Source organism: Microbispora sp. H10830 (assembly GCF_014161375.1).
GTDB lineage: Bacteria > Actinomycetota > Actinomycetes > Streptosporangiales > Streptosporangiaceae > Microbispora > Microbispora catharanthi.
In genome coordinates this window covers 344,077-400,709 of sequence record NZ_JABBWX010000006.1, presented here as the reverse complement: position 1 = coordinate 400,709, position 56,633 = coordinate 344,077, and the positions used below count along the sequence as shown (strand labels likewise).

52 protein-coding genes (2 of these 52 only partly in view) are annotated in these 56,633 nt (G+C 71.4%); 25 read left to right on the top strand and 27 right to left on the bottom strand.

Annotation, left to right across the window (positions count from 1 at the left end; translation table 11 throughout):
- The 3 genes in view from HHX35_RS18605 to HHX35_RS18595 are tightly spaced (at most 3 nt apart) and all read left to right on the top strand, a layout consistent with a single transcriptional unit that may run on beyond the window.
- Window positions 1–1,448, top strand: the 3' portion of a protein-coding gene (locus HHX35_RS18605; RefSeq protein WP_259405153.1) for an IucA/IucC family protein. It extends 172 nt beyond the left edge of the window; only the last 1,448 of its 1,620 coding nucleotides appear in the window; its start codon lies off the left edge, out of view; it ends in the stop codon at window positions 1,446–1,448.
- A gap of 3 nt (window positions 1,449–1,451) precedes the next feature.
- On the top strand, window positions 1,452–3,104 hold the full coding sequence (locus HHX35_RS18600; protein ID WP_182900034.1) for an IucA/IucC family siderophore biosynthesis protein: 1,653 nt from the start codon (window positions 1,452–1,454) through the stop codon (window positions 3,102–3,104).
- Window positions 3,101–4,195 (top strand): type III PLP-dependent enzyme, encoded by a 1,095-nt coding sequence (locus HHX35_RS18595; RefSeq protein WP_182900033.1) that lies wholly within the window; start codon window positions 3,101–3,103, stop codon window positions 4,193–4,195. Before HHX35_RS18600 ends, HHX35_RS18595 begins: the two co-directional genes overlap by 4 nt.
- Window positions 4,196–4,199: 4 nt before the next feature.
- Here the strand turns inward: HHX35_RS18595 and HHX35_RS18590 are convergent, their stop codons facing one another.
- Complete coding sequence (locus HHX35_RS18590) at window positions 4,200–4,922, bottom strand: hypothetical protein (RefSeq protein WP_182900032.1); 723 nt, start codon at window positions 4,920–4,922, stop codon at window positions 4,200–4,202.
- Between the two features lie 449 nt (window positions 4,923–5,371).
- On the opposite strand from HHX35_RS18590, the gene HHX35_RS18585 reads away from it, so the two are divergent.
- Window positions 5,372–6,070, top strand: coding sequence for a Uma2 family endonuclease (locus tag HHX35_RS18585; RefSeq protein ID WP_182900031.1), 699 nt, complete (start codon window positions 5,372–5,374; stop codon window positions 6,068–6,070).
- A gap of 34 nt (window positions 6,071–6,104) precedes the next feature.
- Here HHX35_RS18585 and HHX35_RS18580 read toward each other — a convergent pair whose 3' ends face one another.
- Entirely contained in the window at window positions 6,105–6,866 is a 762-nt protein-coding gene (locus tag HHX35_RS18580) for an ABC transporter permease (protein WP_182900030.1), read from the bottom strand.
- Window positions 6,853–7,704: an ABC transporter ATP-binding protein gene (locus tag HHX35_RS18575; RefSeq protein ID WP_182900029.1), complete on the bottom strand. Its 852-nt coding sequence runs from the start codon at window positions 7,702–7,704 to the stop codon at window positions 6,853–6,855. The genes HHX35_RS18580 and HHX35_RS18575 overlap by 14 nt, the downstream gene beginning before the upstream one ends.
- A gap of 46 nt (window positions 7,705–7,750) precedes the next feature.
- Between HHX35_RS18575 and HHX35_RS18570 the strand changes: the two genes are divergently transcribed.
- The gene (locus HHX35_RS18570; protein WP_182900028.1) at window positions 7,751–8,383 is read left to right on the top strand and encodes a TetR/AcrR family transcriptional regulator; all 633 of its coding nucleotides are present in this window, start codon (window positions 7,751–7,753) and stop codon (window positions 8,381–8,383) included.
- A 62-nt stretch (window positions 8,384–8,445) separates the two neighbouring features.
- On the opposite strand, the gene HHX35_RS18565 is transcribed toward HHX35_RS18570, so the two are convergent.
- The 3 genes from HHX35_RS18565 to HHX35_RS18555 all read right to left on the bottom strand — a co-directional run bounded on the left by HHX35_RS18565 (window position 8,446) and on the right by HHX35_RS18555 (window position 15,865).
- Window positions 8,446–11,703: an ATP-dependent DNA helicase gene (locus tag HHX35_RS18565; RefSeq protein WP_182900027.1), complete on the bottom strand. Its 3,258-nt coding sequence runs from the start codon at window positions 11,701–11,703 to the stop codon at window positions 8,446–8,448.
- Complete coding sequence (locus tag HHX35_RS18560) at window positions 11,697–14,942, bottom strand: ATP-dependent DNA helicase (RefSeq protein WP_182900026.1); 3,246 nt, start codon at window positions 14,940–14,942, stop codon at window positions 11,697–11,699. Before HHX35_RS18560 ends, HHX35_RS18565 begins: the two co-directional genes overlap by 7 nt.
- A 71-nt stretch (window positions 14,943–15,013) precedes the next feature.
- Window positions 15,014–15,865, bottom strand: coding sequence for a helix-turn-helix transcriptional regulator (locus tag HHX35_RS18555; RefSeq protein ID WP_182900025.1), 852 nt, complete (start codon window positions 15,863–15,865; stop codon window positions 15,014–15,016).
- A 38-nt stretch (window positions 15,866–15,903) separates the two neighbouring features.
- Here HHX35_RS18555 and HHX35_RS18550 point away from each other — a divergent pair, with 38 nt between their 5' ends.
- Window positions 15,904–16,734, top strand: a complete 831-nt coding sequence (locus HHX35_RS18550) for an SDR family oxidoreductase (protein ID WP_220505562.1) — start codon at window positions 15,904–15,906, stop codon at window positions 16,732–16,734.
- Window positions 16,735–16,754: 20 nt separating this feature from the next.
- Here the strand turns inward: HHX35_RS18550 and HHX35_RS18545 are convergent, their stop codons facing one another.
- From HHX35_RS18545 to HHX35_RS18500, 10 genes are all read right to left on the bottom strand, one after another.
- The gene (locus HHX35_RS18545; protein WP_182900024.1) at window positions 16,755–17,420 is read right to left on the bottom strand and encodes a Uma2 family endonuclease; all 666 of its coding nucleotides are present in this window, start codon (window positions 17,418–17,420) and stop codon (window positions 16,755–16,757) included.
- A 142-nt stretch (window positions 17,421–17,562) separates the two neighbouring features.
- Window positions 17,563–17,973 carry a DUF6010 family protein gene (locus HHX35_RS18540; protein ID WP_205826258.1) on the bottom strand — a complete coding sequence of 137 codons (411 nt, stop codon included), beginning with the start codon at window positions 17,971–17,973 and terminating at the stop codon, window positions 17,563–17,565.
- Window positions 17,974–18,231: 258 nt separating this feature from the next.
- Entirely contained in the window at window positions 18,232–18,708 is a 477-nt protein-coding gene (locus HHX35_RS18535; RefSeq protein ID WP_220505561.1) for a signal peptidase II, read from the bottom strand.
- Between the two features lie 92 nt (window positions 18,709–18,800).
- Window positions 18,801–21,698: a CDP-glycerol glycerophosphotransferase family protein gene (locus tag HHX35_RS18530; protein WP_182900022.1), complete on the bottom strand. Its 2,898-nt coding sequence runs from the start codon at window positions 21,696–21,698 to the stop codon at window positions 18,801–18,803.
- A 228-nt stretch (window positions 21,699–21,926) separates the two neighbouring features.
- Window positions 21,927–22,250, bottom strand: coding sequence for an MGMT family protein (locus HHX35_RS18525; RefSeq protein WP_220505560.1), 324 nt, complete (start codon window positions 22,248–22,250; stop codon window positions 21,927–21,929).
- Window positions 22,247–22,615 (bottom strand): hypothetical protein, encoded by a 369-nt coding sequence (locus tag HHX35_RS18520; RefSeq protein WP_182900020.1) that lies wholly within the window; start codon window positions 22,613–22,615, stop codon window positions 22,247–22,249. The genes HHX35_RS18525 and HHX35_RS18520 overlap by 4 nt, the downstream gene beginning before the upstream one ends.
- Window positions 22,616–22,716: 101 nt before the next feature.
- Entirely contained in the window at window positions 22,717–23,901 is a 1,185-nt protein-coding gene (locus tag HHX35_RS18515; protein WP_182900019.1) for a S8 family serine peptidase, read from the bottom strand.
- Entirely contained in the window at window positions 23,895–24,800 is a 906-nt protein-coding gene (locus tag HHX35_RS18510; protein WP_259405152.1) for a hypothetical protein, read from the bottom strand. Before HHX35_RS18510 ends, HHX35_RS18515 begins: the two co-directional genes overlap by 7 nt.
- Before the next feature lie 9 nt (window positions 24,801–24,809).
- Window positions 24,810–26,075: a S8 family serine peptidase gene (locus HHX35_RS18505; protein WP_139579268.1), complete on the bottom strand. Its 1,266-nt coding sequence runs from the start codon at window positions 26,073–26,075 to the stop codon at window positions 24,810–24,812.
- Window positions 26,069–26,788 (bottom strand): hypothetical protein, encoded by a 720-nt coding sequence (locus tag HHX35_RS18500; RefSeq protein ID WP_310739162.1) that lies wholly within the window; start codon window positions 26,786–26,788, stop codon window positions 26,069–26,071. The genes HHX35_RS18505 and HHX35_RS18500 overlap by 7 nt, the downstream gene beginning before the upstream one ends.
- Before the next feature lie 151 nt (window positions 26,789–26,939).
- Between HHX35_RS18500 and HHX35_RS18495 the strand changes: the two genes are divergently transcribed.
- Both HHX35_RS18495 and HHX35_RS18490 read left to right on the top strand, forming a co-directional pair.
- Entirely contained in the window at window positions 26,940–27,407 is a 468-nt protein-coding gene (locus HHX35_RS18495; RefSeq protein ID WP_182900018.1) for a hypothetical protein, read from the top strand.
- A complete protein-coding gene (locus HHX35_RS18490; RefSeq protein WP_182900089.1) occupies window positions 27,407–27,718 on the top strand; it encodes a transcriptional regulator in 312 nt (103 codons plus the stop codon). The genes HHX35_RS18495 and HHX35_RS18490 overlap by 1 nt, the downstream gene beginning before the upstream one ends.
- Window positions 27,719–27,781: 63 nt before the next feature.
- On the opposite strand, the gene moeZ is transcribed toward HHX35_RS18490, so the two are convergent.
- The gene (gene moeZ, locus HHX35_RS18485; protein ID WP_139579271.1) at window positions 27,782–28,960 is read right to left on the bottom strand and encodes an adenylyltransferase/sulfurtransferase MoeZ; all 1,179 of its coding nucleotides are present in this window, start codon (window positions 28,958–28,960) and stop codon (window positions 27,782–27,784) included.
- A 113-nt stretch (window positions 28,961–29,073) separates the two neighbouring features.
- A complete protein-coding gene (locus tag HHX35_RS18480) occupies window positions 29,074–29,988 on the bottom strand; it encodes an alpha/beta fold hydrolase (RefSeq protein ID WP_182900017.1) in 915 nt (304 codons plus the stop codon).
- 393 nt (window positions 29,989–30,381) lie between these two features.
- Here HHX35_RS18480 and HHX35_RS18475 point away from each other — a divergent pair, with 393 nt between their 5' ends.
- The 6 genes from HHX35_RS18475 (at window position 30,382) to HHX35_RS18450 (ending at window position 36,537) form a co-directional block, all read left to right on the top strand.
- Window positions 30,382–30,960, top strand: coding sequence for a hypothetical protein (locus tag HHX35_RS18475; protein WP_182900016.1), 579 nt, complete (start codon window positions 30,382–30,384; stop codon window positions 30,958–30,960).
- 403 nt (window positions 30,961–31,363) lie between these two features.
- Window positions 31,364–31,963, top strand: a complete 600-nt coding sequence (locus HHX35_RS18470; protein ID WP_182900015.1) for a hypothetical protein — start codon at window positions 31,364–31,366, stop codon at window positions 31,961–31,963.
- Between the two features lie 730 nt (window positions 31,964–32,693).
- Window positions 32,694–33,167: a hypothetical protein gene (locus HHX35_RS18465; protein WP_182900014.1), complete on the top strand. Its 474-nt coding sequence runs from the start codon at window positions 32,694–32,696 to the stop codon at window positions 33,165–33,167.
- 698 nt (window positions 33,168–33,865) lie between these two features.
- Complete coding sequence (locus HHX35_RS18460) at window positions 33,866–34,396, top strand: hypothetical protein (RefSeq protein ID WP_182900013.1); 531 nt, start codon at window positions 33,866–33,868, stop codon at window positions 34,394–34,396.
- A 693-nt stretch (window positions 34,397–35,089) separates the two neighbouring features.
- Window positions 35,090–35,635, top strand: a complete 546-nt coding sequence (locus HHX35_RS18455; protein ID WP_182900012.1) for a hypothetical protein — start codon at window positions 35,090–35,092, stop codon at window positions 35,633–35,635.
- A 599-nt stretch (window positions 35,636–36,234) separates the two neighbouring features.
- On the top strand, window positions 36,235–36,537 hold the full coding sequence (locus tag HHX35_RS18450; protein ID WP_182900011.1) for a hypothetical protein: 303 nt from the start codon (window positions 36,235–36,237) through the stop codon (window positions 36,535–36,537).
- Window positions 36,538–36,764: 227 nt separating this feature from the next.
- On the opposite strand, the gene HHX35_RS18445 is transcribed toward HHX35_RS18450, so the two are convergent.
- Window positions 36,765–37,688 (bottom strand): Ku protein, encoded by a 924-nt coding sequence (locus tag HHX35_RS18445; RefSeq protein WP_182900010.1) that lies wholly within the window; start codon window positions 37,686–37,688, stop codon window positions 36,765–36,767.
- A gap of 104 nt (window positions 37,689–37,792) precedes the next feature.
- Here HHX35_RS18445 and ligD (HHX35_RS18440) point away from each other — a divergent pair, with 104 nt between their 5' ends.
- The 5 genes from ligD (HHX35_RS18440) to HHX35_RS18420 all read left to right on the top strand — a co-directional run bounded on the left by ligD (HHX35_RS18440) (window position 37,793) and on the right by HHX35_RS18420 (window position 40,901).
- Window positions 37,793–38,737: a non-homologous end-joining DNA ligase gene (gene ligD, locus HHX35_RS18440; RefSeq protein ID WP_259405151.1), complete on the top strand. Its 945-nt coding sequence runs from the start codon at window positions 37,793–37,795 to the stop codon at window positions 38,735–38,737.
- Window positions 38,734–39,615 carry a non-homologous end-joining DNA ligase gene (gene ligD / locus HHX35_RS18435; RefSeq protein WP_182900008.1) on the top strand — a complete coding sequence of 294 codons (882 nt, stop codon included), beginning with the start codon at window positions 38,734–38,736 and terminating at the stop codon, window positions 39,613–39,615. The genes ligD (HHX35_RS18440) and ligD (HHX35_RS18435) overlap by 4 nt, the downstream gene beginning before the upstream one ends.
- Window positions 39,616–39,637: 22 nt before the next feature.
- Complete coding sequence (locus HHX35_RS18430; RefSeq protein WP_239108895.1) at window positions 39,638–39,883, top strand: hypothetical protein; 246 nt, start codon at window positions 39,638–39,640, stop codon at window positions 39,881–39,883.
- 72 nt (window positions 39,884–39,955) lie between these two features.
- A complete protein-coding gene (locus HHX35_RS18425; protein ID WP_030507436.1) occupies window positions 39,956–40,576 on the top strand; it encodes a TetR/AcrR family transcriptional regulator in 621 nt (206 codons plus the stop codon).
- A 94-nt stretch (window positions 40,577–40,670) separates the two neighbouring features.
- Window positions 40,671–40,901: a DUF3107 domain-containing protein gene (locus HHX35_RS18420; RefSeq protein WP_182900007.1), complete on the top strand. Its 231-nt coding sequence runs from the start codon at window positions 40,671–40,673 to the stop codon at window positions 40,899–40,901.
- Between the two features lie 435 nt (window positions 40,902–41,336).
- Here the strand turns inward: HHX35_RS18420 and HHX35_RS18415 are convergent, their stop codons facing one another.
- Entirely contained in the window at window positions 41,337–41,996 is a 660-nt protein-coding gene (locus tag HHX35_RS18415; RefSeq protein ID WP_182900006.1) for a ferritin-like fold-containing protein, read from the bottom strand.
- A 456-nt stretch (window positions 41,997–42,452) separates the two neighbouring features.
- Here HHX35_RS18415 and HHX35_RS18410 point away from each other — a divergent pair, with 456 nt between their 5' ends.
- The 3 genes from HHX35_RS18410 to HHX35_RS18400 all read left to right on the top strand — a co-directional run bounded on the left by HHX35_RS18410 (window position 42,453) and on the right by HHX35_RS18400 (window position 46,480).
- Window positions 42,453–44,372 (top strand): DEAD/DEAH box helicase, encoded by a 1,920-nt coding sequence (locus HHX35_RS18410; RefSeq protein ID WP_220505558.1) that lies wholly within the window; start codon window positions 42,453–42,455, stop codon window positions 44,370–44,372.
- Window positions 44,373–44,676: 304 nt separating this feature from the next.
- The gene (locus HHX35_RS18405; protein WP_182900004.1) at window positions 44,677–45,558 is read left to right on the top strand and encodes an alpha/beta fold hydrolase; all 882 of its coding nucleotides are present in this window, start codon (window positions 44,677–44,679) and stop codon (window positions 45,556–45,558) included.
- Between the two features lie 10 nt (window positions 45,559–45,568).
- Window positions 45,569–46,480 (top strand): oxygenase MpaB family protein, encoded by a 912-nt coding sequence (locus HHX35_RS18400; RefSeq protein ID WP_182900003.1) that lies wholly within the window; start codon window positions 45,569–45,571, stop codon window positions 46,478–46,480.
- Here HHX35_RS18400 and HHX35_RS18395 read toward each other — a convergent pair.
- From HHX35_RS18395 to HHX35_RS18385, 3 genes are read right to left on the bottom strand one after another with little or no spacing between them, the layout of a single operon-like run.
- Window positions 46,431–47,396: a PD-(D/E)XK nuclease family protein gene (locus HHX35_RS18395; protein ID WP_182900002.1), complete on the bottom strand. Its 966-nt coding sequence runs from the start codon at window positions 47,394–47,396 to the stop codon at window positions 46,431–46,433. The two genes, HHX35_RS18400 and HHX35_RS18395, sit on opposite strands and share 50 nt — an antisense overlap.
- 4 nt (window positions 47,397–47,400) lie before the next feature.
- A complete protein-coding gene (locus HHX35_RS18390) occupies window positions 47,401–48,111 on the bottom strand; it encodes an MBL fold metallo-hydrolase (protein WP_182900001.1) in 711 nt (236 codons plus the stop codon).
- Between the two features lie 42 nt (window positions 48,112–48,153).
- Complete coding sequence (locus HHX35_RS18385) at window positions 48,154–48,798, bottom strand: DUF6758 family protein (RefSeq protein ID WP_182900000.1); 645 nt, start codon at window positions 48,796–48,798, stop codon at window positions 48,154–48,156.
- A gap of 72 nt (window positions 48,799–48,870) precedes the next feature.
- On the opposite strand from HHX35_RS18385, the gene HHX35_RS18380 reads away from it, so the two are divergent.
- Complete coding sequence (locus HHX35_RS18380; protein WP_182899999.1) at window positions 48,871–49,278, top strand: NUDIX hydrolase; 408 nt, start codon at window positions 48,871–48,873, stop codon at window positions 49,276–49,278.
- Here the strand turns inward: HHX35_RS18380 and HHX35_RS18375 are convergent.
- From HHX35_RS18375 to HHX35_RS18365, 3 genes are all read right to left on the bottom strand, one after another.
- Window positions 49,265–52,636, bottom strand: coding sequence for a hypothetical protein (locus HHX35_RS18375; RefSeq protein WP_182899998.1), 3,372 nt, complete (start codon window positions 52,634–52,636; stop codon window positions 49,265–49,267). The genes HHX35_RS18380 and HHX35_RS18375 overlap by 14 nt on opposite strands.
- 135 nt (window positions 52,637–52,771) lie before the next feature.
- Window positions 52,772–53,878 (bottom strand): CPBP family intramembrane glutamic endopeptidase, encoded by a 1,107-nt coding sequence (locus HHX35_RS18370; protein ID WP_182899997.1) that lies wholly within the window; start codon window positions 53,876–53,878, stop codon window positions 52,772–52,774.
- A 28-nt stretch (window positions 53,879–53,906) separates the two neighbouring features.
- Window positions 53,907–54,845, bottom strand: coding sequence for a CoA ester lyase (locus HHX35_RS18365; protein WP_182899996.1), 939 nt, complete (start codon window positions 54,843–54,845; stop codon window positions 53,907–53,909).
- Between the two features lie 35 nt (window positions 54,846–54,880).
- Between HHX35_RS18365 and HHX35_RS18360 the strand changes: the two genes are divergently transcribed.
- Window positions 54,881–55,258 carry a hypothetical protein gene (locus tag HHX35_RS18360; RefSeq protein ID WP_182899995.1) on the top strand — a complete coding sequence of 126 codons (378 nt, stop codon included), beginning with the start codon at window positions 54,881–54,883 and terminating at the stop codon, window positions 55,256–55,258.
- A 3-nt stretch (window positions 55,259–55,261) separates the two neighbouring features.
- Here the strand turns inward: HHX35_RS18360 and HHX35_RS18355 are convergent, their stop codons facing one another.
- Complete coding sequence (locus HHX35_RS18355; RefSeq protein WP_182899994.1) at window positions 55,262–56,206, bottom strand: EamA family transporter; 945 nt, start codon at window positions 56,204–56,206, stop codon at window positions 55,262–55,264.
- 85 nt (window positions 56,207–56,291) lie between these two features.
- Here HHX35_RS18355 and HHX35_RS18350 point away from each other — a divergent pair, with 85 nt between their 5' ends.
- Window positions 56,292–56,633, top strand: partial view of a magnesium transporter MgtE N-terminal domain-containing protein gene (locus HHX35_RS18350; RefSeq protein ID WP_182899993.1) — the 5' end (the start) only. It continues 864 nt past the right edge of the window; 342 of the gene's 1,206 nt are visible here — the first part of the coding sequence; it begins with the start codon at window positions 56,292–56,294; its stop codon lies beyond the right edge, outside the window.

Here is a 56,633-nt window from a genome sequence, read left to right as displayed (position 1 = left end):
GGGTCGGGCTCGCCGCGGGCAGCCCGTTCCAGGACTTCGCCACGGCCCCGTACGAGCGCCTGCGCCTGGCGGAGGTGCTGGAGACGCTGGAGGCCGTCGCCCACCCCGCAGACGCCGAGGGGGTCGCCGCCTTCGAGCGGGAGTGCCACGAGACGCTCGCGGCCCTGGAGGCCCACCACCGGATGCGCGGCGAGGTGGCGCGGCGGCTGCGGAGGCGTCACGGCCTCATCCGCTACGAGTCGCTGGCGGCCGCGGTGGACCATCCGCTCTATCCGACGGCCAGGTGCCGTCTCGGGGTCTCCCCCGCCGACCTGGCGGCCTACGCCCCGGAGTTCGCCCCCGAGTTCCGCATGAGGTGGACCGCGGCGCCGCGCGAGCGGGTGACGCTCTCCCGGCCGGATCTCCCGGGGTGGTGGCCCGCGCCCGGCGACGTGGGGCTGCCGCCCGGCCTGGCCCGCACGCACGTGCTCCTTCCCGTCCATCCGCTGACGGAGCCGCTGGTGGCCGGGCTTCCCGGGCTGGTCGCGGGTCCGCGGCCGTATGTGACCGTGCGGCCGACCCTGTCGACCCGGACGGTGGAGGTCTCCGAGCGCGTCCATCTCAAGGTGCCGCTCCCGGCGAGCACGCTGGGCCTGCGCAACCGCCGGTCGATCAAACCGGGCACCTTGCGGGACGGAGCGCTGGCCGAGTGCCTGCTGCGCGAGATCCTGGCCCGTGAGCCCGGCCTGCGCGTCTGCCTCGCGGGCGAGCAGACCTACGGGCACGCGGAGCACGAATACCTGGGCTGGCTCGTCCGCGACCTGCCCGAAGGGGAGATCGTGCCGGTCGCCGCCCTGCTCGCGCCGCTCGGCGACTCCGGCGGGCGGCTCGTCCTGCACGAGGTGGCCGAGCGCCACCACGGCGGCGACACGGAGGCGTTGCTGCGCGACTACCTCACGGCGCTGCTCGCGTGGAACGTCACGCTGTTCGTCCGGTACGGCGTCGCGTTGGAGGCCCACCAGCAGAATCTCGCGCTGGTGTTCGGCGAAGGACCCATGCGACTGCTGGTCAAGGACAACGACGGGCTGCTGGCCTCGCCCCGGCGGCTGCACGCGGCGGGGATCGAGGCGCCCGGCTTCGGCGACGAGCGCATGCTGACCGACGACCCCTACGCGCTCGCCGACGTCTTCGTGACGATCACCCTGCACCTGGCCGCCATGGCCGTGGCCCACGGCGCGCTGCCCGGCTCCGCCGCCACGCTCGTCGGACGGGCTCTGACGGCCGCGCTGGAGCCGTACGGGGACGACCCGATGGCCCGCCTGCTGCGGGCCCGCACGCTGGAGGCCGCCCGTCTCACCGGCAAGTCGATGGTCGTCGCCGGGACGCTCGTGGCCAAGGACCGCACCGGGGCCAGGGACGTCAACAAGTTCTACGGCACGACCGGCCCCAACTACCTGAGGGGTGCCTGAGCCATGGACCGCCTGCTCCTTGATTCGCACGCCCTGGACTCACACGCCCTGGACCCGCACACCCGTGACCCGCACGCGGCCCGGGCCGAGGAGGCGGCGCTCGGAGCGCTGCTGCGCTGCTGGCTGCGCGAGGTCGGCGGCCCCCGTGAGCATGTGCACGCCGCCGGGCCTCACCTGACGCTCCGCGTGGCCGGGACGCCGGTGCGCGTCCGCGTCGGCGGCGGCATCGCGCTGCGCTTCGACGGCCCGCCCGAGCATCTGGCGGAGGGGCGCTGGCGGCCCCTCGACCTGCCCTCGTTCGTCGCCCTGGTGGAACGCGAGCTGGATGGCGGCAACGAGGAGTTCGCCGCCCAGGTGCGGGCCGGGCGGGAGGCGGTCGCGGCGATCCTGGCCGCCCGCGCGCGGGCCGTCCCGCCCGCCGATCCGTGGCTCGCCTCCGAGCAGGCCCTCGTGGCCGGGCACCCGTTCCACCCCGCCCCCAAGGCGCGCTCGGGCGACGGCTGGCTGGACTACGCGCCGGAGACGCACGCGCGGTTCGCGCCGCGCCTGCTCGGGGTGCGCGCCGACCTCGTGGCCCAGGAGGGCGACACGACGGCGCTCGACGCGTTGGGGGACGCGCCGGCGGGATACGTCCCGCTGCCCGCCCACCCCTGGCAGCTCGACCTGCTGGCCGCCGAGCTGCGCGGGCCGCTCGCGGACGGTCGGCTGGTCGACCTCGGGACCGGCCCCCGCGCGATCGTGCCCACGTCGTCGGTCAGGACCGTGTACGACCCCGGCACCGGCATGTGCCTGAAGTTCAGCCTGGACGTGCGGATCACCAACTGCGTGCGCAAGAACGCGTGGTATGAGCTGTCCGGCGCGGTCGAGCTGACCCGGCGGCTCACCCCCGTCTTCGAACGGCTGGCCCGGAGTTTCCCCGGCACGCGGTGGCTGCCCGAGCCCGGCTACCGCTCGGCCGCCCTCGGCACCCGGCTGCTCGAAGGGCTCGGGGTGATCGTCCGTAGCGGCCCGTGGGCGGTGTGCGGGCCGGGGACCACGCCGGTCCTCGCCGGCGCCCTGGCCGCCGGCGAGGACGGGGTTCCCGAGGCCGTCCTGGCCCGCCGGGCGGCCGACCCGGTCGGGTGGTGGGAGGCGTACGTCGAGCGTGTGGCGTTCCCGGTGCTCGACGCCTTCTTCGAGCACGGGGTCGTGCTCGAAGCGCACGTGCAGAACGTGCTCGTCGGATTCGACGCCGCCGGGTGGCCGGTCGAGGCGGTCTTCCGCGACCTGGAGGGCACCAAGCTGGTCTCCGGCCGCCACGACCTGACCGGCGTGCCGGGCGAGGTGGCGGGTCCCCTGTCGTTCGACGCAGCGCGGGGCTGGAACCGGGTCGCCTACTGCCTGTTCGTCAACCACCTGGCGGAGGTGGCCGCGACGGTGGCCGGCACGGCCGACGGCGTCCTGCGCGCGCTGTGGGTGGTCGCCCGGGAGTCCCTGGAGCGTTACGTAGCGGACCACACCACCGATTCGGTCGCTCCGCTGACGCGGCTGCTGGCCGGGGCGCCGCTGCCGGCCAAGGCCAACCTGGGCGTGCGCTGGGCGAGGGCGGCCGACCGGGCCGCCGGATATGTGCCCGTTCCGAGCCCGTTCCGCGAGGCGGAAGGAGAGCGCCGATGAGCATCGAGATCCCGGCGGGCGTGCGTAAGGTCGCCGGGTCGCTGGACGACGTCCCCGCCTACGTCTACGACCTGGCCGGGCTCGCCCGCCACGCCGCCGGCGTGCGGACCGCCCTGGCGGGGACGGAGGTCTGCTACGCCGTCAAGGCCAATCCCGACCCGGCGGTGCTGCGGGCGCTCGCGCCGCACGTGGACGGTTTCGAGGTCTCCTCCGGCGGCGAGTTCGCACATGTCAGGGCGGTGCTGCCGGAGGTCCCGCTGAGCTTCGGCGGGCCGGGGAAGACCGACGCGGAGCTGGCCCTCGCCCCCTCGGCGTACCGCTGGCACGTCGAGAGCCCGGCCGAGTTGCGGCGTATGCGCGAACCCGCGGACGTGCTGCTGCGGGTCAACCTCGACGTGAACGTCAGCGGCGCGGCCCTCGCGATGGGCGGCGGCGCCACGCCGTTCGGCATGGACCCCGGCGGGGTCGCCGAGTGCCTGGCCCTGCTCGGGTCCTCGCCGGTGCGGCTGCGCGGCCTCCACGCCCACCTCGCGAGCGGCCTAGCCGCCCCTGACCTGCTCACGCTCGCCGAGGCCGTCCTGGCGTACGGCAGGAGCCTCGGCCTGCGGGAGTTCAACCTGGGCGGCGGCATGGCCGTCTCCTACACCCGCCCGGAGGAGCGGTTCGACTGGGCGGCGTACGGCGCGGGCCTGCGGGCGCTGGCCCGGCCGGGCGAGACGCTGCGCGTGGAGCCGGGACGCGCCCTGACGGCCTACTGCGGCTGGTATCTCACGACGGTGCTCGACGTGAAGCGCGTCCACGGGGAGCGCTTCGCCGTGCTCTCCGGCGGCACTCACCACCTGCGGACGCCGGTGACGAAGGGACACGACCAGCCGTTCGCCGTCCTTGCGAGGAGCGAGGAGGGCGAGGACGGGCCGGTGACCCTGGTGGGGCGGCTCTGCACGCCCAAGGACGTCTTCGCCCGCCGTGTGACCGCCGCACTCGCCGTCGGCGACGTCGTGGCCTTCGCCATGGCAGGGGCGTACGCCTGGAACATCTCCCACCGCGACTTCCTCATGCACCCGAAGCCCGCGTTCCACTACCTGGGGTGAACCATCACCAGGACAGCGTCAGCGTGCCGTCGAGGACCTTGGCGGAGTTGGCGAGGCGGGCCTGGTGGAGCGACCTGACGACGTCGAGCCGGGCGCGGTTCTGGCCGATGACCCGGTTCTGGGCCTCCACGTGGACCGTGCGGCGTACGGCGAAGTAGCCGGTCTCGGCCCGGCATCGCGCGTCCGCGACCGCGGTGTCGATCTCGGCCGGCGTGCCGCGCGGCTTGGGGCTCAGGTCGTCGTTGACGGTCGCCGTCCAGCGTGGGTCACCGGAGGCCTGGCCGGTGTTCAGGTAGTCGAAGCCCTCCGACCGCATGCAGTCGCTCCACTCGCGCTCCGCCGCCGCGATCCGCGGGTCCTTGGAGGCGAGCTCGGCCGCGCTGTCGACGTAACGCGGGACCTCGTCGTCGTCGAACCTCTTGCTGGCATCGGCCGGGGCCACGCCCCGCGCTCCCCGGTTCAGCAGGGCGTCCGCCTTGGCCGTGCAGCCTCCGGGCGGCACCGTCCGCCCGTGGAACCGCCGGACCTTCCCTTCCAGCACGTAGAACTCTTGGTCCGTGGCGGAGTACGACGGAATGCCGGTCATCTCATCCGGGTTTCGCCCCTCCACCAGATATCCGGATTTCCTGGCCTGCCGGGGATCGAGCCACCCGAGGAGATCGACATTGCGCAGGTCGGTCACCGGTTCGACGGCGGGGAACCGAAAATCGAGCCCCACATGGCGCATGCATTCCTCCATCAGCATGAACCGGGCCCGTATCACCTGGGCGCGATCCTTCGCACCGAGACTGTAGGCGTCGAGAGGAAGCGTGAGATCCGGCGGTTTCGGGGGATTCAGCCCCGCCAGCACCGAACACCCGGTCACCGCCGCGACACAGGCCGCAGCCATCGCCATTCTCAAAACCGACATAGGCCATTCATAGCCGATCATGAACCGGCGCGTCGGTCATAAAAGTAATCGCTCTCGCAGAAAATCCGGATCCCGTCGCAAGACATTTGCGACGGGTACGTCACCCATGACCGATTCGCAGAACCGGTTTTCCTCTCCCCGGTAGGGCTTTCCTTCACCGCGTCGCCCCTTCCGACAAATTTCCCTCCCATCACTCCCCTGTTACTTTCCGTGGCGTCCCGGCAACCTTCCGTACCATCGATGGAGGAGCAGGAGAGGATGGCGACATGGCCCTCACGAAGCCGACCAAGCGCGGCAGGCACGACCACCCGGTCCCACAGAAGCAGAACGCCCCCGTCCCCGACGATCTCGTCTCGGACGAGCACGAGCCCCCAGAGGCCGGCAAGCCCGAAAGTCTCGAGGACCAGCTGCTGCGCTTGTGCCTGGCGCTCAACGAGGCCGGTTACCGGGCAGAGATCCACAACGGGCAGGTCGTCGTGAGTCCTGCGGCGAACATGCAGCACGCAGTCATTCTTGACCAGCTCTCCAACCTGCTGTACCCCCTCAAGCTGCCCAACCGCTGGCGCTTCTTCTATAACTGGGGAGTTCATATTCCACCCCAGCCCGACCTTCGACTGCCGGACCTCATGGTTCTGCCGGAGCAGGCCGAAGCGTTCGACGAAATGCGTGCGCACGGGCGCGGTCTCCTGCTCGTGGTTGAGGTGTGCTCGCCCGGGACGTACAAGGTCGACTGGCAGGAGAAGCCGCTCGACTACGCGCGGGCGGGCGTGCCGCTCTACCTGATCGTGGACCCCCTGGGGTCTCCCCGCAGAGTGACGCTGATGAGCGATCCTCTCCCCGATCTGGAGCCCCTCGACCACCACCGGCAGGCGTACCGGCAGATCGTCACGGCGGAGGAGGGCGAGGTCCTGGAGCTGCCCGAGCCGTTCGGGATCAAGATCGAGACGAGCGCGCTGTTCGACTAGAGATCCTGTCCGGAGGCCGCTGGAGGCCTCCGGATCACAGCGCGACCAGGCGCCCGCCGCGCCCCTGGAGACGGACAGCGGCCAGGGCGCCGGAGGCCGACGCGACCACGAGCAGCACGCCGCAGGCCGTCGCCACGGTGTGCGTATCCCCGGCAACGGCGGCGCGCAGGCCCTGGACGGCCCAGTACCCGGGAGAGACCGGTGCCAAGGCGGCGGCCCACGCCGGCAGGGCGTCGAGCGGGACGAGCGCACCGCCCAGGCTGCTGAGCAGCATGCCGCCGATGTCGTACGCCGCCGACAGTTCGCCCGTGCTCCGTACAAGCACGCCGAGCAGCGCGCCGATGCCGAGCAGGGTGCAACTCCAGCAGAGCAGAGCGCCCAGCAGCGGGAGCGGATGGGGAACGCTCAGGTCCAGGGCGCACACGCCGAAGCCGACGATGAGCAACTGCTGGGCGAGCAGAGCGGCGAAGACGGGCACGGCCTTGCCGACGAGCATCTCCACAGGGTGGAGGGCCGTGCCGCGCATGCGGTCCCAGGTCCGGCCGAGCCGTTCGCTGAGGATCGAGTTGCCCGAGATGCTCAGCGCGAGCAGCGAGAAGGTGACCAGGGTGCCGAGGACGGCCTGTTCCGTGCCCGCGGCCCGCCCCTGTGCGGCCACGTAGAGCGGGCGCAGCAGGGTGAGGAAGGCGAGCGGCAGGATCATCCGGCTCAGCAGCGGGCCGGGCTCCCGCAGCATCAGCAGCAGGTTGTGACGGACCAGGACACCCGTACGGAACACGGACTCAGGCGGCGACATCACGAGCCTTCCCTGCTTCCAACGAGCGGTAGAGGTCGTCCAGGCTGGGACGGCGTACGTCCACGGAGATGGGCGTACGGCCCGCGGCGAGCAACGCGGCGAGGTCGGCGCCGGGATCGACGGTCGGCAGGCGCAGTTCGGGCTCGGCGGGGTCGGCGAAGGTGACCCTGAGCTCGCCCGGCAGCCCACGGGTCAGCTCCTGCTGGGTGCCGCGGGCGACGACCCGACCGGCTCGGGCGAGCGCCACGGTCGCGTCCAGATCCACGAGTTCCGGCAGGTAGTGCGTGGTGTAGAGGACCGCGGCCCCCGCCTCGGCGCGGGCCTTGACCGCTGCCAGCAGGGCCGAGCGAGTCTCCGGGTCGGCGCCTGCGGTCGGCTCGTCCAGCAGCAGCAACGGCGGCGAGCCCACCATGGCGGTGGCCGCCTGCACGCGGCGGCGCTGGCCGCCGGAGAGGACGCCGGCGGGCCGATCCGCGAGCGAGGTGAGGTGAAGGTCGTCCAGGACTCGGGCGATCTCCGTGTCCCGCCGCCGTCCGCGCAGCCCGGCCAGTCCGGCGAACAGTCGCAGGTTGTCGCGCACGCTGACGCTGTTGTAGAGCGCGAACTCCTGCGGAGCCACGCCGAGCAGCCGACGTACGGCACGACCGCGACGACCTGCTATGCGTACATGACCCGAGTCGGGGCGCACGAGGCCGGTGACGACCTCGACGAAGGTCGTCTTGCCCGCTCCGTTGTGCCCGATGAGGCCGACGATCTCGCCGGACGCGACCGCGAGGTCGAAGCCGTCGAGCGCGTTGCGCCGGCCGTAGCGCTTCACCAACCCCTCCGCGACGAGCATCCCGCCTCCGTCAGGTCTACGCTGTATACGTCTACACTGTATACACATGAGTGGCAGGAGGGAAGAGATCCTGGACGCCGCGCTGGCGATCGCGGACGAGCACGGCATCGGCAAAGTCTCGATGCGCGCGCTGGCCGAGCGTGTCGGAGTGACGCCGATGGCGCTGTATCGGCACGTCAGCGACAAGGCCGAACTCCTGGACGGCATGGTCGGCCGGCTTCTCGCCGGGCTCCTGCCGCCGGACGCGGGGAAGGGCCGGGCATGGGACGAACGGCTCGCCGCCCTCGGGTACGCCGTCCGTACGATGGCCCGGCGACATCCCTGGGCGGCCCAACTGCTCTTCTCCCGGCCGGCGGTCACACCGGACGCCGTGCGGGTGGTGGACCTCATCTACACCGCGCTCCTCGAGGCCGGAGTTCCGGACCGCGAGGTGCCCCGGCTGGAGCGCCTGATCGCCACCTTCGTGATCGGTTTCGCCGCGTCCGAGGCCTCCGGCCGCTTCGGCTCCGGCTCCCTCGATCCGCGCGGCCGCCGCGGCCTGCTGCCCGAGGGCGAACTTCCCGGCCACAGCAGGCTCACGCCGTGGCTTGACCTGCCCTCCGACCTCGACACGGAGTTCGAGGCCGACCTGGACGACCTGCTGCGTCTGATCAAGGCGGTCGCGGGCGGGCAGGACTGACCGCGGGCTCCCGCCGGCGTGCAAGTCTCGTGATCCGGCGACGGCCGGCGGCTCCCCCTGGGTCAGTCCTCGGGAACCCGCTGAATGAACGCGGTGAGGCCGTCCGCGTCGAGGAGGTCGACGGGGCGGACGGTCTCGTTCGAGCGGACGTAGTGGAAGGCCGCCCCGACCTTCTCCAGCGGCACCCCGGCCAGCGCGGCCCAGGCCACCCGGTAGGCGGCGAGCTGCACCGACGCGGTCTCGGCGGCCCTGCCCTGCGGCCGTTCACCGGTCTTCCAGTCGATCACCACGTAGCCGTCGCCCTCCCGGAAGACCGCGTCCATCCGCCCGCGCAGCAGGCGGTCGCCGATCATCGTCTCGAACGGGATCTCCAGGTCGACCGGCTCGCGCGCGGCCCACTCGCTCTCCTCGAACCGCTCCTGCAGCTCGGCGAGCTGGACGTCGGTCTCCGACATCTCGTCGGCGGCGCCCGGCAGCTCCAGGTCGTCGATCAGGCGCTGCTGGCCCCAGCGCGACTCCAGCCACCGGTGGAAGGTGGTGCCCCTGCGCGCCAGCGGGGCGGGCCTGCGCGGCACCGGCCTGCGCACCTGCCGGGCGAACGCCGCCGGATCCTGGGCCAGCGTGACCAGTGACGACACCGACAGCCGCGACGGCAGCTCCACGACCGCCCCGGCCCGCTGGCGGTTCGTCTCCCGCTCGCGCAGCAGCAGGTCGGTGTCGCGTGCCCAGGCCCGCATCCGCTCCCGGTCCCGGTCCCTGAGGAGCACGTGACCGTCGTCTGCCGCGGGCGGGGCGTCGCCCATCATCGCCTCCTCGACGAGGCGGGCGCCGTCGAGGATCGCGTCGCGCACCGTGACGGACGGCCACTCGGCCACCGGCGGCTCGGCGAGCAGCGGATTGTCCGCACTCTCCGGGTCCTCGGCCCAGCGGACGGCCCGGGCGCCCGCCTCGCGGATCTCGCGCAGGAAGTCCGACGGCTCCAGCGGCCGGGACGAGGTGCCCCAGCGGTAGCCGGAGGCGATCAGCAGGTAGTGCGCCCTCGTGACGGCGACGTACGCCAGCCGCCGCTCCTCCATCAGGTCGCGGTCGCGGCAGCGCTCGTCGAAGGCGCCCAGCGCCTCCCGGTCCAGCCCGGCCAGCTCGGGCAGGTCCGCGCTGTCCCCCCGCAGCGGGTACGGCAGCTTGCGCGGGTTCTCCGTCCAGCGAGAGTTGGTGACCGGGGTCGCGGGGAACATGCTGCCCTTGATCAGCCCGCCCTTCTGAGAGGTGAGCTGCGACAGGCCCGGCACCACCACGACCGGCCACTCCAGTCCCTTGGACGCGTGGACGGTCATCAGCTTGACGGTGTTGCTGTCGCCGACCCGCCCGGCCTCCAGGCCGAACTCCTCGCTCTCCGCCGCCTTCAGGTACGCCAGGAAAGCGCCGAGCGTCGGGTCCTCCGAGTCTCCGGCGAACCGGGAGGCGGCGTCGAGGAAGGCGTCGAGGTCGGCGCGGGCGGCCAGCGGGCTGCCTCCCCTGGCGGCGACCTCGACGTCGAGCCCGAGCCGGCGTTCGATCTCGCTGATCAGGTCGGGCAGCGGCTGCCCGGCGTGGGCACGCAACTGGCGCAGCTCGCGGGCGGCGGCGGGCAGCCGCATCCGCGCGAGCGGGGAGAACCTCTCCAGCCAGTCGGGCCGGTCGGGCAGCTCGTCGAGCGCGTCGATCAGGCTGCCGCGTTCCTCGGCGAGGTCGGCGACGACCTGGTCGAGTGGGTCCTCCGGGCGTGGCCCTCCCCTGGCCGCCCTGATCTCCTTGTTGAGCTCGCGGGCCAGGTCGCCGAGCACCTTCAGGTCGGCCGGGCCGATCCGCCGGCGGGGCCCGGCAAGCAGCCGGACCAGCGCGTCCCCTGCGGTCGGGTCGTACAGGGCGCGCAGGGTCGCCACGATGTCGGCCACCTCGGGCACGGTGAGCAGCCCGCCGAGGCCCACGACCTCCACGGGGATCCCCCGGGCCTCCAGGGCCCGGCGCAGGGCCGGGAACTGCGACCGCTTGCGGGCGAGGATCGCGACGTCCTGCGGCTGCAGGGCGGGGCCGCGCTTGACCCGCTCGCCCTCGCCCCACGGCAGGCCGTCCGGGGCGCCCTCGCCGTGCAGCATCCCGGCCAGGCCCTCGGCGATCCACTCCGCCTCGTCCTCGGCCGTCTCGTGGAAGGCGCACAGCACCCGCCCCCGGCCCGCCCGGTTGCCACCCGGCACCAGCACCGGCACCTGACGGGCCTCCCGGCGCAGAGGCACCTGGATCCGGGCCGCGACGCCGAGCACGTGCTCGCCGTTGCGGAAGCTGACCGACAGCCGCCGCACCTCCGCGGGGTCTCCGGACGCCGCCGGGAAGTCCCCGGGGAACCGGGACAGGTTGCCCGCCGACGCGCCGCGCCAGCCGTAGATCGACTGGCAGGGGTCGCCGACCGCCGTGACCGGGTGGCCCCCGCCGTACAGCGAACGCAGCAGCACGAGCTGGGCGTGGCTGGTGTCCTGATACTCGTCGAGCAGCACGACCGAGAACCGGGACCGCTCGGACGCGCCGACCTCCGGATGCCGCGAGGCGATCCGCGCGGCCAGCGCCATCTGGTCGCCGTAGTCGATGACCTCCCGGCCGCGCTTGAGCCGTTCGTACGCCTCGACCATCGGCAGCAGTTGCTCACGGATGGCCTGGGTCTCCACCGGCTTGCGCTGGTCCTTGACGACGCGCCCGGTGAGCGAGGCCAGGCGCTCGCGCAGCCAGTCGCCGACCTCGCGGACGTCCGCCGGTTCGCGCAGGTGCTCGGCCAGCTCCCCGGCCAGTTCGAGCACGGCGGCGGTGACGCTGGGCGGGGACAGGTCCACCCGGTCCATCGGCCCGTCGTACTGGCCGACCACCCGGGCCGCCATCTGCCAGGCGACGGCGGGTGTGACGAGCCGCATGGTGGGCTCCAGCCCCTCCCGCAGCGCGTGGTCGGTCACCAGCCGCGCGGCGTACGCATGGTAGGTGGAGACCGTCGGCTCGGAGTCGAGCAGCTCCGGCTCGACCAGCCCGGCCGCCGCCAGCCCGGCCAGCCGCTGACGCACCCGCTCGGCCAGCTCGGCGGCGGCCTTGCGGGTGAAGGTGAGGCCGAGGATCTGCTCGGGCCTGGCCAGGCCGTTGGCGACCAGCCAGACCACCCGCCCGGCCATGGTCTCGCTCTTGCCGGACCCGGCCCCCGCGACCACCACCATCGGCTCCAGGGGCGCCTCGATGACGGCCGCCTGCTCGGAGGTGGGCGGGAGGATCCCGAGCCGGCCGGCCAGCTCACCGGGCGTCAGCACACCTGTCCTCCGTTGTCGTTCACAGGGCAGGCGATTCTAGCGGCACAGGTGCGGCAGCCGTCGTTGACCGTGGCGACGAACACGTTGGCGGACATGCCGGTCGCCACCGTCTTGACCAGGTTCTCGGCCCAGTCGGGCTCGGAGTCGTCGGCGAGCGCCCGCTGCGCCTGCTCCCTGGCGTCGGCCGACTGGCCCGCCGCCTTGCCCAGGTGCAGCAGGGACGCGCCGCCCGGCTGGATGAGACCGTGCCGTTCGAACGCCCCGAGCGTCGTGGCGAGCTGGTACACCCCGAGCTGCGGATGCCGGTCGATCTCGGTGTCCTTGGGCCTGCCGCTGCCGGTCTTGATGTCGATGATCACGGCCCGGCCGGCCTCGTCCCGCTCGACCCGGTCCACCCGGCCGGTGATCTGGATGTCGTGGCCCGGCACCCGTACGGTGAACGCCTCCTCCACCGCGACCAGGTCACGTGGTTTGTCCTTCTGCCACCGGACGAACCTGTCGACCATCTGCTCGGCGACGCGGCGCTGCTTGCGGTTGAACCACAGCCCGCCGAAGTCGAACTGGTCCCAGATGTCGTCGAGCCGCTTGACGTAGTCGGTGCCGTCCTCGGTGGACATCGCGGCGATCGCGTGGACGACCGTGCCAAGGCTCTGGGTCACGTTCGACGACCCGGCCCCGACCGCGGTCTCCAGCATCCAGCGCAGCCCGCACTTGGTGAAGCTCTCCACCGACGACGGCGAGATCTGGACGATGTCGTCGGGCCAGCCGAGCGGCCGGTCGTCGGAGATCGGGGTCAGCGCGTACCACTCGCCGGGATTGGCGCCGGGCACCCCGGCCTGGGCCAGCCTGGCGAGGTGCGCGGCGGCCTCGCGGCGCAGCGCCTCGGACTTGCTCGTGTCGCACACGGCCGCGCGCAGGTCCGCGACCAGCGCGGACATGCTGAGCCACCGGGCCCGGTCGTCCACGGTCGCCGCCTCCACGCCGCCGGGCAGCAGCTCGGTGAGGAACCGGGAGGGCCGTTCGTCGGTGTCCTCGCCGCCGACGGCGGTGACGACGAGCTTCCTGCGGGCGCGGGTGGCCGCGACGTAGAACAGCCGCCGCTCCTCGGCGAGCAGCTTGGACGCCAGCGCGGCCGTCGCGGCCTGCGTGGTGTCCAGCGCCGAGCCGCCCGCGAACTCCATCAGCGCCTCGGTGCCGAGGAGCGAGCCGCGCAGGCGCAGGTCGGGCCACAGGCCCTCCTGGACGCCGGCGACCACCACCACGTCCCATTCCAGGCCCTTGGACCGGTGCGCGGTCAGGATCCGTACGGCGTCGCCCTCGGGGGCGGACTCGGCCAGCGAATCGCCGGCGATCTCCTGGGAGGTCAGGTCGTCGAGGAACACCGCGACCCCGGCCTTGGGCAGCCGGTCGGTGAAGCGGGCCACGTGGTCGAACAGGGCGACGACGGCGTCGAGGTCGCGGTCGGCCTGGGCACCCCGGGCCCCGCCCGCGAGGCTGGCCTCCGTCCAGCGCTCCGCGAGCCCGCTGGCCTGCCAGATCTCCCACAGCGTCTCCTCGGCGCCCCGGCCGTGCCGTACGGCCTCGCGGGCGGTCGCGACGAGCCGCGCGAGGCGTTCCGCCGGCGCCGCGACATGCGGCTCGACGCCGCCCAGCTCCCGGGCGTCGCGCAGCGCCGCGACCAGCAGCTCGTCCGACGAGCGCGGAGTGAAGGGCAACGCCGGCCGGCCTGCCTCCTCCGCGGCGGCGGCCTCCGCGGCGACCGCCTCGTGCTCGGCGATCCGCAGGGCGCGGCGCAGCCGGCGTACGCCGATCATGTCGGTGCCGCCGAGCGGACCGGTCAGCAGCTCCTCGGCGGTCGCCACGTCGAGCGTGGCCGGCGCGGCGGCGATCCGCAGCAGCGTGATCAGCGGCCGGACGCCGGGTTCCTGCACCAGCGGAAGCTCGTCGCCCGCGACCACGACGGGCACCCCCGCGGTGACCAGCGCCCGCCGCAGCAGCGGCACGTGCCGTACGGCGCTGCGCACCAGCACCGCCATGCGCGACCACGGCACCCCGTCGAGCAGGTGCGCCCGGCGCAGCGTGTCGGCCACCACCGCGGCCTCCTGGCTGGCGCTGTCGGCCAGCAGCACCTTCACCTCGCCCGGATCGGCCTCCGCGACCGGGATCAGGTCGCGGTGGCCGCCGGTCCTGTTCTCGTGCCCGTACTCGTGCCTGTTCACCGGGCCGGGTACGGCCGGCAGCCGGTAGGCGACGCGCCGGGAGGTCTCGAGCAGGGCCGGGCCGCTGCGGCGGCACACCCGCAGCGCGACCACCGGGGCGTCCCGCCCGTCCCGGGCCGGGAACCGCTCGGGGAACCGCAGGATGCCCTGCACGTCGGCGCCGCGGAAGCCGTAGATGGACTGGTCGGGGTCGCCCACGGCGATCAGGTCGCGGCCGTCTCCCGCGAGCTGCCTGAGCAGGAACTCCTGCGCCGGGTCGGTGTCCTGGTATTCGTCGACGAGCACCAGGTCGTACGCGTCCCGCTCGCGCCGCCGCACCTCGCCGTCGGCCAGCAGGCCGGCCGCCTCGCGGATCAGCTCCGAGTAGTCCAGCGCGGGCACCGGGTCGAGGTCGAAGCGGTCCTGGTAGCGGTAGGAGAACAGCCCGGCGGCCTCCCAGTCGGGCCTGCCGTGCTCACGGCCCAGCTGCACCAGCGCGTCGCCGTACAGGCCGCGCTCGGCCGCACGGGACAGGAAGTCGCGCAGCTCCTCGGCGAACCCCCGGGTCTTGAGCAGCTCGCGCATGTCCGGAGGCCAGTGCCGCGCGCCGTCCTCCAGCTCGCCGTGCAGCAGCCGCCGGATCTCCAGCAACTGCTCGGGACCGGTGAGCAGGCGCGGCGGCGGCTCACCGGCCAGCACCGCCTCACGGCGCAGCAGCGCGTACGCGTAGCTGTGGAAGGTGAGGGCCAGCGGGGTCCTGGTCGTCCTGCGCATCCGGGCGGTGATCCGCTCGCGCAGTTCACCGGCCGCCTTGCGGCTGAAGGTGAGGACGAGCACACGCTCGGGGTCCACGCCGCGGCGCTCGACCCGGTCGACGACGGTCTCCACGATCGTGGTGGTCTTGCCGGTGCCCGGCCCGGCGAGCACGAGCAGGGGCCCGCTCTCGTGCTCGACGACGGCGCGCTGATGTTCGTCCAGCACGGGAGCCGCGCGACGTCCCACGCCCCCGCGACGCACCAGCCGGTAGTTCTGACCACTCACAGCACAGCATTCCACCAGATCACGGAGACAGATCGTGCCCGAATGCCCACTCCGTGTCCTAGAAGGGCGGATCAGCCGGCGGTCATCACCCGTACGTCCGGCTTGTCGAGATCGGCGCGATGGGCCTGCCGGAGCCTGTCCAGCGTGCGGCCGGTCGGGGAGGCCGGATCGGCGGTGTACATGACGACCAGCAGGTCGGGATCCCCGGGCAGGGCCAGGGTCTCGTACGCGAAGTCCAGGTCGCCGAGCTCCGGGTGGCGCAGCAGCTTGACCCCGAAGGTCTTCTCGGCGACCCGGTGCTCCTCCCACAGGCGGGCGAAGCCGGGGTCCGCGGACAGGCCGGCGACGAGCGGGCCCAGCAGTGGGTCGTCGGGGTGCCTCCCTGCGTACAGGCGCAGGTGGGCGATGGTCTCGGCGGCCACGGCCGCCCAGTCGCGGTAGAACGAGCGCGCCCGCGGAGTCAGGAAGGTCTGGCGGGCCATGTTGCGCTCACCCGCGGGCATGGCCGAGAACCCGTTGATCCGGTCGGAGAGGGCGTTCCAGGCGAGCACGTCCATCCGCGGCCCCAGGACGAACGCCGGCACGGAGTCGGCCGCGTCCAGAAGCATCCGCACTCCGGGCCGGATGCCGGCGCTGGGAGCCTGCCGGTCGTCCGGCGGGCGGAGGAGGCGGCGCAGGTGCGCCCGCTCGGTGCCGTCCATGCGCAGCACTCGGGCGACCGCGTCGAGCACCTCGTCGGACACGTTGCGTACGCGCTGCTGCTCCAGGCGGATGTAGTAGTCGACGCTCACGCCCGCGAGCAGCGCGACCTCCTCGCGCCGCAACCCGCTGACTCGCCGCCGCCCGTGCGCCGGGAGCCCGGCGTCCTCGGGCCGGATCCGGGCCCGGCGAGAACGCAGGAACCGTCCCAGATCACCATCCATGGGGACCAAGCCTAGTACTGGCTTTACCAGGAAAAGGCGTGCGCTGGGTAGAGCCGGCCCGTCCCGCCAGAGTGGCTCTCGTCAACCTCGAACTCGAAGGAGTCACGATGAGCTACGAGAACCTGGCCGGACGCGTCGCCGTTGTCACCGGGGCCGCCAGCGGCATGGGAGAGGCGACGGCGCGGCTGCTGGCCGCTTCCGGCGCGAAGGTCGCGCTGCTCGCCCGCCGCGCCGACCGGCTGGAGGACCTGGTCCGGAAGATCGCCGCGGACGGCGGCACCGCGCTGGCCGTGACCGCCGACGTCACCCGGGACGACAGCGTGGCCGCCGCCGTGGACCGTGTCCACGCCGAGCTCGGGCCTGTGGACCTGGTGGTCAACGCCGCGGGCGTGATGCTGCCCAACCCGATCGACGACGGCCGAATCGACGAGTGGACGCGGATGCTCGACACGAACATCGCGGGCGCCCTGCGGATCACGCGGGCCTTCACGGCCGACCTGCTCGCGGCGGCGGAGGAGGGCCGGACTGCCGACCTCGTCAACATCTCGTCGATCGGCTCCCACCTCGTCTTCCCCGGCTATGCCGTCTACGGGGCGACCAAGGCCGCCCTCACCCACCTGTCCGCGAACCTGCGCGCGGAGTTCGGCCCGCGCGGGGTGCGGGTGACCAACATCGAGCCGGGCCTGACGGCGACGGAGCTGGGCGACCACGTCGACAGCCCGGAGCTCGGGGCGCAACTGGCCGGCATGTTCCAGGTCATCACGCCCATGACCGCGGAGGAGATCGCCGACCTGATCGCGTACGCGGTCAGCCGGGCCAAGCACGTCAACCTCCGTCAGGTCGTCGTGCTCCCGACGAACCAGGCCTGAGAAGAAGCCGGGCTTCTCGCTCAAGCGAGCAGCTCACCGGTGGCCAGATCGATGTCGAACGGCGTCGGCAGCCGGAGCGACTCCCCGGCATGGACTGTCTCGACCCGCTCGTACGGCTCGCGGAGGTCGTCCATTGCGAGATCCTTGCGCGGCAGGCTCATCAGCGTCACAGTCGCGGGGTCGGTCACCGGGTCGACGATCAGGAGAAGCGGCACCCCCGCACGGGCATACTCCAGTGGCTTCTCGTCCCAGTCGATCGACCGCGTTCCCCTGGAGCACACTTCGACCACGAGCAGCGCACTGTGTCCGAGGATGTGCATGTCGTCGTACTGCTCGGCGTCCTGGGGCGCGATCATGAGATCGGGAAGCCGCATGTCGGGGAACGGCGGAATGTGCACTCCCCAGTTGGAATGGATGACCCACCGATTCTCCCGGACCGAGTCGAAAAGCTGGTTCATCAGGCGGAAGGTGACGTTCGACTGTTCACGGCTGACCTTCGGGCTCACGACGACCCGGCCATAGGTGATCTCGGCCGGGTAGCCGGCATCGTTGAGTTCCTGGCATAGGCGCCGGATGTCGTCCTCGCCGTCGATCGGCTCCGGCTCGGGCACTTCGCCGGGCGCCGAGGCCGCAGATCTGAAGACATGCCGCCGTCTGCCCTGCCTCGTCGGCTTTGTGAGCGCCATCCCCTCGCCATCCTCTCCGTCTCCCTACACCTCGATGGTACGCATGGTCATTCGAGAGACACGGAAAGTAACAGATTCGAAAGGAGGTGACGACAAGAGACGGTGAGTGTGGGCACCGCTGTAGTGGAAGAAAGCACACCCGCTAGGAGGAAACCGCATCCGGTGTGTGCGGCCGGGTGACGCGAGCCCGGACGAGGCCGATGAGCGAGGGACCGCCCCAGAAGCACCACAGGGCGATGACGGGATCGCAGATGGCGCAGCCGAAGGACGAGTCGTGGGCGAAGGGAATGATCGGGCTGCCCTTGAGGTGATGGAGGATGTCCCATCCGGTGTGCAGCAGCCAGGCGATCCCGATGAACGACCACGACTCCAGACCGCGGTAGGCGCAGTACGCGACGAGGGCGGTGAAGGGGAACTCCCAGCCGCCGAGGCCGCCGCCACTGAGGTAGGCGGCCCCCGCTCCGCCCACCATGATCGCGTTGAAGCGACGGCGGTGCGGTTCGGGGATCAACGACATCAGCACGGCGTAGGCGAGGCCGATCAGGATCGGCATGACAAGACTCATGATCGTGCGGCTCTCTCGAATGGCTGTCGTGATGACGCGAGCAGACGGCCGGCACCGCGGACGGTGACGGCGAACCCGCGTCAGAAGCCAACCAGCCGGCCGCGTGCCTTCCCAGGGGCATTGGCGACACATGCCGACGGGATCCCGCCAGGCGCCGGGGAGAAACGCCGCGCCCGGGCCGCGTGGAGACGGGCCCGGGGCGCAGAAGTCATACCGGTCAGGAGGAGAACCGCCCGGGCGGTCCGCCTACGCGGATGGACGTCCCTGATCAGGCACGCCCCCGAGAGGGACATTGCGCAGGCTCAGCAGCAGAAGAAATGCGCAGCCCCCCACGATTGCGATGTCGGCGACATTGCCGACGAACAGGCCGCCGTAGTCGATGAAGTCCACGACATGGCCCTGGGCGAAGGCGGGCGGGCGGAAGAGGCGGTCGAGCAGATGGGATGTGGCGCCCCCGAGCAACGCACCCAGCACGAAGGTCCAGGCCGGCGACCGCAGCCGCCGCCCGGCGTAAAGGATGCCGGCGACCGCGGCGGCCGCCGTCAGGGTGAACAGCCACGTCACCCCCGTGCCGGTCGAGAAGGCAGCGCCGGCATTCAGCAACAACCGGAACCGGATCAGCTGCGGGATCACCGTGATGCTCTCACCGTCGGAAAGCGCGGAGATCGCCCAGAGCTTGGAGGCCTGGTCCACGAGAAGAACCGTCGCGGCCAGCACGAGCATCCGCCCATATGGCCGCATACCTGGTCTCGTCCCCTGCGAACCTCGTCCGTCCGACACCCTTACCTCGCAATCCGCAACGTTCTCGGTGCCGATCAGGACGTGAAGACGCGATCGATGACCCGCGCGGTGGCCTTGCCGTTGTCGTGCGGCGCGTAGGTCCGCGTGAAGGCCGCGTAACGGTCGGTCAGCTTGGCGGTCACGGCGTTGATGTTCCGCAGGACCTCCACGACCTCGGGCGAGGTCTCCAGGCGCGGCCCCGGGCGCTGGGACTCCAGGTCGAGGTACAGCCCGCGGGACGAGCGATACTTGGCCAGGTCCGGCGTGAACAGCACGACCGGCCGCCCGGTCGCCACGAAGTCGAACATGACCGACGAGTAGTCGGTGACGAGCACGTCGGCGATCAGCAGCAGATCAGCGGTGTCGGGGTAGGTCGTCACGTCGATAGCGAAGCCGTCGTGTGCGTTCACGTGTGGGAATGCCTGCATCATGTGGCCGCGGACCAGCACGACGTGGTCGGCGCCGAGTGCCCGCTTCGCGTCCGCCAGGTCGAGCTTGACCGTGGCGTTCCTGCGGTCGTAGTCGCGGTAGGTCGGCGCGTACAGCACGACCCGCTTGCCCTCGGGGATGCCGATCCGGCGCCGGATCTCCGCCGCCAGCGCGTCGCGCTCGCCGGAGACGAGGACGTCGTTGCGCGGGTAGCCCGACTCCAGGATCTCGCCCTCGTAACCGAAGGCCTTGCGCAGGACGGACGACGCCCAGGGGCTCTGCGACAGCAGCAGGTCCCAGCCGCGGACCTCCACGGCCTGGCGGTGCCACACCGGGGGCCGGGGCTCACGCTTCATGTGGGCCTGGTCGCGGCCGATGTGCTTGACCGGCGTGCCGTGCCAGGTTTGCACGCACACCTGGTCCTCACGGGTGCGGAACCACTGCGGCATGAAGCCGTTGGACACGATGTAGCGGGCGCGGGCCAGCGCCTCGTAGTGCTCCCGGCTGCCCTCGCGGACGACCGTGGGCACCACGCCGTCGCCGAGCCCCAGCTCTCGCGAGCCCGGCGGGACGAACGCGCCGTCCCTGACGACCCAGATGTGCTCGCCCTCGTCGCCGCGCCGCATCCGCTCCTCGTAGATGGCACGCGGGTTGTCGGAGTAGGCGCGGCCGTCGAAGGAGACGTAGACGGTGGCCTCGCGCAGCGGCCGGGCGCGCTCGGCCGGGTAGAAGGTGCGGCTGAGCGCCCACACGCCCGCCGCGCTCCGCTCGTCGCCGGGCCGGTCCTCGGCCGCCACCAGCACCGGCACGTCGTAGCGGGTGGCGACGAACCGGTAGACCCGGCCGCCGATGAGCCGGGGGCTCTCGTCCAGCGCGTCGAGGCCGGCGTGGTCGAACCGGGCGGGCACCATGGCGGGGCCATACCTGCCGGGCGGGGCCACCGAGACGTTCCAGGTGCCCTCGGCCAGCGGCACTGCCGACCCGAAGCGCGGCATCGCGCCGGGCGACAGCCGTACGGTGAAGCGCTCGCCGTCGCGCTCGAGCGGCACGCGGATGGTGAGCCCGCCCCGGTGCCGCAGCACGAGGTCGCGCGGGCCCTGGTCCGGGTCGGGGTAGCGGCCGGTGAGCGTGATCGACTCATCGTGCCACTCGGCCGTGGTGATCACGGGCAGGATCTTGTGACCGGAGATGACGACCCGGTCGCGCCGGTCGCCCTGCACCGTGACCTCGCGCTCGCCGAGCAGGAGGCGGGTCTCCTCCGCGCCCTCCAGCATGACGGCCGCGGCCGGGTCTCCCTTGGGCTCGACCCACAGCCGCCGGGACTCCGCGTTGAGCAGGGTGCCGACCGCGAGCGACAGCGAGAAGCGGCTGCCGCCCTCGACGGGGGCGAAGTCGGCCGACATGCGGTGGCCGCCGACACGGGCCTTGCCCTTGGTGACGGGCCGACCCGGCAGGAAGCCGGTGAGCTCGATGTTGTCGCCGTTCAGCCGCACACCGGCGAGCTGGGCGCGGGTCGGCTGGTAGACCACCTGCAGCGCCTTGTCGGAGGTCCACACGGGCCGCACCCACCAGCGCGGGCGCACCTGCAGCCCGGCCGGACGCTCGGTGCGGCCGATCACCGGACCGCGCAGCACGCCCTTGGCGCGGGCGGCGCGGCTCCAGATCACGATCTCGGCCCGCCAGGTGGTGGTGTCCTGGACGGTGTGGCGGCGGCGCAGCATCCGCTTCGCGCCGCGCACCAGGGCCCGCACCCCGGCGCGCCAGCGCAGGGCGAACGGATGCAGCTCGGCCGTGAAGCCCGCCCAGTCGTAGTTGCATCCGGGTTCGCGGGCGGCGTGGGTGGCCTCGGGCCGGTAGGTCCTGCGGGTCCTCATCGTGACCCGGGGCAGCCAGCGGGGGCCGTGCAGCACGACGGTGGCGCGGTTGAACCGCCCGCTGCGGACCGACAGGCCCGCGATGTAGGCGTGCCCGGTCACCCTCAGGCGGTTGCCCGCCCAGGTGATGTCGTCGATCTGCGTGACCGGCACGAGGTCGGCTGCCCGCAGACGCAGCAGCGAGGGGTCGCCGACCTCGACCGGCAGGTCGGCATACCACCGCAGGCCCCGCCGCACCCGGCGGGAGGGCTCGGCCGCGGCGGCGGCCAGCTTGGCCAGCGCGTCGCTCTCGGCGAGCTCGCCCGGGTCCTGCGTCTCGATCAGGTGACAGGCGACCCGGCGCCCGACCGGCAGCTCCCGCTTGACCTTCGGGTCGACCTCCGCGAGGTAGGGCCGGAGCGCGTCGATGGTCTGGCGGCGGCGGGCGGGCCCGCGCTTGGCTGCGGCGTCGAGGCGCAGACCCAGGGGACCGACGATCGCCTCACGGTCGACCTCCCGGCGCTGCGCGGGGCTGAGCCCCTCCGCGCGCACGAGCGCGACCAGCGCGTCGATCGGCTCGCCTCGGTCGTAAAGCTCCTGGACAGCCCGCAGTCGTTCAGCGACGGCGTCGCTCGTGGGTGCGGGTGTCATTCGGGAGGCACCACCCTTCGCCAGACCTGTGTTCAGAAAATGGTAATGCCCTCAGAACACTGCCAGACCTGACTCGCGGAAGCCTGTGGATTTCCTGTGAATCAGCGGGTGACACCCCTGTGGCACCGGGTGACGAGCGGCACTACGCCGGGGGAAGGGCGCAGATCCGACCACCCGAGGCGCGGCTTGTCAGCCCCCAAGTCATGGCTGGGGAACGGACTACGGTGATCACCGCGACGGCCGGTCCCGGCCGTCCCAGCGGGCCGCGCGCATGTCGGCCCGCGCGCCGCGGAACGGGGTGCCCTCCTCGCGCCACCGGGCCAGGCATTCGGCCTCGAGACCGGGCGCGGGGGTGCCGTCGGCGCGGATCACCCTCCACCACGGCACGGCTCCGCCCCACAGCGACATCACACGGCCGACCTGCCGCGGGCCGCCCTCGCCGAGATACTCGGCGACGTCTCCGTACGACATCACCTTGCCGCGCGGGATCCGCTCGACCAGGTCGAGCACCCGCTCCGCGTACGGCGGCGGCTGGCCGCGGCCGTCCCTCAAGCGCTCCACTCGGTCGGCCCGGCCGCGATGATCTCTTCGAGCTTGCCGAACTCGTAGGTGGACGATCCGTTGATCTGCTCGACGACGCCGTTCCTGATGCCGTACGCCTCGCCGTCCTCACCCACGAGCCGGGCCCCCATAAGATCGGTGAGAAGTGCCAGCTGGGCGACCTGCCAGTCGGACCCGGGCCGGCCGAAAAGCCGTCCTGACCAGGTCGCGATCGGGTGCACGGAGTCGCCGTGGCGCGCGACGACCTCGCTCGCCTCGTGCGACCCGCGCAGCTCGAATCCGGCCCGCGCCGAGACGCTCGCGAGTTCGGCGTAGGCGAGCGGTGCATCCCGCTCTACGCGCAGCTCGTACCCCATGAGCCGCGACCCTAGCGAAATTTGACCTGGCCTTGTCACCGGAAACACGAACATCGGGAAGACCGCGTCCGAAATGCTGCAGAACGGCGGCCAACATGTGATCACCGGCGGCGGAGCGCCACGGCCGCGGCGCAGAAACCGCCGATTCCGAGTGCCACGGCGATGCCGTAGATCCAGAGCCTAACCGGATCCGGCCCCGGGCGCGCGGGCCCCTGCGAGACCGGGCCCTTGCCGAAATGCGCGTCGTCCTGCACCGAGGACGCGTGACCATATCCGGTCAGCTCCGCGGCCTTCCGCAGGGCCGCCGCCGCGTCCACAACGCCGAATCCGATTTTGTCGTCGTAACCCGCGGACGGATGAGGTCGGGATGTCGCCGTCAAAGCACGCGACACCAATTCCGGCGGCAAATCCGGATATCTCGCCTTTATTAGTGCGATAGTGCCCGCGACGAGCGCGCTGGCCACACCGGTCCCCGACACGGCCCCCCGGCGGCCCCCTGCGAGGGTGACGGGCACGCGGTCCCCCGGCGCGGCGACCAGGACTGAGAGGTTGTCACTGCTGCCCGGCGTCTTGGCGCCCTTGCGGTCGACGGCGGCGACGCCCACCACTCCCGGGTAGCCCGCGGGGAACGCCCAGTAGGAGGTGCCGTTCTGCCGGGCGTACGGCGACCGGCCGGCGTCCCCCACCGCCGCGACGACCACCACGCCCCTCGCCAGCGCGAAGGAGATGGCGTCCCGCTCCACGCGGTCCACCGCGTACGCGGGGACGGGCAGGCAGATGACCTTGGCGCCCCGGCCGGTCGCATAGCGGATGCCGCGCGCGAGCGGACTGTCCTGTGTCTCCGCGGGTGTCTCTCCCGCCGGGCCCTGCGACTCGACCGAGCCGCCCTCGGGACGGCTCCTGACCACGGGGAGGGACAGCACCCGCGCCTCCGGCGCGATCCCGGACGTCCCCCCGCCGCGCCCGCTCCCGGCGATCGCCGAGGCCAGCGCGGTCACGTCGTCGCCCGGCCGCACCGTGTCGTCGCCGAACATCGCGCCCGTCATGTCAGGCCCGCGCTCGACCCGGCCGCTCAACTCGGGCACGCCGGCATCGGGCTGCCCACTGCCGAGCAGGGCGACGGTCACGCCCGCGCCCCTGCTGACCTTCCAGGCGGCGGCGGCGTTGACGGCGTCGAGCGCCCACCGCGAGTCCTCGCCGCCGGGTGCCGGCGCCGCCGCGACCGCCGGTCCGGTCCCCAGGAGGACGGCCGTGAGCGCCGCGCAGAGGAAGGCCGGCCTCAGCACACGTTCCCCTGGGTGCAGCGGGGAACGTCGGGCGGCTCTCCCAGGGCGCGCGCGATGCGCCCGGCCACGGTCTCGGCCACGGGCCACATCTCGCTGTTCACCTGTTCCTCCAGGGGGACGGAGGCACGCGTCCTCCCGTCGGTGTACCCCACAGCGGAGAAGACGATGTACGGCCCGGCGCCCACCCATCCGGTGCGCTGGCGCTGGGCCGCGCCGAAGGTGTCGGTGACCGTGCCGGGGAAGGCCACGGGCCGTACGCCCACCCGGTCGTCCACGGGCAGTTCGCCCGCCGCGTCGGCGCGGGCCTGCTCACTCGGCAGCACGGCGACGCCCACGGTGACGGCGAACGTCGAGGTCTGGTCGACATAGGTGGCGCGCAAGACGGCCTGGCAGCCGTGCTTGCGCAGCACCGACGCCACCGGCGAGTCGACCGCCGCGGCGCACGCCGCCTCGGGGGCGATGCCCACCCTGCGCGCGTACTGCTGGGCGCGGCCGAGTGCCGTGTACGGAAGCTCCTCCGGGAAGACCATGCCCGCGGGCCACGCGCGCCACCGCCGGGCCACGTCCTCGGCCACGTAGCGGGCGCGCTCGGCGTCGGTGAGCGGCCTGGACCTGTTCTCCTGGATCAGCCCGACCGACCCCAGCAGCACGTTCACGGCTGCGACGGCGAGGACGACGCCCATGATCGTCAGATAGAGCGAGCGGAAGCGGATGCCGCGCTCGAGTTCGGCCCGCTCCCTGGCCGCCTGGGCCGCGGCGGCCCGTCCCCTCGACGCCGTCCAGGGCCGCGCGCGGGCGCGGCGCGCGGACGCGCCGAGCGGCAGTGCCCGCGGGCCCGCCCGCCGGACACCGGACGGCGTCCGCGCCGTCTGCGGGCTGCGGGACTGCTCGGGCGGCATACCTCGATGCTACGTCGGCAGGCCCGTCGGCCAAGGAGCCGGCGGCAGCGCGTCGTCTTCCTCCCGCTGTCGTCTGCGCGCCCGCCGGGTGAGCACGAGCAGGACGGCCACACCCGCGCCGGAGCCGGCGAAGGCGCCGAGCGCGATGGCTCCGCAGAGGAGGATCCCGCCCGTGTCGCGCCGTACGACCACGATGGGGTCCTGGTCGTTCGCGGCCGAGCGGACGGCACGTGCGGGGCTCTGCACGCCCGCCCCCGACGCCGTGGCGCGGTGGCGGGCGAGGGTGGCCGCGACGCTCAGCGCCCGGTACGCGTTGACCACCCCGAACCCGGTGCCGGTGTTGTACGGCCCCTTCCTGGCCGGCGACGACGTGAGCGCCTGCGCGACGAGGGCGGGCGACATGCGGGGATAACGCGACTTGATCAGCGCGGCGACGCCGGAGACGAGCGCGGTCGCCTGGGAGGTTCCCCGGCCGACCCAGTACTCGTCGCCGGGACCGGCTCCGAGGACGTCGACGCCCGGCGCGGCCACCATCACCGAGGAGTTGCGGTTGGAGAACGAGGCCCGCCGCAGCGTGGACGTGACGGCGGCCACCGAGATCACGCCGGGGATCGCCGCCGGGTAGGAGTACGGCGCGGTCCGCTTGCCCGCGCCGTCGTTGCCCGCCGCGGCGACGAGGACGACGCCCTTGGAGATCGCGTACCTGATCGCCGTACGCTCGTCCTTCGTCGGCATGTCCTTCGACAGCGACAGGTTGATGACCTCGGCACCGTGGTCGACGGCGTAGCGGATGCCCTTGGCGACCACGGCCTCATACCGTGCGTCGGAGTTGAACGTGCGGAACCCGGGCTCCTCGTCCTCGAGGATCACCCGTACGGACAGCACCCGGGCCTCCGGCGCGATGCCGATGATGCCGTCGGCGCCGCCTGGGCCGTGCCCGTGCCCGGCGATGAGCGAGGCCATGTACGTGCCGTGCAGGCGCACCGGCTGCACCCCGCGCGGGTTGGCCCCGGCCGTGAAGTCCCTTCCGGTGACGACCGATCCGGCGAGGTCGCGATGATCGGGATCGACACCCGAGTCGAGGACCGCGACGGTCACGCCCCTGCCTCTCGTCAGCCGCCAGGCGTCATCGGCGTCGAGCGTGCGCAGCACGTCCTGCTGGCTGAGCCGTACGTCGTCGGCCCTGGCCGGGCCGGGAACGAGGAACGCGCCGCCCGACAGGGCGAGCGCGGCGGCGGACGCCGCGAGGACCGCGCGGCGCAGCGCGGTCAGCACCGCCACTCCTTGGCGGTGCAGTCCGGGGACGCCGGCGCGGTGAGGATCGCGCCGACCTCCTCGGCCAGGTCGGCCGTGAACGAGAACATGGTCTCCCGCTGCTCCCCGAGCGCACGGGCCGGGCGCCCGTCGACCTGCCCCGCCGTCGTCATCACGAGGTACGGCCCGGCCGTACGCAGGGTCAGCGACTGGCGCCCGCTCGCGGTGAAGCGGTCGGTCACGGTGCCGGGAAACGGGAGGGCGCGCAGCCCGGGGGCGGCCGACCCATCGCCGGGGAAGACGGGGATGGCCGAGCGCGCCCTGAGCTCGTCGGGGAAGGCCGCCACGCCGATCGTCACCACGACGCCCTGCAGGGCGTCGAGATAGGTGGCCCGCAGGATCGCGCGACAGCCGGCCGCCGTCATCTGGCCGGCGATGGCCGTGTCGACGGCGCCGCGGCAGTCGGTGCGCGAGGAGATGCCCACCCGCCGCGCCAGCTCACGCCCGCCCTGCTCGCTCGTGTAGGCCAGGGTGGCGGGGAAGATCCGGCCGGCCGGCCAGCGCTCCCACCGCAGCGCCGTCTCGGCCGCCTGCGCCTCGCGCAACTCCGCGGCGCTCGGTCCTCTCGTCAGCTCGGCCACGGCGGCGCTGGCCGCGATCCCGCCGACGATCGCGCAGACAAGGGTGATCGCGGAGGCCACGGCCACGGCCGGCCAGGTCCGCGTCTCGCCCACTGCGCCTCCGTTCCCTTCGCGGCCTCCCTCCTCCAGTGACCTTAACGCGACCTACCGCCCGCCATCCCCACAAATGCCCTCGGAAAGTACTTGACGCTTCGGAAAGTGAAAAGTACTTTCCAAGTTGGAAAGAGCATTGGGAGGAGCCTCCATGAACCCTGAGGAAGCGGCGCGCAGCCTGGCGGCGATCCGGCAGACGCAGATGAAGGCGGTCAGGTCCCGGCCCTGGTTCCCGACCTGGTACGTGGTCGCCGTCGGGCTGTTCGTGACCGGTGTGCAGTTCGTCACCGAGCCGGGCACGCCCGTTCCGGTGATGGTGATCACGGGCGTCCTGCTGTTCGCCGGCATGGGCGCGCTGGTCGCCGTCTTCGTCCGGACGCGTGCGATGACGACTCACCGCAGCCTGATTCGCCTGGACGCCATGGCGCTCTTCGCGCTCTGGCTCCTCCTGAGCATCGTGATCTGCCTGGCCGTCGCCTTCCGCCTGGACGCGGCCGAGGTGGCCTACGCCCGGACGTACGGCGGCCTCGCCATGACGGCGTTCCAGCTCGTGACCGGGCCCTTCGTCGGGCGCCGGATCTCCGCGTTGCTCGCCCGGGGGATCGAGAGCCGCTCGTGATGGAGCTCGATCCGGTCATCCACGCGCCGACCCGGCTGCAGATCGTCTCGCTGCTCGCGGCGGCCGAGGAGGCGGAGTTCGGGTTCGTCCGCGACACCGTCGGCGTCAGCGACTCCGTCCTGTCCAAGCACGGCAGCGCGCTGGAGAGCGCCGGATACGTCGCCGTACGCAAGGGATACGTGGGCAAGCGACCCAAGACGTGGTTCAAGCTCACGGACCAGGGACGGGCGGCGTTCGCCGCGTACGTCGAGAACCTGCAGCGCATCGTCGCGCCCAGCGGCCTCAGCGTGGTGCCGGACGAACGCGTTTAGCGCGTGAACGGCGACGGCCGCCGCCTCGTCCGGAGGCGGCGGCCGTCGTCGTGTCGTCGCGGATCAGTAGGTCGGCAGGCTGGGGTCGACCGTCTTGATCCAGCTCAGCACGCCGCCGCCCACGTGGACGGCGTCGGAGAAGCCGGCGTTCTTGAGGACCGCGAGCACCTCGGCCGAGCGGGCGCCCGACTTGCAGTGCAGCACGATCTTCTTGTCCTGCGGCAGCTTCTCCAGGGCCGAGCCGTTGAGGAACTCGCCCTTGGGGATCAGCACGGCGCCGGGGATGTTGACGATCTCGTACTCGTTCGGCTCGCGGACATCGATGATCATGATGTCCTCGCCCCGCTCGCGCATCGCCTCGAGCTCGCCCGCGGTGATCGTGCTGCCCGCGGCGGCCTGCTGCGCCTCGTCGGAGAGCGTGCCGCAGAACGCCTCGTAGTCGATCAGCTCGGTGATCGAGGGGTTCTTGCCACAGAGCGGGCACTCGGGGTCCTTGCGGACCTTGACGTCGCGATACTTCATCTCGAGCGCGTCGTAGATCATCAGGCGGCCGACGAGCGGCTCGCCGATGCCGGTGATGACCTTGATGGCCTCGTTCACCTGGACGGATCCGATGGACGCGCACAGCACGCCGAGCACGCCACCCTCGGCGCAGCTCGGGACCATGCCCGGCGGCGGGGGCTCGGGGTAGAGGCAGCGGTAGCACGGGCCGTGCTCGGCCCAGAAGACGCTCGCCTGGCCGTCGAACCGGTAGATGGACCCCCACACGTACGGCTTGCCGAGCAGCACCGCCGCGTCGTTGACCATGTAGCGGGTGGCGAAGTTGTCCGTGCCGTCCACGATGAGGTCGTAGCCGGAGAAGATGTCCATCACGTTGTCGGTCGTGAGAGCGACGTTGTGGATGATGACGTTGACCAGCGGGTTGATCTCGCGCACACTCGCGGCGGCCGACTCGGCCTTGAGGCGGCCCACGTCCGACTGCCCGTGGATCACCTGGCGCTGCAGGTTCGACTCGTCCACGACGTCGAAGTCGACGATGCCGAGCGTCCCGACACCGGCCGCGGCCAGGTACAGCAGCGCGGGAGAGCCCAGGCCGCCCGCGCCCACACACAGCACCTTGGCGTTCTTGAGGCGCTTCTGACCCGCCATGCCGACGTCGGGGATGATCAGATGGCGCGAGTAGCGGCGCACCTCGTCAACCGTCAGCTCTGCTGCCGGCTCTACCAGCGGTGGCAACGACACAGTCCCACTCCTGCTTTCCGTGTCCCGTTTTCGTGCCAATGGTCGCGCTCGGCTCCATGGGCCCAACACAAGCTCTTCTCACAACTTAACCGGGGTGGCCCCGCATTCCCCAATCACGCTGTTCGGCGCAGGGGCGTTCTCGTGTAGGCCAGCAGGCGGCGCGCCTCCCGGGCCACGAGCTCGGGATACTCCATCTGCGCCACGTGACCGGCGTGCGGAAGTGTGATCAGGCGCACGTCGCGGAAGACCCGTCCGGCTCGGTGCGCCATGCGGGCGTGGACCAGCCGGTCGCGCAGGCCGTACACGACGAGGGTGGGCGCGGAGACCCGCTCGGCCTGCCGCCAGAGGTTGTCGGGGCCCACGCGGAAGTACTCGCGCACGATCGCGCGGGCGCAGCCGACCATGGCCGCCCCCGCGTGCGGCAGGCCGTCGCGGCGGCGCAGCTCCTCTATCGCCTCGTGCAACCGCTCCGGGTGGACCCGCCCGGCGTCGGCGTAACACATGCTGAGCGTCGCCTGGACGCGCCGCTCCGGCGGCAGCGCGCTGAGCCAGCGGACGGCCAGCTCGCCCAGGCGCGGGGCGGCCGACATGGCGATCCTGGCGGGGCCGTACCTCGGCCGCAGGTCGGGCAGCGCCGGCGAGACCAGCGTCAGCGACCTGACGAGGTCGGGCCGCGTGGCCGCGACCCGCACCGAGACCGCGCCGCCCATGGAATTGCCGAAAAGGTGGACCGGCCCCTCTCCCAGAGCCTCGACGAGCCGGACCAGCGCCCTGGCGTGGGCGGGCACCGAATAGTCGCCGTCCACGGGCTCAGGGGAGTGCCCGGCCCCCGGCAGGTCGAGGGCGACCCCCCGCACCTCGTCGGAGAGCTCGCCCATCAGGTCGGTCCAGTTGGTCGCAGAGCCCGCCAGGCCGTGCACGTATACAGCGGTCTCGGGCGGCCCCTTCGGGGTCGTCCGCACATGGATGCGCGTGTCCCCCACGTCGATGAGCCGGCCGGGCCACGGTGGAATCGGCTCGACACCCACGCGTCCTCCCCTGTTCGCCTCGTGCTTCTCGACCATAACCCTGCCCGTACGCCACCTCGGGAGGCACTCCCGCTACCCGGGGGACGCGGGATCGATCATCCGGGTTCGCCCCGATCAGCGAGAGCGACATAGGGGCAATATCACCCTCATTCGGACATTTCGAAATGCGGATACGAATCGCAATTCGGACCAAAGTGATCCTATCGGTGCCAACGATGCCAATAAAGCGATAAGTGAATGGCAAAAGCCGCCGACCGCCGTTTGTCGCTCCTACGGTGAGGAAAACAAGACAATGCAGGGATGATCCACCAAGGGTCATCAGTAAGGGCATTTTCCGAACGACTTGGAAAACGCCGGAGTGTCGGGGCAACAATCCTTCAAGGAGGACATGAAATGCCCAAGTTCAACAACCTGGTCGGGATCCTCGCGATCAGCGCCGCGCTCACCGGTGGTGCCGTCACCCTGGGTACCGCTGTCGCCGCCACCAGCGCGAACGCCGCGACCGTCATGGGCGGCTACGTGGGCGGCGGTGGCTACTACCCCTACGCGAACTACAACCGCAATTCGCAGCGGCAGAAGCACAAGGCGCTGAACGGCAACAAGAACAAGAACAAGAACAAGACGAAGCAGTGGCAGCACGAGCGGCAGAACCAGGGCCAGAACCAGTTCCTGCTGCGTGACTTCACACTCGTCCTCACGCCGTTCCAGAAGACGGACACCGACGCGCGGGCGCTTCCGTACAACTGGCAGTACGGAAACACGCAGTCGTACCCGTACACCCGTACGAACAGCTACAGCGACCAGTTCAACAACCCGCGTCAGGGCCAGGACTCCCTGGCTCAGCCGAAGACGAACACGGCCACCGAGGTCGACCCGCGCGTGAAGAAGAAGGACATCGACGCGGACATCGACGTGAACATGGAGAAGGAGAAGAAGAACGACCGCGACTACCGGCCGGAGATCGTGCCCTGACCGGATCCGCACGAGCGGCCTCGGTGAACGTCCCGGCCACGGCGGGTGACGCGGAAGCCGACGGCCACCCCGTACTCGTGACCCGCGGCCTCACCTGAGGCACGGCCCGCGAGCGACGGAAGACACACGCGAGCGATGGAGCGGCGGACACCGCCCGGCGGGACGGGCGGCGACCGGATGACCGTGAGAGACGGCACCGGCGCCACCCGTCCGCCGCTCCGTCCGCGGTCGAACGAGCAGTTGAGAGAGCAGAGCACCGGCGGCGTGTCCGAGGAGAGGACCGCCGGTGCCAGGCGAACGCATCGCGCCGCGTCACACACGACGGCGCCGAACCCACTATCACCCGCCCTGGTCCCTCACCGGACCGGGCCGGGGTCGCGATATTCAGAGGAGAAACACCCAAATGTCCGCGTTGAAGAACATCGCCGGGCTTCTCGCCCTCGGCACCGCGCTGAGCGGCGCGGCCATCGCGCTCGGTGGCGCCACCGCCGGCACGGCCAGCGCAGCGACCGTCATGGGCGGGTACATTCCCGCTCCGTCCGGCGGTGTCCGTTACGTCCGGCCGAGCTACAACTACAACAGCAACCGGCAGCGCCAGGGGCACAAGGCGCTGAACCGCAACAAGAACAAGAACAAGAACAAGAACCACGAGTGGCAGCACGCTCGTCAGTCGGAGAACCAGAGCCAGTTCCTGCTGCGTGACTTCACGCTCGTTCTCACGCCGTTCCAGAAGTCGTCGAACGGCTCCGCCGCGGTTCCGTGGAACGCCCAGTGGTCGCAGAACTCCACGATCCCGACGACGAACACCAGCGACTACAACCAGATGCACAACCGGCCCTGGCAGGACCAGTCCTCGCAGGCCGACCCGCGCACGAACACGGCCACCCAGATCAACCCGCAGGCCAAGACCAAGGATGTCGACGTCGACGTCGACGCCGACATCCGCAAGGAAGACATGAAGAGGAAGGAGCACGGGCCGCGGGACGAGGACATCACGCCCTGATTCGGGACCTACCGCGTCGCCGGATGAACGGCTGTGATGAGACCCGGGCCGCGTGCTCGGAGATCGATTGAAGGGCGCCCGTGCTCACCGTGCCCGTGGACCGCGTCCACGGGCCTCCGGGGAGCACGGGCGCTCCTCGCTGTCCGCGATCCCCTGTCCCCCACCGCTCGCCAGGTCCGGCCGCGCGACGTCCGCGGACGCGGACTTCAGGCCGCTCCCCAACGGACCCGAGGCCCGGCCGCGTCGCGACTCCCTCCCGGCCGGCACGGCGCTCGCCCGAATCGGCCCGCCCCTGCCCCGCCTTCCCCCCGGCCCCGCCTTCCTCCTGCCTGCCGCGCGGCCTCACGCCGTCGTACGCACGCCGGCATGGCGTGCCCCACCGGCCGCACCCAGCCGTCTTTCCGTTTCCCCGTTTCCGCGTTTCCGCTGCGAACGCCTCACGCGTCCGGCGTTCACCGTGCCCCGGCACGCCGTCCGCCTGCGCCACCGCCGACCCGGGATGAGAATCGGACATTCTAGGACAAGTCGCCCTTTATTATTCTAAGTCCCGCCATAAAGCCCTAATAGCTGATCAAAGGCTACAGAGGTGCGTTTGTCGGGCTCGCGCGTCGGACATCAACGTATCGCAGGAACCCGGCCCACGGGGGCCATAGAGATATTTCTCTCGAATCTCCAGTGAGAGAAATATCGGAGGATGCGGGGAATTCCAATCCTTTCAAGGGGGACAGCAATGCCTAAGTTCAAGAACGTTCTCGCCGGCCTCGCACTCGGCACCGCGATCGCGGGGGGTGCGATCGCCATGGGCGCCACAGCCGCGAGCGCCAGCTGTGGAGACGGCTTCTTCGGTATGGGCGGCATGCCCTGCAACAACAACACCTTCGTTCCCATCGGGCTGAACAACAACAACAACTGCGGCAACTTCAACAACAACAACTGCAACAACAACAACTGGTGCAACAACAACCAGAACAACAGCTTCTGGAACAACCAGAACTTCTGGAACCAGAGCGCTTTCTGCGACAACCTGGACAGCGACTCCAACTTCGCCATCGTCGGCCCCTGCGCCACGATCGCCTTCAGCGACAAGACCAACCGCGAGAGCAACTGGTTCAACAACGGCCAGTTCAACAACAACTCGTGGTGGAACAACAACAACTGCAACAACTGGAACAACTGCAACAACGACAACAACTTCTGCAACTGACCAAGGCGGGGCCGGCAACGGCCCGCGAGACGACCGCGCCGCTCGAAATCCTGCCAGGTGAAGGGATGACGAAAACGGCCGGCCACACCGTCCTCCACCGCCTTGACAGGAGAACGGCGCCCTGAGGCGCAGTCACGTTCCCGCGGCGTCGCAAGCTCCGTGAGCACTCCAACGCTCCGGGAACGGCCGTTCGATCCAGCAGAGACAAGGGCTCCGGCGAGACTCTCGCCGGAGCCCTGACTTTTTCCCCCGTACGGCGGGCTCAGGCACGGAGCCCGAAGCGACGAATTCGCGTGCAGGCCTCGGACAGCATGGGGGCCCTCCAGGAGGCCACTCCCGGCCCGGCCGGGCAGGCCACAGCCATTCGGCAGCGGCACTCAAGCGGACGACGCCCACAACGCCGCAGGCGCTTAGGCCGTCGCCTCCGTTTCCGTCGCACAGCCGAGCTCCGACGCGTGAACGCTCCCGCCCGAAACCGGTCAATCGAGACATTTCTCTCTTAATACCTCTAAGTCAGTTCATAAGACTCTAACTAGTGATCAAAAGGCTTAGATGGCCGTTTGTCAGGCCAGTGAGCTGGAAATCATGACAGCACAGGAAGTTAGGGCCCAATTGGGGGCCCGAAGGATATTTCCCACAACAAAGAGAAATGTCCTAAACAAATTCAGGGATACTGAATCCTGTCAAGGGGGACACGCATGTCCAAGCTCCACAAGATCATCGCCGGTGTCGCGCTCAGCACCGCCGCTGTCGGCGGCGCGCTCGCCCTGGGTGCCGGTGCTGCCGGCGCCGCGACCAGGACCGGCGACGTCGACCGTCCCATCGTCCGGGACGGCCTGGCCAACGGTGTCGACGACAGCACGGGCGGCATCGCCCAGGGCAACAGGGGTATCGGCGAGCGCGGTGATCGGGAGAACGTCTTCCCCGTCTTCTTCAACCCGAACAACAACAACAACTTCGAACGGAACGACCGCAACCAGAACCAGAACCAGAACGACAACAACAACTGGTGGAACAACCAGAGCTTCTGGAACCAGGGGGCGTTCGCCGACCGGCGGGACGACTTCTCCGGTTTCGGCCTCGTCGCCAAGGACGTCGCGATCGGCTTCCAGGACAAGACGAACAAGGACAACACCTGGTTCAACAACAACTGGTGGAACAACAACAACTGGTGGAACTGCAACGACAACAACTGGTGGAACAACAACAACAACGACCGCGTGAACTGAGAAGGCAGGTCCAGCGGCTCCTGCGAGACGATCGCGCCGCTCCGGGAAGGTGACGGATCCGGAGAACCTCCCACGAGGTCTCCGACCCCGGCACACGGACTGGCGCCGTTGAGTGCAGAGACACGTTCCTCGATTGGCCGGCCGCTCGCTCACCGAGCGACGGCGGCCTGAACGGGGACGGCCGTCGATCCTCCTACAGTGACAACCAAGGGCTCCGGCGGGAAGGTTCCGCCGGAGCCCTGCTCTTTTCCCTGACCGCGGTCATCGCCACCACCCACTTCCCTCCGCGGCCTTTTCCCCGGCCCACGATCTCAGCCACTCCCCCGCCTCGCCCGACGTGAGCGGGATGACGTGCGGGCGACGGCACGCTCCCCGCACCGACCCCACCGCATCGCAATGCGGGTAAGTCGGCCCCCAACTCGCCGAGCGTCAGAACGTGGCCGCGCCAGGGGGGCAAATCGTACCTATCACTACATAAGGAGCATTATCCATCGAATCAAGCCTATACGCAGCTAATCATTAATCAAAAGCAGCAGGCATCAGTTTGTCGGGCCGCCCGGCAGGAAATCACCCTAGCGTCGGAAGCAAGGCTCAATAAGAGCCAGTAAGGAATTCCCGTCCGCAGCATGCGGACGAGAAATGCCGACAGACACAGGGCAATTCGAAATTGAATCCTGTCAGGGAGGAACCATAATGCCCAACCTCAAGAAGATCTTCGCAGGGCTCGCGCTCAGCACCGCGGTCGTCGGCGGGGCCGTCGCCATGGGTGCCACGGCCGCCAGCGCCGACGACAACCCCTTCTTCACGAAGAACGTCGACCGCCCCATCGCCAAGGACGGCGCGGCCAACGGCGTCGACGACAGCACGGGCGGCATCGCCCAGGACAACAAGAAGGGGGATGACTCCTTCCCGCGCGCGTTCTTCCCGAACAACAACAACCGGGAGCGCAACGACCGCAACCACAACATCAACGACCGCAACCAGAACAACATGTGGGACACCAACAACTGGTGGGGCCAGAACCTCTACAAGGATGACAAGGCTGGGCACGACGCCTTCGGTCTCGTCGCCAAGGACGTCGCCTTCGGCTTCCAGGAGAAGGACGACCGCGCCTTCAACTGGCTCAACAACAACTGGTGGGCCGACCAGAACTGGTGGGACAACAACAACAACGACTGGTGGAACCGTAACGACCGCGAGCACACCAACAACGCCAAGAACAACAACAACAACGTCTGATCCGCGAGGCCTGACGCCTCGCGCGACACCGCGCCGTCCGGTCGGGTGACGGGAGTCGGTGGGCGGGACCGTCCACCAGTTCCGCTCCGCCACGGGCCGGGGACGACGGCGCCGGTGAGTGCAGCCAGGTGTTTCCAGCGCATCCGCGCAGCGAGCGACGGGAAGCCTGGAAACACCTTCCACCGGATGGCATGAGACAAGGGCTCCGGCGAGATCCTCGCCGGAGCCCTGACCTTTTCCGGCGCCCGATTCCGCCCCGCCACCACCCCACGCACCGTCCTGAGTGAGCCGGCTCCCGAGGGCCGAAGCGAACGAGAATGTGGGATTGAGCGACACCGCGGCGGGGAAGCAAAGCGGGCCCTACCCCGGATCCCGCACGGACACGTCAGACATGAACGTCGATCAGGTCAGTGGTCACCTAACCCGGGGCTTCGCACCACAACGCGAGCCCAAATTCCCTCCGGCCCAGTTTGCCGGCAGGCCACATCGGCAATTAAGACGCCAGGGCGATGACCGGACATACAGGACATCACCCGGACATTTCCGACAGTCACCGGGAATGTCGCACTCGGGCACTCCATCCTTCGAGGAGGACCTCAATGCCCAAATTCCGGAACGTCATCACCGGTCTGGCGGTCAGCACGGTAATGGCCGGCGGCGCGCTCGCCCTGAGCGCCACCGCGGCTCACGCAGCCACCCCTGGCACCCCGACGATCAGCAGCAACTGGGGCCACGGCTCGGGCCACTGCGGGCGTCGCGGACGCGGCTGCCGTAACACGGCCGTCAACCGCAACGACTTCCGCTTCTTCAAGTTCAAGAAGGAGAAGAAGGTCAATCGGAACACCGCGGCCTTCGCATCCGGTGACGCCGTCGTCGACATCGACGGCGACGACGACGACTGACACTGACGGGTGACACCCAGTCGTACGGGGCCGTCGGCGCGAAGCCGCGGTGTCCGGGCCCGCCCTGATCACGCCTCCGCCACCTCCGTGGCGATCGGGCGGCGGTGAACGGGCGGCCGAGAGCCTACGGCCCTGTACGGATCGCCCACTTCCATACCGTGAAGAACGCCCCGGCGGCAATGCCCGCCGGGGCTCCTCTGAAGAGATTCTGAACAGACCTGGCAGGCTCAGGCGGAGCGGCGGGTCTTCCGCTTCTTCGGCGCCTTCTCCTCCGTGTCCGCGCCGTCCGACGCGGCCTTCCTGGCGGCGGCACCGGAGGAGGCGGCGGCCTTGGCCTTGGCGGCTCCGCCGGGCGACTTGGCCGCGGCGGGACCCTGGCGCTCCCGCTTGGCCGCCTCGACACTGGCCCGCAGCGCGGCCATGAGGTCGACGGCCGGCCCGGCCTCGGCGGGGGCCTCGGGGGCGACGACCTCCTTGCCCGCCACCTTGGCCTCGATGACCTCCTGCAGCGCCTCCCGGTAGGCGTCCTTGTACTCCGCGGGATCGAAGTCCGCCACCATCGTGTCGATCAGGGACTCGGCCATCTTCAGTTCCTGGGGCCGTACGTCGACGTCCTCCTCCAGGAACCCGAAGTCGGCCTCGCGGATCTCGTCGGGCCAGAGCATGGTCTCCAGCACGAAGACGCCGTCACGGACCCGGAGCGCGGCCAGCGACTCGCGCTGCCGCAGGGCGACCTTCACGACCGCCACCTGTCCCGACCGCTCCAGGGCGTCCCGCAACAGCACGTACGGCTTGGCGCCCTGCCCGTCCGGCTCCAGGTAGTAGGACTTGGCGAAGTAGATGGGGTCGATCTGGTCCGCGGGGGTGAACTGCAGCACGTCGATCCTGCGGGAGGAGGTCAGCGGCAGGTCGGCGAAGTCCTCGTCGGTCAGCACGACCATCTCTCCGGTCGCGAGCTCGTACCCCTTGGCGATGTCGGCGTAGGGCACCTCTTCGCCGTCGACCGAGCAGACCCTCTTGTATTTGATCCTTCCGCCGTCCTCCCGGTGCACCTGGTGGAACGCGACGTCCTTCTGTTCGGTCGCCGAGTAGAGCTTTACCGGGATGGTGACAAGACCGAACGAGATCGCGCCTTTCCAGATGCTGCGCATAGCCACATTCTCGTCTCTGTGTTCGAACAACGCTATGGTGGGATTCAAGGGAGTTACCTCATGGGCAGGTACCCACTATGGCGGTGCCGTATCCGATCGAGCCGATGCTTGCCATTCCAGGAGAAATCCCCTCCGACCCCGGGGCGTACGCGCTGGAGGTGAAGTGGGACGGCATCCGGGCGCTCGCGTACGTCGACGGCGGCGTGCGGGTCACCGGACGGCACGGCGCCGACTTCACCTCCCGCTATCCCGAGATCTCCGCCGCCATGGCCCCGCTGGCCGGGCGCAGGGCGGTCGTCGACGGCGAGGTGGTGGCCTTCGACGCCGAGGGCCGGCCCAGCTTCGCCCGGCTGCAAAGACGCATGCACATCACCGATCCCGCCGGGGCCCACCTGCTCGGCCGGCTGCCGGTCTCCTACCTGCCCTTCGACCTGCTCCATCTCGACGGGCACACGCTGCTCGACCTGCCGTACCTGGACCGGCGGGCGCTGCTCGACTCGCTCGGCCTGGGCGCGCCGCCGTACCTCCCCTGCGAACCGGCGGTGCTGGAGGCGACCAGGCGACAGGGACTGGAGGGCGTGGTCGCCAAGCGCCTCGACTCGCCGTACCGGCCGGGCCGCAGGGCCGAATGGTGGATCAAGGTCAAGAACCTGCGCACCGCCGAGGTGGTGGTCGGCGGCTGGCGGCCGGGCAAGGGCCGCCGCGCGGGCGGCGTCGGCTCGCTCCTGCTCGGCATGTACGCCGGGGTCTCCCCGGCCCGGTTCCTCTTCGTCGGCCACGTGGGCACCGGGTTCACCGACGCGATGCTCGGCGACATCCTCCGCCTGATTGAGCCGCTCGAGATCGGGCAGAGCCCCTTCTCTGACGGGCTTCCGAGGGAGATCTCACGGAACGCCCGGTGGGTCAGGCCCGAAGTGGTCGGCGAGGTGGCGTTCACGATGTGGACGCGGGACGGCGGTAAGCGCGACGGGCGGCTGCGCACACCCGTGTGGCGGGGCGTGCGCGCCGACAAGATCCCCGCGGAGGTGCGGCGGGAGGAGCATCGATGACGGATAAGGTGCGGGTGAAGGTGGAGGGCCGCCTGCTTGTCCTGACCAATCTGGACAAGGTTCTCTACCCCGACGCCGCGTTCACCAAGGCCGAGGTGATCGACTACTACACCCGGATCGCGCCGGTCCTGCTGCCGCACCTGAAGGGGCGCCCGCTCACGGTCAAGCGTTATCCGAACGGCGTCGACGGCCAGTTCTTCTTCGAGAAGAACGTCCCCGAGCACACGCCCGACTGGGTCCGTACGGTGACACTGCCCGCGCCGGGCAGCACCAAGAACCGCGAGGAGATCGATTTCGCGGTCGTGGAGGACCTGCCGACCCTGGTCTACTACGCCAACCTGGCCGCCCTGGAGATCCACGTGCCCATGTGGCGGGTGGCCAAGGACGGCGAGCCGCAGCCGCCCGACACCCTCGTCTTCGACCTCGATCCCGGCGCCCCCGCCACCATCGTCGACTGCTGCCGGGTCGCCGTCCTGCTGCGCCGGGCTCTGGCCGACGACGGCCTGGACAGCCACGCCAAGACCAGCGGCCAGAAGGGCATGCAGCTCTACGTCCCCTGGGACCGGGGCCCGGGCACCTCCGACTACGCCAAGGCGCTCGCCCGTCGGATGCAGGCCGAGCATCCGTTCGTGACGAGCGTGATGGCGAAGAAGGAGCGGCCGGGCAAGGTCTTCATCGACTGGAGCCAGAACAACCCGGCCAAGACGACGGTGGCGCCCTACTCGCTGCGCGCCGCCGGGCGGCCGACCGCGTCCACTCCCCTGCTGTGGGAGGAGGTCGAGGCGTGCGACAGCCCGGACCGGCTGGTGTTCACCGCACCTGACGTGCTGCAGCGCGTGGCGCAACACGGCGACCTGTTCGTACCCCTCACCGCTTAGCCCGGCCGCCACCCTGGCCGTAGTGTTGGACCTGTCGCAGCCGACCTTCGAACGGAAGGACAAGCAGATGCCCGAGATGGACCCCCTCGACGAGGTGGTCGAGGAGATCTCGATCGAGGCGCCGGAGGCCGACGCGGTCGAGCAGCACCAGCTCGTCAAGGTCGCCGACGACAGGCGCTGGCCCGAGCGTGTTCCGTTCGACGCCGACCCGGCCGACGTGGCCGAGCAGGAGCGTACGGTCGACCTCGACGACGACGACTATCGCTGATCCGGATTACCGACACGTAGGATGAGGCCTCGGGGCGGGAGCCCCCGATGCGCATCTTGCAAGGAGACTGCCGTGACCGCTACCCCGGACGCCAAGCCCCGGGGCACCCGGCTACCCCGGATGGCCCGCCGCCGCCAGTTGCTGAGCGCGGCACAGGAAGTGTTCGTGGAGAACGGCTACCACGCGGCGGCGATGGACGAGATCGCCGAGCGGGCCGGTGTGAGCAAGCCGGTGCTCTACCAGCACTTCCCGGGCAAGCTGGAGCTGTACCTCGCGCTGCTCGATCTGCACGTCGACGACATGGTGACCCGATGCCGCCAGGCGCTCGAGTCCACCACCGACAACAAGCAGCGGGTGCAGGCCGCCATCGGCGCCTTCTTCGACTTCGTCTCCAGCCAGGGCGAGGCGTTCCGGCTCGTCTTCGAGTCCGATCTGCGCAACGTCGCGCCCGTACGGCAGCGGATGGAGCGTTCGCTGCACGAGAGCGCCGAGGCGATCAGCCGGGTGATCCAGGAGGACACCGGCTGCTCCAGTGACGAGGCGCACCTGCTCGGCGTGGGCCTGGTCGGCATGGCCGAGGTGAGCGCGCGCTACTGGCTGAGCAGCCACGGCTCGATCCCCAAGGAGGCGGCGACCCAGCTCATGGCGCGCCTGGCCTGGCGCGGCATCAGCGGTTTCCCGCGCACCGGCTGACCGGAATCATGTTCGCTTCACGCGATCACGGGGCTGACCGCTCCCCGAGGCGACGACGATGGGTAGGGAACAGCCCTCGCGAAAGGGGAGCCCGATGGAAATAAAGATCGGTGTGCAGTCGGTGCACCGTGAGCTCGTCGTGGAGACCGACCTGTCGGCCGAGGAGATCGAGGAGGAGCTCCGCAAGGCGCTCGCCTCCGACAAGGGTGTCTTCTCACTCACCGACACCAAGGGCCGCCGAGTGGTCGTCCCCGTGGAATCGCTCGGCTTCGTCGAGATCGGCGAGGACCAGTCGCGCCCCGTCGGCTTCGGCGGGACGCTCTAAAGCGCCTCCGTCATCGCCACCGGCCGACCGGCGGCGCGCGCCCACCACGCGCGCCGTCCCGGCGGCTGACCGTGATCGGCGCGGGTCAGGAGCGTCCGTAACCGCATCCGCGGGGGCGGCGGGTCAGATCCGCGTGATGGGGATCCCGCCTCCCGCTGATCGTCGGACAGCCCGCGCTTCCTCTCCGCAACACCGCACGCGGAGTCCAGGTGTTCGGCCCACATCTCGTCAAGGAAGTGCCGTAGCGGCGCGAGGCCCTCATGCTCGCACCGTACATCCGTTTGGCACGTGCGCGACCCATGAACGCCGGACCGGCCGGCGCCCGGGGCGGGCCTCCGGCCCTCCCGATCACCACCGTTTCACGATTCGGGCCAGGTCAGCGGGGATCGAGGGCGCGGAGCGCCGCATCGACCACCCCGCGCCAAGCCATGAAGATCACGGGCCGGGAGTGAGGCCGAGGGCGGCCATCCGCTTGCCGTGCTCCTCGGTCAGCCTGGCGAACATCCGCCCGACCTCCGCCAGGTTCTCGCCCTCCTCACCCACCAGCAGGGCGGCGAGCTGCGGCCGGACGGCGGCGAGCCGCTGCCCCTGGCTCAGCGCCTCGCCGACCATGCGGCGCGCCCACAGCGCGAGACGGCCGCACAGCCGCGGGTCGGCGTCCAGCGCGGCGCGCACCCGCTCCACCGCGAACTCCCCACGGCTCTCGTCGGTCAGCACCTCGTCCACCAGGGCGCTGATCGAGGGAGTGGTGTGGCGCGCCGCCTCGCGGTAGAAGTCGCCCGCGATCCCCACGCCGACGTACGCCTTGATGAGCGCCTCGTGCCAGTCCTTCGGCCTGGTCTGGGCGTGCCAGGCGTCGATCGCCTCCGTGAAGGGGGCCATGGCCTCCTCCGGATCGACGCCGAGCGAGGCCAGCCGGTCGCGCAGCACCCGGAAGTGCCCGTACTCGGTCGCGGCCACGTCCCCGAGGGCGGCCCTGTCGTTCAGCGTCGGAGCCAGCAGGGCGGCGTCCTCGGCCAGCCGGAGGAAGGCGGTGAGCTCGGCGTACGCGAGGACACCGAGCAGGTCCACAGTCCCGGGAGAGGAATCACTCATGGGTGCAGCGTACGGCTCCCGGGCTCCCCCGCCGGCGCCCCGCTCGTCACCCGCTTCACGGCGGCTTCCCGTCCGGCACAGCAAGAGCTTTTAGCGAGAAGACGCAGAAATCGGTTCCGTGTTGTGGTATCGAGTAGACTGCTTCGTGGAAGTGCGACCGCACTGTGTGGATCAGTACTGTGTCGATCACCGTATCGATCCCTGTGTCGATCCGGGGCCATCCCCGGACCCCCAGGAACCACTGGATGCCGCGGTCGCTGATTCACGACGAGGGCGCGACTGTCCGCGAGGACCCGGACCGGGGAGGCTCTGCCGGCCGGCTGTCCCGGAGGGCCGCCTTCGCACTGATTGAGGCAGGCCACGCTGACAACGACGTTCCGAGACCTGGGAGTCATCCCGGAGATCGCTGATGCGCTCGAGACCGAGGGCATCACTTCACCATTCCCGATTCAGGAGATGGCGCTCCCGCTGGCGCTGGCCGGCCAGGACGTCATCGGACAGGCGCGCACCGGCACCGGCAAGACCTATGCCTTCGGCGTCGCCATGCTCCAGCTCGTCGGCAAACCGAGGAAGAACCGCAAGAAGCCCCGCGGCCTGGTCCTCGTGCCGACCCGCGAGCTGGCCCTTCAGGTGACCGAGGACCTGGTCCTCGCCGCCGGGAAGCTGGGCTCGCGCATCCTCACCGTGTACGGCGGGCGCGCGTACGAGCCGCAGATCGAGGCGCTCAAGAACGGCGTCGACGTGATCGTCGGAACGCCCGGGCGGCTGCTCGACCTGGTCAAGCAGAAGCACCTCGACCTCAGCCAGATCACCATGCTCGTCCTCGACGAGGCCGACCGCATGCTGGATCTCGGCTTCCTTCCGGACATCGAGCGGATCATCAAGCTGGTGCCCGAGAAGCGGCAGACCATGCTGTTCTCGGCGACCATGCCCGGCGAGATCGTGAACCTCGCCCGCCGTTACCTCACCCAGCCGACCCGGGTCCGGGCGGAGAGCGGCACGGCCGAGGCCGAGACGACCACGCTGACGACGCAGCACGTCTACCGCACGCACCGCATGGACAAGATCGAGATCCTGGCCCGCCTGCTGCAGAGCAGGGGCGCCGGGCTCACGATGGTCTTCTGCGAGACCAAGCGGGCCTGCGACATGGTCGCCGAGCAGCTCAAGGACAAGGGCTTCGCGGTGGCGGCCGTCCACGGCGACCTCGGCCAGGGCCAGCGCGAGCAGGCGCTGCGGGCGTTCCGCAGCGGCAAGATCAACGTGCTGGTGGCCACCGACGTCGCGGCGCGCGGCATCGACATCGACGACGTCACCCATGTCGTCAACTACGACTGCCCGCAGGACGAGAAGGCCTACGTCCACCGGATCGGCCGTACGGGCCGGGCGGGCCGCACGGGCGTCGCCGTGACCTTCGTCGAGTGGACCGAGCTGGCCCGCTGGAAGGTCATCAACAACGCCCTCTCGCTGGACTTCAGTGAGCCCGTCGAGACCTATTCGAGCTCCCCGCATCTGTACGGCGACCTCGACATCCCCGAGGGGACCAAGGGCGTGCTGCCGCGCGCCCAGCGCTCCCGGGCGGGCCTGGAGGCCGAGGAGATCGAGGACCTCGGAGAGACCGGGCGCACCCGCTCCCGCGGCAAGTCCGGTCGCGGCGATCGGGAGGAGCGCCGCGAGCGCCCCGCCCGCACCCGCGAGCGGCGGCGGACCCGTGGGGGCCGCTTCCAGGACGCCGAGGCGCCCTCGGGGGAGACCGAGGCGCCGGCTCCGCTGGAGGCTCCCGTGGAGACTCCTGCCGAGGCCACTGTGAATGCCACTGTGAATGCCGATGTGGAGACCGCTGGGGAGGCCGCGCCGGGGCGCCGTGGGCGCAGGGGCGCGAACGCGGCGGCCCTGACCGGCGCGCTGGCCGACGTCGGGGCCGTACGGCCCGGCAAGGACGGCCCTTTGGACAGCGCGGTCGACGGCGCGGTGGAGCACGCCGAAGCCGGTGACGGGCCGGAGCCGGAGGCGGCGACCACCCGCAGGACCACCCGCCGCAGGACCCGCGCCGCCGACCCGGCGCCCGCGGTCGAGGAGCAGGTGGAGGAACGCCCGGCCCGGCGCCGCAGGACCCGCGCCGCCGACACCGCCGGCCAGGTACTTCCGGTGGAGGAGCCGGCCGTGGAAGCGCCCGCGAGCGAGGTCGCCGACGAGCCCGCCGAGCGGCCGGCCCCGCGGCCGGAGCCGGAGCGGATCACCCCGGCCAGTCCGTTCATGATTGTGTTCAAGTCTCCCGACCTCGCGACCGATGACGACGATCCCGCGCCGTCCGCCGCGAGCGAGCGCGCCCAGCAGCGACGCCGCCCGCCCCGGCCGCGTCCCCGCCGTACGGGGTGAGGGGCCGGCACAGGCCCGCTCGGCGATGAGCACGACCGCAGGGGCAGGGAGGGCACCGGACAACCGGCGCTCTCCCTGCCCCCGTTCTTTGAGGGCCGCTTCGCCCCGCAGTGGGTATGACCTGGACAGGAGGCATGCGCAATGACCGTCCGAAACCCTCGTAGTCCCTTCGGCAGTGTCGCCGGGATCTTCTCTGGGTATCGTGATGCCACGTGAGTGAGCGAGCCTTCAGCAGACGGTCCAGGACGTGGGGCCGGTCCGGCCCATCGGTTCCCGGGATCCGGGGTGAGGTGGAGGAGGCCTCGTGAGCACGCCACGGTTCCTGACCCTTCCTCCGGGTGTCAGCAGTGAGCAGATCGAGACGCCGCTGGGCTCGTTCGCGGCACTCGAAGCGCTTCCGTCCAGCGGTGTCCCCGAACGCTGGCCCGCCCTTCTCGTCCCCGGTTTCACGGGGTCAAAGGAGGACTTCATCGCCGTGCTGCAGACCCTCGCGCAGGCCGGCCGCAGGGTGATCGCGGTCGACATGCGCGGGCAGTACGAGACGCCGGGCCCGGACGATCCGTCGGCGTACTCGTGCGCGGCACTCGGCGCGGACATCGACGCGATCGCCGCGGCGGTCGGTCAGGGCGAGCCCGTCCACCTGCTGGGACACTCCTTCGGCGGGCTGGTCGCCCGGGAGACGGCGCTGAACGGCGCCAAGCTCGCGTCGCTCACACTCATGAGCTCGGGGCCCGCGGGCATCGTCGGGCCGCGGGAGCGGATGGGCCGGATGATGCTGGCCGAGCTTCCGGAGTACGGCCTCGACTACATGTGGTCGAACAGGATGGAGCCCGAGGCGCTGGCGGCGGGCGTCCCCGACGACATCGTCGCGTTCCTGCGCAAGCGGCTGCTCGCCAACCACCCCACCGGTCTCGTGGCGATGGCGCACGAGGTCCTGGGCGCTCCCGACCGCTGCGCGGAGCTGGCCGGGTGCGGGCTCGACCTCCTGGTCCTGTACGGCGAGCACGACGACGGCTGGCCGCCGCTGCTGCAGGCCGAGATGGCCCGCAGGCTCGACGCGGAGTGCGTCGTGGTGCCCGGGGCGCTCCACTCGCCGGCCGTCGAGGCGCCCGAGACCACCGCGGCGGCCCTGACCCGATTCTGGAACGCGGCGGAGAGCCGGCTGCTCCAGCACCAGCACGGATGACCCGGTCGCCATGCCCGCGAAGAGCGGCCTGACCGCTCAACCTCCGGAGTCCGCGACGTGGCTGGTCCACGTCGACCGGAGCATGTGGGTGGGCGGCGTACGCGGCCTGATGCTGCAGGCCCTGCATCCGCTGGCGATGCGGGGCGTGTGGCAGAACTCCAACTTCCGGGACGACCCCTTCGGCCGGCTGCGCCGTACGGCGGACTTCGTGGGCCGCGTGACGTACGGCAGCCCCGAGGAGGCCGAGGAGATCGGCAGGCGGGTGCGCGCGATCCACCGGACCCTGCGCATCCGCGACCCCGACACGGGCAGGACCCACCGGGTGGACGAGCCCGAGCTGCTGCTGTGGGTCCACTGCGCGGAGGTGATGTCCTACCTGGAGGTCGTCCGCCGTGCGGGCGTCCCGATCAGCGACCGGCAGGCCGACCAATACCTCGCGGAGCAGCGGCGCAGCGCCATGTACGTCGGTCTCCACGCGGACGACGTGCCCGGCTCGGTCGGCGAGATGAACGACTACTTCGCCCGGATGCGGCCGGTCCTGCGGGTCATCCCCGAGTCGGCCGCCGCCGTGCGGTTCCTGCTCTGGCCGCGCCTGCCGGAGAACATGCGCTTCCTGTCCCCGGCCAAGCCGGTCTACTTCCCGTTCGGCGCGCTGTGCTACTACACGCTGCCCGACTGGGCCCGCCGCCTGTACGGCGCGCTTCCCGAGGTGCCTCAGATCGCGGTCACGGCGGCGTTGCGGGCCTTCCGGCTGACCATGAACACGATCCCCGACTTCGTGCACCAGCAGGTGCTGGACGAGGGCACCAGAGCGATGCTGCGGGCCTCGCGCGAACGCCTGGGCGCCGCCGGATACGACGTCGGCAAGGGCCTCAGGGCGCTGGTCGATCCTCGCCGCCATCCCGGCCCTGCGCGGAGCTGAGGCCGGGAGAGCCGGGCGTCTCGGCCAGACCGTCCCAGGGGAGCCGGTCGGGCGAGGCGGCCCGCCCCTCGGGGCAGTGGCGGCGGAAGTCGCACCAGGAGCAGATGGGGCCCGGTTCTGGCGGGAACAGCCGATCGATCTCGGGCGGCACCGCGAGCGCCCCCGCGCCCTCCTCCCGTCTCGGTGCGGGAACGGCGCCCTTCGTGGGTCCGGCCCATTCGCGGTAGGCGTCGTCGGCGTCGGCCGCCTCCGTCGCGATGTCCTCGGCCCGGCGCAGGTGCCGGGCGAGCGACTCGTCGGTGTGCTCCCACTCCGCGACCGTCCCGGTGGGCAGGTGGTGCAGCTCCACCCGGCGGCAGGCCCGGCGCATCATGCGGGACGAGGCGATCGCGTAGACGGCCAGCGCGATCGACGAACGGGCGTCGTCGGAAGTCAGCGGGCGGCGGCCGGTCTTGTAGTCGACCACGACCAGTTCGTCACCGCGCCGGTCGAGCCGGTCCACGCGTCCCGAGACGGCGATGACCGACGTACGCGTGGCGACCGTGCGCTCGACGCCCACCGGCTCGTCACCGGGGTCGAGCGTGGCGACGTAGCCGGAGACCATCTCGCGGGCCCGGTCCCGCCACACGGCCGACTGCTCCTCGTCCCTGAACCCCTCGCGGATCCAGCCGTTGGTCAGCAGCACGGCCGCCATCACCGGCGTACGCCGGTCGTACGGCTCCCGCCACCACGCGGCCAGCGCGTTGTGGACGGAGGCCCCCACGCTGTTGTGCGCCCACGGGGGCCCCTTCTGCGGAGCGGGCCGGTCGAGGTAGGTGAAGCGGTAGCGGCGCCTGCAGTCGAGCCAGGTGTTCAGGCGCGACGGCGTGCAGGTGTAGAGCCGCCTCGGCATGCCGTCGAGGCCGAGCTGCTCCACGGCCCTACTCGTCGAGGTTCAGCTTGATGCCGGACGCCCCGGTGCCGTCCACGAGGGGCGGCGCCGCCTCGGCCTCCTGGGCGCCGGTCAGCGACCCCGACAGCCAGCGGTCGAACTCCGGCTCCAGGTCGCCGATCCTGCCCTCCTCGCCGTGCGCGGGCAGCACCCTCGTCTCGTGCGGCAGCGTGAACAGCCTCTCGCCGATCGAGGTGAGCTGGTCGGCGAGCGCGGGGTACTCCCCGCCGAGCTTGCCGGGGCCGTCCATGAGCAGGGTCTTGCCGGTGAAGACCGCGCCGAGGCCCTCGCAGTAGAGCGAGACGCCCCCCGGCGTGACGCCCGGCGTGGAGAGCACCTCCAGCTCGACGTCGGCCACGGAGAACAGCCCCTCGTCCTCCATGTCGATGTCGGGCCAGGTCTCCTCCCAGGTCTGCCGCCAGAGGCGCTTGTCCTTGGGGTGGACGGCGATCACGGCCTCGTCCCTGGCCGCCACCTCGATCGCGGCGCCCACGTGGTCGGGCAGGCCGTGGGTGCAGATGACGGCGAGGACCTCGCGGTCGCCGACCTTCTCCAGGATCTTGTCGGCGTCCCGCGCCGGGTCGATGACGATCACCTCGTCGTCGTCGCCCACGATCCAGGTGTTGTTCTCGACCTTGTGCTCGTCGCCTTCGATGTCCACCAGGCCCGAGGTCACCACTCGTTCGATACGCGCTGTCACGGCTCAGAACCTTACTATCCCTCGCGCTTCGGACCCGCCCTACTAGAGATCCCCGTCGAGGCGCGGCGAGAAGGCGCCGAAGGGCAGGTCGAGCGCCTGGTCCTGGTCCCGCAGGTCACGCAGCGACAGGTTGGCCAGCGCGATGAAGCAGCCGGCCTCGACGGGCCAGGCGACCGTCCACAGCCAGTTGCCGAGGGCCTCGCCCACGTAGACGGCCCGGTCTTCCGGCACCCCCCGCCCCGCGCACCACAGCGCCGTCGGATGACCACGTGCGTCGATCTTGGCGTGCGGGGGACCGGCGTCGAAGCCCGCCCCGGGGTCCGGGCCCGGCAGCCCGGCGTACGCGGCGCCGAGACCGATACCGGGTTCCTCTGCGATGAGCAGCATGTCGGCGGGACCGTGGGTGACCGACGGGCCGGAGAGGGCGACGACGCTCGCCCTCGTGCCTGAGCGCTCGTCACCCACCTCGCCGAAGCCCGTCACCAGCCATCCGGAGGGCAGCGGCCACGGGAGCCAGACGGGCACCCTGGCCGCCTCGCACAAGGCCTCCAGAGCGGCCTGAGAGGGCCGCCGGGGCGGCTGGAAGGGCAGGACGTCCCCGTGGGCGGCGCATCGCCAGGAACTCGACCAGACGTTCGGTTCGTGTAGCGGCCCGAAGCACCGCGGACATGTTGGCGCGGTTCTCACAAATATTCACGGTGCGTCCGTGACGTCCGTACGTCAAGAGTCTGCCCGTTATCTAGTCGTAATCTTGGTGATGTGCGGTGCATCCGATGTGTGGGCGCGATCGTCTCCGACGCCGAGGGGCGTCTGCTGCTGGTGCGGCGGGGCCGCCCTCCCGGAGAGGGGCTGTGGTCGCTGCCCGGCGGCAGGGTCGAGCCCGGCGAGACCGACGAGCAGGCGCTGCGCCGCGAGCTGCGCGAGGAGACCGGCCTCGACATCACCGTCGTGCGGCTCGCCGGGACCGTGCTGCGGCCCGCCCCCGGCGGCGCAACCTTCGAGATCCACGACTACGTGGCGACCGCCTCGGGCGTGCCGGTCGCCGGGGACGACGCCGCCGACGCGCGCTGGTGCGCGCCGTCCGACCTCCTACGGCTCCCGCTGACCGACGGCCTCGCCGACGCCCTCGCCGAATGGGGGGTCATCTCCGGGATCACCGCTCCGTGACCGTGCTGCGCCATATCGTCAAGTGATCGTCGGCATATCCGGCGGCGTAGCCGGCCGACCTGCCGATGGCCACGACGCGGTCGCCGGAGACCGCCACCGCCCCGAGCCACTGCGCCCCCTGGCCGCCGAGGCCGTCCTGGGTGAGCGTCTGGCGCGACCAGTCCACGCCGTCCTCGGACACCCAGGCGGCGCTGTCGGCCTCGCCGCCCTCCGCCGGCGACTGATGCGACCCGACCGCGACCAGTCCCCGCCCGGTCGCGGTCAGGTCGAGGACCGAGGCGGCGGCGTCGGCGGGCAGCGTGCCGTACTCCCAGCTCGCGCCGTCGTCGGTGGACAGCGCGGAGAACGGGCGGGGACCGTCCTCGGTCATCGCGGTGCCGGCGGCCACCACGCCGGCCTCGGTCGCGACCACGTGGCGCAGCCCGGCCGAGGTGGTGTCCGGCGGCAGGACCCGGCCGCGTGCGTTCCAGTTGAGCCCGTCGGTGGAGACCCAGACCACCCCGGTCTCACGGTCGGCGGTGCCCGACCCGCCGACCGCCATGAACCCGTCGGGCGTCGCCGTGACGTCGTAGAGGCGCACCCCCGCCCCTCCGGCCGGCATGCTGCCCGGCGCGGAACGGGTGAACCGCTTGAGGTCGGGGCTGAACCACAGGGCGGGCAGCGTCCCTGTGGCGGACCTGTCCTCCCCCGCCAGGACGTAGCCCTTCGGCCCGGCGGCCACCATGCTGGGCGCGAGCAGGAAGTGGCCCGCGGGCACCTCGATCGCGGGACCGGGCCGCCAGTTCTTCCCGTCGGCCGAGGTGACCAGCAGCGGCCGGGTCACCGCCGGGTCGGTCGTCGTGCTGCCGGCGGCGAGCCATCCCCTCGGGCCGTGCGCCACGCCGCTGAGCGCCTGGCGCCCCGGTCCGCCCAGCAGGTCGGGGAACGCCGCGTCCTTCCAGTTGGCTCCGTTGTTGCCGCTCGTCCAGATCGCGGCGTCGCCGTTGGCCGCGCCCACGGCCACGAACGTGCCGCCGGAGGCGGCCACGTCGGCGGTGTCCCTGGCGAGCCGGTTGAGCCCGGCGATCTCCTTGAGCGGCACGGTGTGCGCCGCCTCGCCCTTCCCCGCGGTGATCAGCACAGGAAGATTCTCCACGTCGCCGGGCCCGCGCTTGTCGCCGCCCGCCACGAGCACCCCGGCGTCGGTGATGGCCAGCCCGCGCAGCGTCCCTGGGATCCCGCCGAGGTCGGCGCTCCTGGTCCACTTGCGCCCGTCCTGGCTGGTGTAGACGGCATACCGTTCCCAGGCCGACTCGGCCACCGCCGCGACGCCCGCCGCCGACGCGGCCAGGCCGCGCACGCCCGTCCCCTCGGCGCCGAGCGGCCCTATCGTGCCGCACTGGGTCCAGTCGGCGCCTTCGGGCGAGCAGTAGACGCGGACCTCGCCGCCGTCCGACTTCTGCCGGGTGGGCACGAGCACGAAGCCCTTCTTGGTCACGGCCAGCGCGCCGGGCTCGGGCCGTACGTCCGCCAGGGCCGCGGCCGTGCGCAACCAGGTGCGGCCGCCGTCGTCGGAGCGCAGGACGACCGAGATGGAGTCGCCGGAGCCCGGATCGGCGAGCGCCACCACCCGATCGCCCCGGGCGGCCACCGCCCGCATCGCCCTGACCTTGTCGGGGGTGCCGATCTGGTCGGTGTCCACCCTCGTCCAGCCGACGCCGTCGGGTGACACCCAGGCGACCGGCCCCGCCGTGCCGTCACGCAGGGTCGTGGCGCCGACGGCGAGGAAGCCGGTCGCGGTCCGCGCCACGTCGGTGATCCTGTCCTGGCTCCAGAACGCGGTCAGCCGGGCGGGGTCCACTGCAGTCCAGGACCGGCCGTCGGAGGAGACCCACATGCCGCGCGCGGCCGGGCCGGCGGAGCCGGGTGCGTCGGTTCCGACGGCGAGCCAGCGGCCGTCGCCTCCCGCGACCCTGCCGACCGCCCCGGGCGCGGACTCGTACCCCGGGGCGTCGGCGACCCGGCCCGTCTGCCAGTGCGCGCCGCCGTCGGCGGACACGAGGAACAGCGGCCGGGCGAGCGGGCTCGTCGTGTCGCTGCCCGCCGCGACCACCGTCGCGCCTGCCGCGGCGAACGCGGTGAGCACCTGACTGGAGCCGTTGCCCGGCAGCCCGGGCGCCGAGAACGCCGCGTCGCCCGACTGGCCGTCGCCGGCGGCGAGGCGCAGCCCGGCCGTGGACGGGCCGCCCGCCCACCTGACGACGGCCACGCCCAGCACGGCGGCCGCGACGAGGACCACGGCGATCACCGCCGGAGCGACCATCCGGGGGAGGCGCGGAGGGAACCGCCGGACCGGCAGCACCCGCCTGTGGCGGCGTCCGCCGCTCCCCCGGGGCGGGCCGACGGCCACGAGCATGTCGGGACGGGCCGGGCGGCCCCCCGGCGGACGCCCGATGCGCTCGACCGGCTCGACCGGCTCGACCCGCGGGTGGTCGTGCTCGGGCTCGACCGGGATCTCGGGGCTCATGCGGATGCCCGAGGGCTCTGCCAGGCCGTGACGGGAGGCGGGCTCGGGCGGCGTGTGCGCCCACACGTGCTTCCCCCGCTCACCGTGCTCACCGTGCTCACCGTGCTCACCGGGATCGTGCTCGCCGGGGTCGTGCTCGCGCAGCGGTCCCGATGCGGAGGTGTCGATTTCGGGGGCGCCGGGCCCGTCCGGGTTCTCGCGGGGGATCTGGGCACGCCGCCTCCGGGGCGGACCCGAGGCGACCAGCTTGTCCGGCCGGTTCACGATCCGGCGGCGCCGGCCCTCCTCCTGCGCCGTGGACTCCTGGGCCGTGGACTCCTGCGCTGTGGACTCCTGCGCCGTCTCCCCCGCCGACCTGGCACCCTCGCCGTGCCAGGTCGTGGGGGCGTCCGCGCGGCCGGGCGGGCCGGTCGCGCCGGCGTCGCCGGGCTCGCCGGGGTCTTCGGGACTTCGTCCGCCGGAGCGGCTGTGCCGCGGTTCACCCGTCCCTGACGGCCCCGCTCCGTACGGTGCCGCGTACGGCCTGCGGCCGGTCCTGGGCCCGCGGTCGCGCCGTGCTTCCGGCTCCGGCCCGTCGCCCGCGTCCGATCCCGGGCGCGGGGCCCAGATGCCGCCGCGTAAGTCCGGGTCGCGTAAGTCCGGGTCGCCGATCTTGCGGTACGGCCGGGTGTCCTCGTCGTCCCCCGGCTCGCCCGCGTCATCCTGGGCCGCGTCCTCGGGAATCGGGGCCGCGAACGGAGGCAGCGCCCACGGGGACGGGCCGGGCGGCCGGTGATGCAACTCCGGCGGGGGCACGGAGGAGGGCTCGCCGGCGTCGCGCCGTCGGTCGCGCTCGTGGGGGCCTGAGGCCACGCTCAGTACCTCCTCCCCGGAGAGGTCAATCCGGACCGTTCCACCTGTCGTACGGCAAAGCGATCACAGTGATACCCCATCACGAATCCAGAGCAACACGGGAAGAGCGTGGGGACCATACCTCTCTAGTGAGATTTATCGGGAGAGAGTCTGAATTGCCCACTTTCGGGCGATTATCAGCACGCCGATGCCGAAAACCGCGAACTGGACGGCCGATCCGATCAGCGCCTCCCAGGGCACCTCGCCCTGTTCCATCGCGCTTCCCATGTCCCCCGAGGCCGCGACGACTCCGAACGCCACGATGTTGTTGGTCGCGTGCAGGGCGATCGGCGCCTCCAGCCCGCCGGTGCGGACCGCCAGCCACCCCATGAGCATGCCGAACGCGAAGACGTAGACGATTCCCCAGCCCGTGTAGCCGTGCGAGGCGGCGAAGGCCGCCGCGCCCACCAGGATCGCCGGCCACGGATTGCGCAGGTACGCCCCGAACCCCTGGATGATCCACCCGCGGTAGGCGTACTCCTCGGCCGCCGACTGGAACGGCACCAGCAGCAGGATCACGATGATGGCCGGGAGGAACTCCTCCCAGCCCGCCCAGCGGAATCCGGGATCCACCCCTGCGGACATCAGCGTCCCCGCCTCGACCGCCTGACCGAGCACGACCGCCACCAGCGCGACCAGCAGGCAGGCCCCCAGCCATCGCCACCGCAGCCGGAGGGCCACCGACGACAGCGACCCCGGCGGCCTTCGCTGGAACAGCCACGCCGCGCCGAGCACCAGCGGCAGCAACAGCGCGATGACCCCCAGCTGGAACCCGAGGTCGAGGACGGGATCGGCGAACAGCCGGGCCCCCGTCCGCACCATGGGCACGCCGGTGACCAGCGAGACCACGAAGGCCACCAGGCCGACGGCGATCGAGAGCGCCAGGAAGGCCACGATGATCGCCGCCGTGCCGAGGATCGGCCGCCACCAGCGGTGCAACGGCGTACGGGCCAGGCGGTCGTATCGCGTGCCGGGTGGAGCCGGGACGTCCCAGCGGGTACGCGGGGGCGGCCCCCACGCATACGGCCCCGGATAGGACCACTGCGGCTGGGCCGCAGGGTGTGGCGGCGGCGGCTGCGGCAGCGGCTGCGGCGGACCGGCCGGCCAGGCGGTCCCGCCCGCGTACGGCCCGGGCGACAGGTAGGGACCTGGCAGCTGGTTCGGGCCGGCGGCCTGATCCGGGCCCGGCTGTGGTTCGTTCATATGTCCATTCTTCGCGTGCCGCGGGTGATCAGCTGGGCGGGGTGAAGGAGCCGGACCGGGGAAGGCCGGCGGCGCGGCCCTTGGCCGCCACCACCAGGGCCATCTTCCGCGACGCCTCGTCGATCATCTCGTTGCCCAGCATGACCGCGCCCCGCTTCTCGACCGTCGTGTAGTACTCGTACGCGTCGAGGATGAGCTCGGCGTGGTCGTAGTCCTCCTGCGACGGCGAGAACACCTCGTTGGCCGCCTCCACCTGCGACGGGTGGAGCACCCACTTGCCGTCGAACCCGAGGGCGGCCGACCGCATGGCCACCCGGCGGAAGCCGTCCAGGTCGCGGATCTGCAGGTATGGCCCGTCGATCGCCTGGAGGCCGTGCGCGCGGGCGGCCATCAAAATGCGCATGAGGATGTAGTGGTAGGCGTCCCCCTCGCCGTACCCGGGGGGCTGCTCGCCCACGACGAGCGTCCGCATGCCGATCGAGGCCATGAAGTCCGCCGGGCCGAAGACCAGCGTCTCCAGCCGGGGCGAGGAGGCGGCGATGTCGTCCACGTTGACGAGGCCCCGGGCGTCCTCGATCTGCGCCTCGATGCCGATGCCGCCCTCGGGCAGGCCGGTGGCCCGCTCGATCTGGCCGAGAAGGGTGTCGAGCCAGGCCACGTGGGAGGCGTCCCCGACCTTCGGCAGCATGAGGCAGTCGAGCCGGTCGCCGGCGCCTTCGACGACCTCGATGACGTCCCGGTAGGTCCAGCGGGTGGTGAGGTCGTTGACCCGGACGACGACCGTCTTCCCCGTCCAGTCGCCCTCCCTGAGCGCGGCGACGACGTTGCGGCGCGCCTCGTCCTTCGCGCCGGGGGCGACGGAGTCCTCCAGGTCGAGGAAGACCTCGTCGGCGGCCAGGCCCTGCGCCTTGTCCAGGAAACGCGGGTTGCTGCCCGGCACCGCCAGGCACGAACGTCGAGCGCGCATGGGCACACCGTAGCGCGGTCAATAGGCTGGGAGGCATGAACCTCCCGGTGATCGAAGAGGGCGCGAAGAAGTCCAACGTGCTCTGGCTCGGCCTGCCGTCCGGGACCCGGCTGGCCTGGCACGTGTGGCACGACGGCGCGGTCTACGTGGTGGCCGGCGGGGAGGAGCAGTCCCTCCCCGGGCTGGCCGAGGTCGCGGCCGGGCGGGGCGAGATCGAGGTCGTGCTGCGCAGCAAGGACAACGGCGCCGAACTCGTCCGTTTCCCCGCGGTCGCCGAGGTGGTGGACCACGCGGCCGCCCCCGAGGCCGTGGCCGCGCTGGCCAAGGAACGTCTGAACGCCCGCGACACCGCCGGTCTGACCGCCCGCTGGGCCGAGGAATCCACCGTCGTACGGCTCACGCCTCGAACCTGAACCTCACACGCGCACAGTCTCGGTCACCTCGACGCTGTGGTGCTCTGAGCCGAGCCGTACGGTCGCGGTCTGGGCCAGCAGGGCCCCGGCGAGCACGATCACGCCTCCGGCGATCTGGGCGGCGCCCAGCCGCTCGCCGAGCAGCACCCAGGCGACCACCGCCCCCGCGATGACCTCCACCGAGGCGACCGTCGCCCCGACCGCGGCCGACAGCCGCCGCACGGCCGTGACCCCGGTCGCGTACGCGACCACGGTGGCCACCACGACCAGCACCACGCCGGCCGCGGCGACCGGCACCGTGTGACCGGAGACCTCGACGGCGCGGCTGAACGCCGGCCAGTCGATGTTCCAGGGCCGGGAGAGGGGCAGCAGGACCACCGCCGAGCCGAGCATGCCCCAGCCGATCAGGCCGAGCGTGTCCACGTCGTCCCCGAACGAATCGCTCATCAGGAAATATCCGGCGCAGCAGGCGGCGGCGACCAGGGCGAGCAGCAGCCCGAGCGCGTCGAGGCGCAGCCCCTCCCAGACCTGCACGACGATCGCCAGCCCGACGACCGCGATCAGCGCCCCCAGGTAGGCCGAGCGCGGCAGCCGTAGCCGCCGGACGAACCGCACCCACAGGACCACCATCACCGGAGAGGTGTACTCGATCAGGAGCGCCACACCGACCGGCAGCCGGGTGATGGCCACGAAATACAGGGCCTGCACGGCGGCCACGGCGATCACGGCGTACGCCGCGAAGAACAGCAGGCGGTCGCGGGGGATGCGCAGCGCGCGCGGCCTGACGGCGGCCAGGACCGCCAGCAGGAGCACGCCGGCCCCCGCCATGCGGACCCACACGGCCTCCAGCGGCGTGAGTCCCGCCATGCCGAGGATCTTCGCCATCGGTCCGGAGAACCCGAAGCAGAAGGCCGAGACGCCCGCGATCGCCAGGCTGACAGCCCTCATCGTCACCTGCCCATGTAATTACCAATAAACGGCTTTGATCCTGTCATAACCCGGAGCGGTCCGCATCCTTGCGTAACCTGACAGAGTGGATCGGATCTTCGTGGCTCGCCTGGCGGGGCTGGCGGTCTTCGACCCGGCCGGCGACCAGATCGGCCGGATCCGGGACGTCGTCGTCTCGCTGCGGGGACCGCTGCTCCCCCGGGTCCACGGCTTCGTCGTCGAGGTCCAGCCACGCCGCCGGGTCTTCCTGCCGATCACCAGGATCACCAGCATCGAGGCCCGCGCCCTCATCTTCACCGGCAAGCTCAACATGCGCAGGTTCGAGTGCCGGGACGCCGAGACCCTGGCCATCGGGGAGATGCTCGACCGCACCGTCGAGTACAAGGGCGACCGGGTGACCGTGCAGGACCTGGCCATGGAGCAGCCG

Coding starts and splice junctions, on each gene's coding strand:
- HHX35_RS18535 (WP_220505561.1), bottom strand. CDS start 18,708: ATGCTCGTGCTGGCCGCGACGGTTCTTCTCGTGGACCAGGCCTCCAAG.
- HHX35_RS18510 (WP_259405152.1), bottom strand. CDS start 24,800: ATGCCGCCCGAGCAGTCCCGCAGCCCGCAGACGGCGCGGACGCCGTCC.
- HHX35_RS18490 (WP_182900089.1), top strand. CDS start 27,407: ATGGAGCTCGATCCGGTCATCCACGCGCCGACCCGGCTGCAGATCGTC.
- HHX35_RS18365 (WP_182899996.1), bottom strand. CDS start 54,845: ATGCGCGCTCGACGTTCGTGCCTGGCGGTGCCGGGCAGCAACCCGCGT.
- HHX35_RS18580 (WP_182900030.1), bottom strand. CDS start 6,866: ATGTCGCCGCCTGAGTCCGTGTTCCGTACGGGTGTCCTGGTCCGTCAC.
- HHX35_RS18600 (WP_182900034.1), top strand. CDS start 1,452: ATGGACCGCCTGCTCCTTGATTCGCACGCCCTGGACTCACACGCCCTG.
- HHX35_RS18540 (WP_205826258.1), bottom strand. CDS start 17,973: ATGCCGATCCTGATCGGCCTCGCCTACGCCGTGCTGATGTCGTTGATC.
- HHX35_RS18595 (WP_182900033.1), top strand. CDS start 3,101: ATGAGCATCGAGATCCCGGCGGGCGTGCGTAAGGTCGCCGGGTCGCTG.
- HHX35_RS18575 (WP_182900029.1), bottom strand. CDS start 7,704: ATGCTCGTCGCGGAGGGGTTGGTGAAGCGCTACGGCCGGCGCAACGCG.
- HHX35_RS18520 (WP_182900020.1), bottom strand. CDS start 22,615: ATGGGGTACGAGCTGCGCGTAGAGCGGGATGCACCGCTCGCCTACGCC.
- ligD (WP_182900008.1), top strand. CDS start 38,734: ATGACGGATAAGGTGCGGGTGAAGGTGGAGGGCCGCCTGCTTGTCCTG.
- HHX35_RS18445 (WP_182900010.1), bottom strand. CDS start 37,688: ATGCGCAGCATCTGGAAAGGCGCGATCTCGTTCGGTCTTGTCACCATC.
- HHX35_RS18355 (WP_182899994.1), bottom strand. CDS start 56,206: ATGAGGGCTGTCAGCCTGGCGATCGCGGGCGTCTCGGCCTTCTGCTTC.
- HHX35_RS18360 (WP_182899995.1), top strand. CDS start 54,881: ATGAACCTCCCGGTGATCGAAGAGGGCGCGAAGAAGTCCAACGTGCTC.
- HHX35_RS18415 (WP_182900006.1), bottom strand. CDS start 41,996: ATGAGTGATTCCTCTCCCGGGACTGTGGACCTGCTCGGTGTCCTCGCG.
- HHX35_RS18465 (WP_182900014.1), top strand. CDS start 32,694: ATGCCTAAGTTCAAGAACGTTCTCGCCGGCCTCGCACTCGGCACCGCG.
- HHX35_RS18545 (WP_182900024.1), bottom strand. CDS start 17,420: ATGGCGCTCACAAAGCCGACGAGGCAGGGCAGACGGCGGCATGTCTTC.
- HHX35_RS18590 (WP_182900032.1), bottom strand. CDS start 4,922: ATGCGCCATGTGGGGCTCGATTTTCGGTTCCCCGCCGTCGAACCGGTG.
- HHX35_RS18470 (WP_182900015.1), top strand. CDS start 31,364: ATGTCCGCGTTGAAGAACATCGCCGGGCTTCTCGCCCTCGGCACCGCG.
- HHX35_RS18555 (WP_182900025.1), bottom strand. CDS start 15,865: ATGGATGGTGATCTGGGACGGTTCCTGCGTTCTCGCCGGGCCCGGATC.
- HHX35_RS18455 (WP_182900012.1), top strand. CDS start 35,090: ATGCCCAACCTCAAGAAGATCTTCGCAGGGCTCGCGCTCAGCACCGCG.
- HHX35_RS18475 (WP_182900016.1), top strand. CDS start 30,382: ATGCCCAAGTTCAACAACCTGGTCGGGATCCTCGCGATCAGCGCCGCG.
- HHX35_RS18400 (WP_182900003.1), top strand. CDS start 45,569: ATGCCCGCGAAGAGCGGCCTGACCGCTCAACCTCCGGAGTCCGCGACG.
- HHX35_RS18530 (WP_182900022.1), bottom strand. CDS start 21,698: ATGACACCCGCACCCACGAGCGACGCCGTCGCTGAACGACTGCGGGCT.
- HHX35_RS18410 (WP_220505558.1), top strand. CDS start 42,453: ATGGCGCTCCCGCTGGCGCTGGCCGGCCAGGACGTCATCGGACAGGCG.
- HHX35_RS18495 (WP_182900018.1), top strand. CDS start 26,940: ATGAACCCTGAGGAAGCGGCGCGCAGCCTGGCGGCGATCCGGCAGACG.
- HHX35_RS18570 (WP_182900028.1), top strand. CDS start 7,751: ATGAGTGGCAGGAGGGAAGAGATCCTGGACGCCGCGCTGGCGATCGCG.
- HHX35_RS18460 (WP_182900013.1), top strand. CDS start 33,866: ATGTCCAAGCTCCACAAGATCATCGCCGGTGTCGCGCTCAGCACCGCC.
- HHX35_RS18450 (WP_182900011.1), top strand. CDS start 36,235: ATGCCCAAATTCCGGAACGTCATCACCGGTCTGGCGGTCAGCACGGTA.
- HHX35_RS18370 (WP_182899997.1), bottom strand. CDS start 53,878: ATGAACGAACCACAGCCGGGCCCGGATCAGGCCGCCGGCCCGAACCAG.
- HHX35_RS18585 (WP_182900031.1), top strand. CDS start 5,372: ATGGCCCTCACGAAGCCGACCAAGCGCGGCAGGCACGACCACCCGGTC.
- HHX35_RS18420 (WP_182900007.1), top strand. CDS start 40,671: ATGGAAATAAAGATCGGTGTGCAGTCGGTGCACCGTGAGCTCGTCGTG.
- ligD (WP_259405151.1), top strand. CDS start 37,793: ATGCTTGCCATTCCAGGAGAAATCCCCTCCGACCCCGGGGCGTACGCG.